We start from the raw sequence: 47,904 nt of genomic DNA on the forward strand, positions 1-47,904 counted from the left end.
GCGAACGCTGCAACTGCTGGCGGGATTGCTGTTGCTGACGCACGCTGCTGCCGATGCCCGCGACGCTGCCGTCGGGCATGCGCCCCGTGCGTTGCGCGGTGGACTGCACGGCATTCTTGTCGGAAAACCAGCCGGGGCTGAACGCGCGCGTTTGCGCCTGCGCCGCGCCGCTGGCGCTACCCGCGATCAATAGCGCCGTCACCGCCTGCGACAACGGCGTCGGACGCCAGTTCGCGCGCCCGCGCCCAGGCGTGCGCGCCGTGTTCCTCTTACTGCCCAATTCCGACATCCGTGCCTGCATGATCGCCATCCCTTGTTCCAATCGCGCGTGTTCGTCACCTAGAACAAGACAGACGGATGGAAAAATGCCGACCAGAACCCTGTCACAAATAATTCATCAAGACGCCGGGGCCCAATCCGCCTAGGACAGCAGGACGACGCCTGCGGGAAGGCGGGTCACATGCGCGCCGTAGGCATCCCGGATCAGACGTTCCGCATCGGCCACCTGCGCCAGCGAAAAACGCGCCTGCACCAGGCGCTTGCCCAATTGCGCGTTCATCAACACCAGGCGCCCGCGCCGGTAGCGGTTCAACTCATCCACCACTTGCGCCAGCGGCTGCTGGTCAAACACCAGCCAGCCCTGCCGCCACGCGGTCACGATGGCGGGGTCGACGTGGACCGGCGGCATCACCCACTGGTCGTCGTAGCGCAGCTCGCGGTTGGCCACAACGTCGAACACGCCTTGCGCGTGCGCCAGCCGCACAACACCCGACAGGCAGCACAGCCGCGCCTCGCCGCCGATATACCGAAGGTTGAACACCGCATCCTTCGCCGTGATGCGCCCTTTCCCCGCAACCACGACGGCCGCCGCCGGCCCGCTGCGGATCTCGGCCTCGCCGTCGGCCAGTTCGATGACAGCGCCGTCGCCGTTACTGCTGACATTGATGCGCGTCAACGTGTTCATCTGGACGTCCAGCGCCTCGCCCAGCGACACCCGCCGCTGCTCACCCGCCGCCGTGCGGTAATCCGCCCCCAGCGCATCCAACCCGGGCCACAGCCCCAAGGGCGGCTTGAAAGCCAGATAGGCCGCCGACGCCGCCAATGCGCCGCCCAGGAACGCCCGCCGTCCCGTCATCAGGGATTTGCGCGCCCGGTTGCGGGCGCCCTCCGCCACCACCGCCTGCACGGCCGGCCCCACATCGCGCCAAAGGCGCTTCTGGGCAGCAAATGCCGTTTGGCGCTGCGGGTCGGCGCGCAGCCATTCCCGGAACGCCCGCGCATCGGCCTCGGTGGCGCGACCGGACGTCAGCGTCAGCAACCAGGCCCGCGCCTCGCGCGCCGCCACGTCATGGTTCTTGTTGTTTCCGGGCATGCTCATCGTCAGTGCCATGGTTCTTCATCCCCGCCTGCGGTGCGGCCGGGCAACTCCCCCGATCCCGCGCCCGCCACGTGCAGTTCCCGCGCGCAATGTTCCAACGCGCGTTTGAGTTCTTTGGAGACGATGCGTTCCGACACACCGTAGCGCCGCGCGATCTCGGCATGGGGCAGTTCGTGCACGCGCGCGGCAAGCAGCATCTGCTGCGTGCGTTCGGGCAATTTGCGCAGCGCACGCTGAAAGGCGTCGACCTGGCTGCGGCCCTGCGCGATGCGCGCGGGGTCCGCGGCCTCGTCCGTGATGTGGATCAATTCGCTGATCTCCACCCCCGTCAATAGACGGGAGTCCCTGCGCCGCTGGTCTTCCGCAATGTTCAACGCCACGCGGAACAGATAGGCCGCCGGCTGCTGAATCGACGAGCTGGCGGGCAGGTCATTGACCTTCAAAAAGGCTTCCTGCATCGCGTCGTGCGCCAGGTCTTCCGATCCGAGCCGCCGCTTCAGCTGATTACGAAAGTCGTTGTAGCGTTCCAGGAACAAGGAACGCAGCGAGGTTTCCGGTTTGCTATCCCGCACGGCCGGCTCCGGTGGGTTCCGCGCACTCGACAGCGCTGCGCGGTTCCAGCAGGACGGTCAGCGGTTGCGGCATGCCTGCCGGCAACGGGCCGATCACCACGCCGCGCAATGCCGCCTCCAGCCTGCCGTCCAGCCCCGGCGAGCCGGTCGTCGCCACCCAGCCGACGCGGCTGACCCGCCAGGCCTTGTCAAACCACAGTTGCACCAAGGCGCGATAATTTCCTGGCTGCGCGCCCGTCGCCTTGCACAGGGCGCGCTTCAACGCGCCCTGCACCACGGCAGCATAGGGGGTATCCCGCAGCCGCTTGCTCGACCTCGGCGCAGCGGCAGCTTCTTGCTCCCTGGAGACCAGGGTGAACGACTGCGCGCTGGCATAGCGGATCGCCAGGGGCGACCCCGCCAGCAGTTTGCGCAGCGCATCGCCCGGCGTGTAGTTGCCGATCACCGCCGGGGCCTGCCGGCCATCGGTCAACGTGCTGTCCACCAACACGGTCAGCCCGCTGGCCAGGCTGTACTCGACCAGCGCCTGCGCCAGGGGCTGGGCGGCGATCGCAAACGCGATGGGCTTGGGCGGCGGCGCGGAGCGGGGCGCATCGGCGCCATGCGCCGAATGGGCCGCCGCCAGCATGAACAGGCTCAAGGCCAGACCGGCGCGCAGCGCCACGCCACAGCCCGTGAAAGCGCCGCTCATGAACGTGACCGCAAGAGGGAATTGCCAGACATGGCCGCGACACCAGGCGCCTGGGCGCCCGCCCTAACAAAAGCCGCCATGCTAGAGGCGCCGAATGACGCATTCGTGACACCTTTGCCGATACGACCCCACGCGCGACACGCAACGGTCACCTGCCCGGCATCCGTTCTCCCTATACTTTATGGATCACGCCGGCCGCGATTCGCCGGCACTGCATAAGGAGCGCGCATGCGCATAGTGCCCCTGGCCGCTGGCCGCGTTGTGCTGCTGTCGCTGTCCGCCGCGTTAGCCGGGCCGCCGCTGTCGGCCGCCGAGCCCCAAGCGCCTGCCGCCCCCGCGCCAAACGTGCAGAAACCCACCGCGCCAGGCGGTGCATGCATCGAGACGGAAGTGAACGGGTATCGGGCGCTGTCCTACGACTGCCTGAACCAGAAGATGGCGCCCGACGCCCCTCACCGTCCGGCGCCGGGCCTGGAGTCAGAGGCAATCACACAGCGCCCGCCGAATCAGATGGGACTGCCCACGCCGGCCACCATCGGCAACCGCATGGGCAACACCTTTGGCACGTCGGCCTATCCGCAACGGCCGAAGCCATAGGGTCGCAGACGGTTCCCGCGTCGGGGCGTCAACCCAAGCGCGTGATGAAGTAGATCTTCTTGACGAACTGGTCCACTTCCCAACGGCCGGTATAGCCTTCGGGCATGACGAAGGCCTCGCCGACCGTCAGTTCGTGCACGGTGCCGTCGGGGTCGACCAGCCGGGCCGAGCCTTCGACGATGTAGCCGAATTCGATGTAGCCGGTGGTGTTCGACTGGAATACGCCCGCGGTACTTTCCCAAACGCCGGCCTCGGCCTTGCCCGCATTGCCTTCGAAGGCGGTCACGGTCAGGAACGCCGCATCGCCCGAAATCGGGCGGCGGGGCTTGCCGGGCACCGGATCCTTCAGCGGGCCGGCATCAATGCGGACGAGCCGCGACTGGTCATGTTTCATGGGACACCTATCAATATCGTTGTGCGGTCGACAGCCGATTGCGCTTAATGCGCCGCCACCACCAGCACCTCGGCCATGGCCCGGCTGACGGTGCGCATGCGGTGCGGCAGTTCGGAGTCAAAATAGAGTGAATCCCCGGTCTCAAGGCGGAATTGGCGTTCGCCCACATAGACTTCGATGGCGCCCTTGAGCACCAGCAGGAACTCTTCGCCCGGATGCGGGAACACGGCGGCGGCGTCCGGAAATTCGCGCGGCGGATGCACCACGAAGGGCTCCATCGCCTTGACCTTGCGGCGCCCGGCCAGCGATTCATAATGATATTCGCTGCCCAGCCCGCCGCGTTGCAGGGCCTCGCGGTCCGCCACGCGGACCACGCTGACCACTTCGTCCTGGGCCGCGTCATCCGTCCCCACCAATTGGGACACGCCAACACCATAGGCTTCGGCCAGCCGAAGCACGGTCGAGATCGACGGTTCGCTCAAGCCGCGCTCAAGCTTGGACAGATAGCTTTTGGTCAGGCCCGTGCGCTGCGCCAGCTGTTCCAGGGACAAGGATTGCTGACGGCGCAGGGTACGTAGGCGGTGGGGCAGATCGATCATGGGCAAAGGGTCAAAAATCCGACCGGTAAGCATGCCCGAAACCGGCCCCGCCGTCGAGCCGCCCTGCCCCGCCGGCTTGCGTTCCGTCAGGCCAGCACGTCGGCATGCGTGCGCAACGCACGCCGGGCGTAGTACGAAAAGCCCACCTGGGAACGTTTGGGCGTCAGGATCCAGTCATGCGCCTCGTGGCCCAGCGCCGGCGGAATCGGCTGGATCTTGCCGGCGGCCATTGCCAGCAGCTGCATGCGCGCGGCCCGCTCAAACTGCAAGGCCAGGACGCAGGCCTCCTCCACCGAGCCGGCGGCAATCAGCATGCCGTGATGCGACAACAGGATGGCGCGCTTGTCGCCCAGCGCCGCCGAAATGATCTCGCCTTCCTCGTTGCCCACGGGCACGCCCGGCCAATCCTTCAGAAAGGCCACGTCGCCATACAACGGGCAATTGTCCATGTGCGAGATTTCCAACGGCACCTCCAGCATGGATAGCGACGCCGAATGCAACGGGTGCGTGTGGATGATGCAGTTCACGTCCGGCCGCGCGCGGTAGATCCAGGAGTGAAAGCGATTGGCCGGATTGGGCATGCCACCGCCTTCCTGCACACGCAAGTCCTCATTCACCACCAGCAGATTGCTGGCCGTGATTTCATCAAACCCCAAACCCAGCCGCTGCGTGTAGTACCGCCCCGGCTCCGCCGCACGCGCCGTGATCTGGCCGGCCAGCCCGGAATCATGGCCACCGTCGAACAGGATGCGGCAAGTCAGTGCCAAACGCTCGCGCAAGCTCCATTGCGGCGTATCGAACTGGCGCTGCATTTCGGCTTTCGCCCGCGCGATCAGTTCGTCTTTTCCCAGGTGCATCGTATCGCTCATCATGTCTCCGTCATGCCGCGTCGATCAGCGGCGTAAATCCCGGCAAGGCGCGCACGCGCGCCAGCCAGGCAGTAATGTGGGTAAAGGCGGACAGGTCGTAGCCGCCCTGTTCCGCCATGCTGGTATAGGGATAGAGCGCCACGTCGGCAATCGTCGGCGCGTCGCCCACCAGATAGCGCCGGCCCGCCAGATGCGCATCCATCAGCGCCGCGGCTTTCATGCCGATCGTTCGCCACGCCACCATCGCCGGATCGTCCACGGCCGCGGTCTGCCGCAGATGAATCAACAGCCGCGGCTGCGCGAAGGCATGCATATGCTGCGTCTGCTCGAAACTGAGCCAACTGCTGACCTGCGCCTGCGCCAACCGGTCCGCCGGCAGCCAGGGCGTGCCCTGCGCCAGATACCACAGGATCGCCTGCGATTCGGCCAGCCACTCGCCTTCGGGCGTCAACAACGCCGGCACTTGGCGCCACGGATTGATGCGCGCGAACGCGTCGGTCTCAAGGTCGCCCTGCACGATGTCGAACGTGCGCCGCGCAAGCGGCAGGCCCATGAAACCGCAGGCCAGCCGGATCTTCCACGCGTTGCCCGAGCGCAGCGTGTCGGCCAGTTCCAGCGGCTGGCCCGCCAGCGGATGCGTCATCTGTGTCATGCCGTCAATCCATCTTGATGTTGGCGCGCTTCACGATCTGGGCCCACTTGGCCTTCTCTGTGGCGATGAAGCGCTGATACTCGTCCGGCGTCCCCGTGTAAAGCTGGGTGCCCTGCGCCGCCAGCCGTTCCTTCAATTCTGTCGACGCCAGCGTCTTTTGCAACGCGGCGTTCAAGGCCGCCACCACGTCGGGCGGCGTGCCAGCCGGTACGAAAAACGCGTTCCACGAACTGATCTGCAACTGCGCATCGCCCACCTCGGGGCTGGCCGGCACCGCGGGCGCCGACGGCAGGCGTTTGTCCGCCGCCACCGCCAAGGCGCGCAGCTTGCCCGACGCCACGTGCGGCATGATGACCGGACTGGCGTCCATCACCACGTCCACTTGTTCACCGATGGCCGCATTGACCGCTTCGCTGCCGCTCTTGAACGGCACGTGCACAATGTCCAGGCCCGCCGTCAGCTTCAGCAGCTCCAGTCCCAGGTGCGGCGAGCTGGCATTGCCCGCCGACCCGAAATTCAAGCGTGCCGGATTGGCTTTGGCATAGGCGACGAATTCACTGAACGACGCGGCCGGCAACCCCGCCCGCACCGCCAGCACGTACGGCGACCCCGACACCATGCCCACCGGCGCGAACTTGTCGGCGTCATAGCTCAACTTGCTGTAGATCAGCGGGTTCACGACCTGCGTGCCCACCGTCCCCATAAAGATCGTGTACCCATCGGCCGGCGCCGTGGCCGCCATCTGCGCGGCGATCACGCCCCCCGCGCCCGGCCGGTTTTCAACGACGATACTTTGCCCCAGCACGTCGCCCATGCCCTTGCCCACCTGCCGCGCCACGATATCCGTGATGCCGCCCGCGCCAAACGGCACCACCAACCGGACCGGCCGCTCCGGAAACGCCGCGTGCGCGCCTGCCGCCATTCCCGCCGCCAGCACCAGCGCGGCCAATCTGCCCAGAACCTTCATGCCATTCCCCTTGATTTCGCCGTATCGGCCCTAATGACACAAAGTGTCCTATAGAGCATTGATTTTCCGCAAGGACAATGTGATTGGGGAAATCCCTGAGCAGCAGGAATAAAGTTCGCCTTTTTTGTTGAAGTTCGACTTTTGGATTTGGTGGGGAACACCTGGCATTGTGCGGAGATCTTCTTCTATTCTGCGCAGATGGACCGGCATCCCGCAACAGCCGACCGAGGTTCAGCCCATCGAACAAGGCCTGCATCTGCTGGTCTGGCTGGCAAATGCGTTGGACGATATCGCGATCGCGCGCCAAGCCGCTGTGCAGGGCGTTGCCGTCCGGGCCTTGTCTCCCACCTATTCAGAACACTGCCCTGACAAGCGGCAGGGACTGATTCTGGGCTTTGGCGGATGACCGGCGCACGCTCACCCCAACGCCTGAATCGCGCGTACAAGCCTTCGAACGCCTTCATCGATGTCAGCCGGTGTCAGGCTGGCATAGCCAAGAATGATGCCGGCGCACTGCCGCGCACGATGCTGGTCCCCCGAGGCATACAACGGAGAAATGGGGCGCACGCCCACGCCCTGCTTGCGCGCCACACGGACCAGCTCCGCCTCATCGTCCTTCGCCACTTGCAGCAGCCAAACCACCACGTGCAGTCCTGACGCCGAGCCCATCACCTCGACGGCATCCGGGAGATGGTTGTCCAATGCCCGCAACAGCGCCTCCCTGCGCGATTCATTCATACGTCGGCAACGGCGGACATGACGCTCATAGGTGCCGTCAACGATGAGAGACGCCAGCGCCGCCTGCTCCAGGCTGGGTGCATGCCGATCCATCAAGCGCTTGGCCTCGCGAAACACGGAGACCAACGCATCAGGCAGCACCAGGTAGCCCAAGCGCAGCTGCGGGGACAAGGCTTTGGAGAACGTCCCGATGTAGATCACACTACCCTTGTCATCCACGGATTGCAGCGCGTCAACAGGGCGCATCCCATAGCGAAACTCCCCATCGTAGTCATCCTCGACGATCCAGGCTTGCTGCCGCTCTGCCCAGGCCAAGAGCTCTTTGCGCCGGGTGATTGGCATGACCCCTCCCAGCGGAAACTGGTGCGAGGGGGTGACATAGATCAGTTTGGATCGCCGCTCCGGCAGACGCTCCGACACGAGACCCTGCTCGTCAACCGGAGCCTCTTGCACATTGGCCCCAACGGCTTCGAAAATGCGGCGGGCCATGACATAGCAAGGCTCCTCCACCAACACCCTGTCCTTGGCGTCCACCAACACCCGTGCGCACAAGTCGATGGCTTGCTGCGAACCGTGCACGATGACGACCTGGTCCGGGTGGCATATGAGGCTTCGGGCACGGCGAAGATAGCCCGCGAGCGCCTCGCGCAACATCCGTTCGCCCTCGGGCGCCTCGTAGTACAGACGATGCTGACGCTGCACCAGGGCGCGGCTATACGCTTTACGCCAAGCCAAGATTGGGAAATCGTCGAACGCCAAGGCGCCATAAAGGAAGTCGATCACTTGAGGGTCCGCGCCGTGACCTGAAACTGGCCCCTCGACCAAAAATTCGCAGATTTTCTTCCCATACGCCGACAATGCCCGAGGCCCACCCATTTCCAGACGAACCGCGCGTTTCGGGACAGGCGATACGCTGGCCCCCTGAGCGACACGCGCACGTCGGCCCTGGTGGGTTTCCACATATCCTTCGGCCGCCAATTGATCGTAGACAGCGGAAATTGTGGTCCGGGACACGGCAAGGTCGACGGCCATTGCTCGCGTGGACGGCAAGAAGCTTCCGGCTCGAAGCGTGCCATCGAGAATCTGCGCCTTGAGCCCCTCGTAAATGCCACGGCTGGTGTCGGCACTGAATGCCGGAGTCTGATGAGAAGTCTTCAACTGGCTTTAGCAAAAACGATGAAACTGGACGTTTTCATTGTGCCAGAATCGAGCGATAGTTCCGCCTTTTCCCCGGCCGCCTTGGCATTGATTTTTCAAGCCCATGTACACCTCGACCTTTACGTTCTTGCCCGGCACTTACGACGATGAATTCCATGCGCTGGACAACACCATCGCAGCGATCGCAAGGTCTATCCCCGGCTACTTGGGTGAGGAAGCCTGGGAGAATCCCACCACCGGCGCGGTCTCCAACGTGTACTACTGGAGCACGATGGAAGCGCTTCAAGAGCTGGTGGAACATAAAGATCACGTCAAGGCCAAACAACAGCAAGCCAATTGGCTACGCGGCTATCAGGTTGTCATTGCAGAGGTAGTCACCTTCTATGGCGACGGGCGTCTCGCGCATCCATTGAATCGAACGGGAATTGCCCGTCAAGGGTAAGCCATGGGCTAGCCTCTTTCCCTTGAAATCGTAGGCAATGCTCGTGGAAATCTCCTTTAAATGGTCAATGAGTGGGCTGGCAGCCTAGTATTTGGAGAAGGCGACCCGGACGTCACGACGGCCGAGTGCCTGGGCCAAGCTGCTCGGGTCGTCCACGCGACCGAGGCGCGTGTAAGAGTAGGACGAGTCAAAGGTCAGGTAGAAGACGACAAGGGTCTTCGAGCCATAGAGCATGAGGTCGCCGTTACGGACCGTGCCGGGGCGGCTGGCGTTCGTTGGCAGTGCTCTCGGCAGCTCCGCATGTTTCTCATTGCTGTTGAGGTCGGCCATGTCGATCGTGAGCGGCATCATGGCGGCGAATGCCTGGGCGGCTTCGGTGGTTGCCAGGGTGATGGCGAAGCGGCGTTCGCCGACGGTCATCCACATGCGAGATTCCTCCGGTTGGACGGTTGCCGCGGCAGCGGCGGTTGAGATAGTGGGCCTGGCCGAAACCCCTGACTGGGCAGCGTCACACCCGCCGAGGGCGAACAGGCCGCAGAGCAGGCCCAGCGCTTGCATGGCCGCCAGGCCGCGCGCTGAGCGGTGTTCAAAGGCCCACTGGCGATGGCTGCTGCGTGAGATGCTGAGGCGCATGGTCATGGGCTTCTCCAGGTGTGGCGGGCCGCTCAGACCGCTTGCCGTACTTGCGAGCGCGCGGTGAGGAAAGCGAGGAAGGCCGCGAACAGCAGAACAGCGGCACTCGCCATGAAGGTGCTGCGGTAACCTGCCGAATCGAACAGCAGGCCGCCCACGGTCGAGCCCAGGGCGATGGCCAACTGGATCACCGCCACCATCAGGCCACCGCCAGCCTCCGCGTTGTGGGGCATGGCTTCGGCGATCCAACTCCACCAGCCCACTGGGGCCGAGGTCGCCGTCAGGCCCCACAAGCCTAGCAGCACGACTACGGCAGGGACCCAGGCACCCACGGGAATCAGCACCAGCGCGATCGCCGCCATGAGGGCGGGGATGACAATCAGCGTCCCGTACAGGCTGCGCTTGAGGATGGAACCGATCAGCGCCGTACCGATGAAGCCAGCCACCCCGATCACCAGCAGGATTAGCGACAGCGTGGATACCTCCACGTGTGTCACCGCCTCCAGGAACGGGCGCACATAGGTGAACAGGACGAACTGCCCCATGAAGAAAGCGCCGCAGGCGGCCATACCCAGGGCTACGGGCCGGCTCGCCAACACCTTGAAGACGTTGCCCGAACCCGGCGCGCGCTCCGGGGCCTGCATGCCTGGCAGGCTAATCCACTGCCAGAGCAGCGCGATCGCGGCCACGGGCACCAGGCAGAAGAAGGCACCGCGCCAGCCCATCACGGAGCCGAGCCATGCCCCCAGTGGCGCAGCAACCACCGTCGCCAGCGCATTGCCGCCGTTGAAGATTGCCAGGGCGCGCGGCACCTGGCTGGCTGGCACCAGCCGCATGGCCGTCGCCGCCGACATCGACCAGAAACCACCGATCACTACGCCAATCAGCGCGCGGCCGACCATGTACATGAAATAGCTGGACGCCAGCGCGACCACGGCGCCGGAGACAGCCATTAGTGCCGTGAGCGCCAGCAACAGCGTTTTGCGGTTCATGCCGCCGGCCAGCCACGAAATCGATAGGCTGGTCAGCACCGCGAACGCGCCGGAGATCGCGATGCCTTGTCCGGCCATGCCCTCGGTGACGTGGAGGTCAGCCGCCATCGGCGTCAGCAGACTGACCGGCATGAATTCGGAGGCGATCAGCGCGAAGACACACAGCGACATCGCGAACACGCCGCTCCAGTTCGCGGGCCGCGCCTCGGTGTCGCGTTGAGTGGAAAAGGTGCCCGCTTGGGCTCTACCTGCCTGGGTTGTCATGGAATGCTCTGTTCTCTGCCCTGGTGTCTATGGAAAACGCCGCTCTCGCTCAGCGAACACGGCGACGGGGTGGACGCAGGGCAGCGCCGGCCCTGCGGGTTTCAGTCCTTGCCGATCTGGTCCATTTGCTTGGCGTCCATACGACCACCATGGACGGTGATCTTTGCCATGCCGGCCTCGATCTCGCGCAGGCCTTCCGGCGTGAGGTTGACGTTGATCGAGCTGAGGTTCTCGCGCGAGTGGTCCAGGTTGGTCGTGCCGGGGATGGAGACGATCCACGGCTTTTGTGCCGCCAGCCAAGCCAGGGCGATCTGCGCGCACGTGGCGCCCTTCTTCTCGCCGAAGGCCTTGAGGAAGTCCAGAATTGGCTGGTTGGCCTTCATGACCTTGGCGCTGAAACGCGGGAAGGTTTTGCGCAGGTCGGTCTTGCCGTCGAACTTGGCCTGCGTATCCAGCGGTAGCTTGCCGGACAGGAAGCCCTGGCCCAGCGGTCCCCACGGCACGAAGCCGATACCCAGTTCCTCACAGGCCTGCAACACGCCGTTGTGCTCCACGCTGCGTTCCATGATCGAGTATTCGGTCTGGACGGCGGACACAGGCTGCACCGCATGGGCGCGGCGGATGGTGCGCGCGCTGGCCTCCGACAGGCCAAAGTGCAGTACCTTGCCTTGCTGGATCAGGTCCTTGATGGTGCCAGCCACGTCCTCGATCGGCACGGTCAGGTCCACACGGTGCTGGTAGTACAGGTCGATGCGGTCGGTCTTCAGGCGCTTAAGCGATTCTTCGACCACGCGGCGGATGCGCTCGGGGCGGCTGTCCAGGCCGTTGGTGCCGTCGATCTTGAAGCCGAACTTGGTGGCGATGGCCACGTGGTTGCGCACCGGGCCCAGCGCCTCGGCGACCAGTTCCTCGTTCACATAGGGGCCATAGACCTCGGCGGTGTCGAAGAACGTGATGCCGCGCTCGTAGGCGTCACGGATCACGCGGATGCTGGTGGCGCGGTCCACGCCAGGGCCGTAGTGACCTGGGCTGTTGCTCATGCAGCCGAAGCCCAACTCCGACACCGTGAGGCCACCCAGCTTGCGCGTGCCCATGGTGTAAGTCTGGCCGCTGGCAGTGCTGCGTTGTGCCGTTTGCGCCACAGCGGGCGTCGCCAGCGATGCAGCCCCGATCGGCAGTGCAGCGCCAGCCGCGGCGATGCCCGCTGCTTTCAGAAAGCCGCGTCGATCGGCAGCCACAACGGACTCGTCTGCGATTCGACGATCATTGATGTCCTGCATGCTCATGTTCGATACCTTTCAAATTAAAGTTCCAGCAAGATCAGGGTCTGGCGTCTCAGCGAACCCGGGCATATCGGCATTGACTTCTTCATGCCTCTAATGTGGCGCGCGGTAGTCAACTTGACTAGCTAATGAAAGCTTCTAGGGCTTATTAGCTAAGCTAACCAATCAGCCAAAGCTCAGGTGTAGGCGAGAAGCCGGCCGGCAAAGACCGTGCCTGTCCATGCAGTCAGCGACACGCCCGCCCCGATGCGGGCGGCGACCGGGGTCACCGCGGCATCCGTCCACTCATGGACGCGGCGGTAGATACCACCATGGAACACCAGCACGTTGAGGCAGGCGAGGATCAGCAGGCCGAGCTTCCACGGCGCGGCTCCGGTACCAACGACCACAGTCGCCTGCGCGCTTAGCAGTGCGATCCCCGTGATGACGGCAATGACAAAACCGACGTGGGAAACGGGCAGCAGATTGCGCGCAGCCGAGGTGACGGACACAACGCGGCGTCCGAAGCCCAGCAATCGGAGGTCAAAGGTGCAAGCCGGGCCGACAAGGAGAGCGATGCCGAGGATGTGGCTGGCTTCAAGCACGGGATAGAGGTATTCGGCGTTGCGCACCGCCTCGCCGAGCGCAGAGCCCTGCAACAGTTTCAGCAATGAGTTGAGCCAATCAGGCATGTTCGTTCAATCCCGATCGGTGCGATGTCGTGTGCAGCACGCCTTATCTCGGCAGCGGGGCCCGTACCGGGAGCGTGTTGCCGAGCACCTGATTCACAGGCACTGCGTCAGGCCCGTACCAGAACACGACCGGCCGAAACATGCCGTCGTCGGTTCGATTGATGTAGCCGACTGCCTGGAAACGCTCCCCGACCTTCAGCGCGCGGCCCAGGCCCCACCTGCCAGACCAGGCTGGTGGCGCGATGATGATCTGCAGCGCCTTGTGAGGGCCTTTGTACGAGGGGGCCGCATGGACCCGGGTACTGTCCTCGGGGTCTTGCAACGCCTTGGGGATCGCCAGCTTGGGCGTGCGGGCAGGCAGGTTGCTGTCCAGCGTGACGTCGAAAAGCGAGTGCGGATTGCCCCAGACACCATCCGACGAGACGGCTCCTGCGAGGTAGACGAGGCGGTCCGTGTCGAAGCCCGCCCACCCGTGATGGGCGAACGCCGGCAGGGCCGGCACCAGCGTGGCCAGCGGTAGCGCCGCCAGCGCGGCAGCGCGGAGGATCCCGCGCCGGCGGCTTCGCGATGCAGCTTCATCCCCGTGGATGCGTTTCCGGCCGGTACTTGCCATGCTTCTGCTCTCCGTTTTCATCGGTTGCACAACGAGACCGAAAAGAACCTGGCGTCTCGGCCTGATGGGGGCTCCGGTATAGACCTCATCAGGTCCTGAATAGTGGCGTGTAAAAGTCGCCTTGACTAGCTAATGAGAACTTACAAGGTCTATTAGTTGAGCTAATCAGTGTTCCGTGGAAAACTGCTGCCATGGTCAAACGGAATCTCAACGATCTTCTGTACTTCGTGACGGTGGCGCGGGAAGGCAGCTTCACGCGCGCCGCCTCGCTACTGGGCATCACGCAATCGGCGCTCAGCCAAGCCATCAGCGGTTTGGAGACACGGCTGCAAATCCGGCTACTCACGCGCACGACGCGAAGTGTGTCACCTACGGCTGCGGGCGAGCGCCTGCTCAACGCCATCGGGCACCGATTCGACGAGATTGATGCCGAACTCGATGAACTGACGGAGATGCGGGACAAGCCGGCAGGCACGGTGCGGATCACCTGTGGTGAGCACATCCTTCGGACCACGCTGCTGCCCAAACTCACCCCATTGCTGCTCGAATACCCGGACATTAAGGTCGAGTTCGACATCAACTACGCGTTCCGGGACATTGTGGCCGACCGTTTCGATGCGGGCGTGCGTATGGGCGACACCATCGACAAGGACATGATCGCAGTGCCGATCGGGCCGCAGTTGCGCATGGCAATCGCGGCATCGCCGGCCTATTTCGAGAGGCACCCCATCCCCAAAACGCCACGCGACCTGCTCAAGCACAACTGCATCAACATGCGTATGCAAACTGCAGGCGGCATTTACGTCTGGGATTTCGAGCGCCGAGGCGAGGCATTGAACGTGCGGGTAGACGGTCAACTAATCTTCAACACCTCGCCCAGCATGGTGGACTCGGCGGTAGCTGGGTTGGGGATCGCTTCTCTGCCCGAAGAAGAGTTCGCGCCGTACCTTGACGACGGGCGACTGGTGCGCGTGCTGGAGGATTGGTGCCCGCCGTTCCCTGGCTATTACCTGTACTACCCAAGCCGCAAGCAACCGTCCCATGCGTTCTCGCTGGTCCTTGAAGCGCTGAAGTGGACCGCGCCTGTCAGTTCCAAGAAGCGGTAACCCGATTTCGCCTCAGGGGACCGTTCCATCCAATCCATGGGAGCGGGCTAGAGCCATAGCCGCCTGCGACACTCTTCACCCAGGTACAGATCGGTAGTGCCTAAGGGAACGCCGTGGCTGCTCTATTACGCACTCTCGCGCGCAAGCCGGCGCGAACGCAAGAATAAGGCTGCTGACGATAGCGTGCCTTGGCTAGGGCTCACTCGTCTGGGATGTGCGAGAAAACTGCATTGGATCCATACTGAATAGGCCGAATCGGCTGCCTGGTGCCAAGGGCGGAGCAGACGTTCACGTTTCCGTATCCAAGGACTGGCCGGCGGCCGAAAATGGCCGAGTGTTCGCCGTTCGACATGCGTCACACTTAAGACGGCTCCCGTCAAAAAAGGCGAACTCTAAAATAAAAATCAGTGACCCGAAAATGCTGCTTCCCGAAAAGGCGAACTTTTGGTTCGCAATATAGCAAGCTGCTCGAGGCACTTGGTTGGCGACTGGGAATTACCAGAGCAGGAAACGTCGTGCTTTGTATTGATGGCTCGGAGGCGCTTGCGGCCAGCGGCCGCTTTTAGCTGTGCATTCAATCGGTGCGACGCCCATGCTGTTACCACTAGCTTCCGATATCTGCAGGGGGCGTGGCAATCTCAGTCAGGCGTTGCCCGTCGTTGCCATCCTCGACTCTCCAGCCTTGGGTGTTTAACATCCTCCGTATCTCATCGGCTTTTGCCCAGTTCTTTGCCTCTCGGGCTTGAGCGCGCTCACCGAGCAGCACCTGGATACTTTCCGGAATGTCAGACGCAACGGGGTTCCAATCGCGTAACCCGAGGCCCAGTACAAAATCAAAGCTGTCCACTGTCGCTTTCAAGGCCGCAGGTGGGAGCTCGCTCTTGACGAGTTCCCATAGCACGGCCAATGCCCTCGGCAGATTCAGGTCATCATTCAATTCGGTGTTGAAGCGCGCGGCGAAATCCGGATCGATGCGGCCACCGTCCGGCCAGCCGGAATAGAGATGCCGCAACCGGTTCAAGGCTGTCTGCGCGGCACCAAGAGACGTCCAACTGAAATGCAGCTTGCTCCGGTAATGCGCCGTCATGCACAGATAACGGTAGGCAAGCGGATCGATGTTCCGACCGCGCAAGGTCTGCAAGCGCACAAAATCCCCACTCGACTTCGACATCTTGCTGTCGGCATTGAGTGTTAGAAAATGTCCGTGTATCCAGAAGTTCGCAAGACGAGTGCCGTGGGCCGCTTGCGTTTGCGCAATTTCGTTGCTGTGATGCACGGCAATATGGTCTTCTCCGCCACAGTGGATGTCGAACCAGATGCCGAGGTATTTCGCCGACATGGCCGAGCACTCAATATGCCAGCCTGGAAATCCACGCCCCCATGGGCTATCCCATTCCATCTGTCGCGCTACACCCTCCGGACTGAACTTCCATAGCGCAAAATCCGTGATGTTCTGCTTCTCGCCAAGTGCTACGCGCTTGCCGGCCTGCAGGCCGGCACGGTCGAGCCGGGCCAGAAAGCCATAGTCATCCTGTTTGCTTGTGTCGAAATAAAGACCATCGTTGGTCCTATACACGTAGCCGGACCGGTCCAACTCGTCGATAAACGCGATCTGTTCGGCGATGTGCTCGGTCGCGCGGCACCATACCGTCGGCTCCAACAAGTTCAGGGCATGCCAATCTGCGACGAAGGCCTCGGTGTAGCGCTGAGCAATAGCATAGGCGGACTCCCCGGTGCGCCTGCTACCTTTTTCCATCTTGTCTTCGCCTTCGTCGGCATCCGAAGTCAGATGACCGACGTCGGTGATATTAACGACGTGACGGACCTCGTAGCCGTTGCGAATGAGCACCCGGCGCAGAATGTCTTCAAACACATACGTTCTTAGATTGCCAATATGCGCATGGTCATAGACGGTGGGGCCGCAGCAATACATGCCGACGTGGCCAGCGTGGATTGGCGTGAACGAGCGCACGGTACGCGACCAGGTGTCATACAACGCAAGTGGCATCAACTCTCTCCGTCTCAAAGGGCGCAGGCAAAAACAAAAAAGCCGCCGGTTTTGCAACGGGCGGCCAGAGGCGATTGATTCAACGTGTAGCTAATTACTAGACGCAGCTTCCCCCCGGCACGGTCTGACAACATGCACGGAACAGCGCAAAGAGGGATTTGGAGCGAGTAATCATGCCTGCAATCCTAGCGGCTTTTGGCTGTGCTGGTCAATATTGGCGAATGACCGGTTTCCGCGATGTCTACCGAATGACGGTTCCTGGCCGGAAGCGGTTATTCATATACACCCGCCTCCACCCCAAGGCGGGCTTACCAAGGCGTGGAGACGTGATGCCCGCGCAGGCAAACTCGAACCTATTTCTGTAGCACGCGGCTCGTATGCGCCTTGAAGTGGCAGAGTTGTCCGTCCACGTCGGTTCATCCGGCCAGCTCGGGCCGCGCGATCGCGATGACCCAGTCCACGAACGTCTTGACCGCCGCCGTGGCGCGGGCTTGAGGATAGACAATGGAAATCGGCACCGGGGTGCATCGGGCATCCGCCAGAACTTCCCGCAGGCGCCCGCTGCGCAGGTAGACGGACGCCGCCAATTCGGATAGCTGGATAAGGCCTAGCCCCTCCAGGCCGCAGTGCAGATAGGCCTCGGTTTCGTTGACGGCATAGCGGCTGGACAGAGACACCGCCACGGCTTCGCCATTGACGCTGAAGCGCCAGTCCAGCGGACGGCCGGTGGCGTTGGACAGGTAGTTGACCACTCGGTGCGCTTCCAGTGCGGCCACGGAATCCGGCTCTCCGAACCGAGCCAGGTATTTGGGTGACGCGCATGTTAGCCAAGCCAACTGGCCAAGCTTGCGCGCCACCAGCGTCGAGTCTGCCAGCGTGCCGCTGCGGATCGCGCAGTCGATGCCTTCGTAAATCAAGTCCGCCGGCCGATCACTCAATCCCAGCACGACTTCGATGTCCGGATAACGCGCCTCGAATTCGAGCAGCCGCGGCACCACGATCGCCCTTCCGATGGCACCCGGCATGTCCACGCGAACTCGTCCGCGCGGCGCCTGGTTCGTGGCGGACATGTCGTTTTCCGCGTCGGCGATATTGGCCAGGATGGCCTGGCACGCCGCCACGTAGCGCCCGCCCGCGTCGGTCAGGCTCAGGCTGCGGGTGCTGCGTCGAAGCAGCGGCGTGCCCAGGTGGGCCTCCAGGTTCTTGACCGTCGTCGTCACCGACGAACGTGGCATCCCCAGGGACTGCGCCGCCTTGCTGAAGCTGCGCGCCTGAACGACCCGTACGAAAGTTGCCATCGCTTGAAGTTTGTCCATAAGCCTGCCTGCCGATAGTGCGTGCGCCAATTTCGGCGGGAGTTCCCAATGTTAACAATGCGGCCGGCGCAACCCGTGTGCTTCCTGCGCGTTGTGTATTCAAACGCGGCGAACAATGGACGGATTGCGCGCTCCTACACTGCAAATCACATCAGGGCGGCATTTTTCCGCATCGCGATCGCGGCGGGTGGCGGCCCATTTCTCAAACACCCATTTCCTAGCGGGGTTTCCCATGTTGAACGACAACGCCATTCTGGTCCTGGGCGCAGGCCAACTCGGCATGGCCGTGCTGCGCCATCTGGCTCCCCACGCCAAACGCGCCGCCCGCGTTTCCCTCTCGGTCCTGTTGCGCCCGTCGACTGTCGCTTCCACCGACACGGCGAAGCAGCAAGACCTGGCTGACCTGAACGCCCTGGGCGTCCATATCGTCGCAGGCGACCTGGCGACGCAATCCAGCGACGAGCTCGCCGACACATTCAGCCGTTTCCACACCGTGATCTCGTGCACGGGATTCGTGGGCGGCCGGGGCGTGCAGCGCAAGATTGCGCGCGCCGCGCTGGATGCCGACGTCAAGCGCTTCGTACCGTGGCAATTCGGCGTGGACTACGACGTCATCGGCCGGAACAGTCCGCAGGACCTGTTCGACGAACAACTGGACGTGCGCGATATGCTGCGCGCTCAGCCGAACACCGAATGGGTCATTGTCTCGACTGGCATGTTCACCAGCTTCTTGTTCGAACCGGCCTTCGGCGTGGTCGACCTGGGGGCCAATACCGTGAACGCGCTAGGCAGTTGGGACACGGCCGTCACACTTACGACCGCCGATGACATCGGCAACCTGACGGCGGAGATTCTATTCACCGAACCGCGCATCGCCAACCGTGCGGTGTATGTCGCCGGCGATACCGTCACCTATCGAGAGGTGGCCGACGCCCTGGATCGCGCCCGTGGCGTCAAGGTCCAGCGCCACGAATGGACAGTGCCCGAACTGAAACGCCAACTAGCCGCTGATCCGGAAAGCGCGTTGCGCAAGTACCGCGCCGTATTCGCAGAGGGGCGCGGCGTGGCCTGGGACAAGGCGCAAACGTTCAACGCCCAGCGCGGCATCGCGGTCTGCGGGTTGGACCAATGGTTACGCGACCATCTGCCGGCGCCGGATCAAGATCGGCGGATCTAGACAGTTGATGGGGCTTGCGGGTTGGTTTTGTTGGTGAGACTTGCCTTGATGATGTTGGATGTGGTGCGACGGGCCTGCGTGGGTACGGACGGACAGGGTTCGAGGAGGAGGATTTACAGCCGTCAGCTGACGACCCAAAGCGATCCTGGTGCCCTGCCCATAGCTGCCGTTCACCCATGTCCGCAGGACGTCTTAGAGCGTTTGACCTGCGTAAGAGCGCCGTTGTCGTGGGCCGTGTTGAAGCCGTGCACGAAGACCCGGTAATTGCCGCGTTCCTGCCCCTTCCTGGGCCGAGATATCCAGACAGATCGGAATGTTCGTGGTGCGCCGCAGGCACTAACCCGCGCGATATGGAAGCAGGTTCAACATAAGCCCTGATCGCGGTACTCACCCGGTGCGCCCAGCACGGCGCAGAACTTGCGGTTTTCGCTGGAATAGGTGTGCTTGGCGTGGATGGTCAGCGTGGCACCGGCCAACCCGACCGTCTTTGGATTGCAAGACCAGAAGCCGCTGGAGATTTCGTTGTATGACACCCTGGCGACGAGGCGCGGCGGTTGCCCGGGTTGCTTCTTTCCGGATGCCTTAGTGGCCAGCCACTCGATCCAAACATGGCAGCTCACGTGCTCGAAGCCCACGTTCTCCAAGATCACCCGGTAGGAGCCCTGCCCGTCTCGGGAATGCCAACTTCCGCCAGTTAGTGTCCCCAGGAGCTCCGCTTGATCCACGTCAGTCTCCGCGACGGAGGGAGCCATCACCAGGAACGAAAGGCTTAGCAACGCTGCTGCACGGATTTTCATGGTTCGGATTGCCTGTCGAGAATCGGCGTGAAAGACGTGATGGACGGCGCGGCGGCGGTGTACCTGGCCCTGGCACTAATCCAGCCGCGATTCTCGATAAGGCGGCGTTTTATGAACTGGATGACAAGCATAACCGGCAGGTATTGCAGCAAGTCGCATCCGAGGCCGAAGAGCGGCGTGCAGATCAACTGAGCCAGGCGTTGCCTGGCAGCCGACGGCAAGACGCCTCGATGGCGTCCGCCGCGCCGGCCTGGCCTCAATCGATGACGATGTTCTCCCGCTTGACGACATGAGAAAGCTGAGCGACCTCATGCCCGATGCGCGTGGACAATTCCTTCGGATTGCTCATGACGACGATACCCTGCGCACTGAGTGAGGTATTGGCAGCGGGCTGCTCCATCGCGCGCTTGGACTGATCGTACAAGGTGTCGACGATCTGGGCAGGCGTGCCTGCCGGGACGAACAGGCCCAGCCAGAAAGTTACATCAATGTTCGGATAGCCTGCCTCGGCCGTCGTGGGAATATCCGGCATTTGGGAAATCCGTTGCTTCTGCGTGACTGCCAGGGCTTTCAACTTGCCGGCCGCCACTTGCGGTGCGCTGGCCAGCGTATCGAAAGAAGCGTTCACCTCGCCCGCCATGACCGCCATGCTAGCTTGCGAAGCCGACTTGTAAGGGATATGGGTTGCCCTGAACTGGGCGTCATTGCTCAGTTGCGCAAACGCCAGATGGGCCAGGTTGCCTTGGCCTCCCGACCCATAGGTGAGATCGCCCGGATTCTTCCTGGCGTACTCAACCAGATCCTTGACCGACTCGATGGAGTGCTTCTCGGCCCATTCGGGGTTGACGTTCAGAATGAACGGCGCGTCCAGTACCAGTGCGATGGGAGCGAAATCCTTGGCCTTGTACTGGGAGTTCTTGTAGATCAAGGGATTGACGGTGATGCTGCTGCTGTTGGTGGCCAGCAGGGTGTAGCCATCCGGCGCCGAACGGGCCACCTCGGCCGCCCCGATTGATCCATTGGCGCCGCCCTTGTTCTCCACGATGACGGGCTGCTTGAGCGTCTTGGACAAAGAATCCGACAGCAGGCGAGCCATCGTGTCCGTGATCGAACCGGCCGGGAACGGCACGATGATCTTGATGGCTTTAGTGGGCCATGCTTTGTCCTGCGCGAACGCGGCACTAGACCCCAACCCCAATGCCGAAACCACGGCGAGGTGCGCGGAAGTGATGAGGAAGTTACGGCGGGAATCGGATGTAGTCATTGTTTGTCTCCACGAAAATTTAGATCTTGTGCATTGCATCGTGCTTGCGGGGGCTTGTCAGGCCACCTTCCTGGTTGCGGTGTTTCCTATGATTCCGTCTCGCTCCAGCGTCTGTTGCTGATCCAGGCTCATGCCCAGCACACGCGAAAACACATCACCATTGTGCTGCCCGAGCGTAGGCGCTGGACGCACCGCCGCGACCGTAGCGGCCGGCTCCCTGAACCAGGACGTGGTCGTCAGAAACTCGCCGATATAAGGGCGGGATGTCACCTTGAAAAATTCACGGGCCCTGAGATGCGGGTCATCGAGCACCGTCCAGACCGGCTTGACCTCTCCTGCGCTGATGCCGGCCTGCTGCAGTTCGGCCATTGCGCTTTGCGCGGAGCGCGCGCGGGCCCATGCGTTGATCCTGCGGTCTATCTCTTCCTGCCGGGTCCGTCTGCCTGCCGCCTTCTCCAGAGCAGGGTCCAGGGCAAGATCAGCCGCCTGCATGACCGCCACCAATGCCTGCCATTGCGCATCGCTCGTGATGCTCACCACCACCCAGGCGTCATCGCCCGCGCACTGGTAAATCCCCTGCGGGGCATGTAGAGGATGCGCATTGCCGCTGCGGGGCGTGGTGGTGCCGTGCACGGACTGCTCAATGAGGAACGGCGCTGTCATGGGCAGCATGCATTCCACCTGGGACAGGTTGACGTGGCGCCCCTTGCCCGAGCGTTGCTGCACGAACAGCGCCAACAATGCGGCCGCGCCCCCGTTGAAGCCACCCACCGGATCACCATAAGCGTAGGAGGTCAGCGCCGGAGGGTTCTGCGCAAAACCGGTGTGATGCGGCAGGCCGCTAGCCTGCTCCAGCGTGCCGCCATAGGCCCTGATCGTGCTCCATTCATTGCCCGACCCGAATGCCGGCATGGATACCATGACCAACCGCGGGTTGACCTGGGACAGCACGGCATAGTCCAGCCCGAGTTTGGGCAACACCTCGGTCGAGTAGTTCTCGATGACGATATCGGCCTTGGCCACCAGATCGAACAGGACCGCACGTCCTTGAGCTCGGGTCAGATCGAGCGTGATGCCCAACTTGTTGCGGTTCATCAGCGCAAAGTTCGAGTTCTTTTCGTACAGCTTTTCCTGATAGAACTCATCGGTGTAATGCGTGCCCCGCCACCAGTCCGGATAGCGCGTGCTTTCAACCTTGATGACTTCCGCGCCAAAGTCCGCCAGCGTCCTTGCCGCCAAGGGCCCGGCCCACCCCATCGTCAAATCTACCACTCGGATTTTTCGTAAGGGCAGCGCGTCCGGCGCAGCCCTGGCCAAGCCGGCGGCCGGCGTCAGACTCTCCGCTTCACGGTAGCTGGGGCCGTCAGCGTCCAGGAGCGCTGCCTTCCCCCCCGGCAAGGGCCCCGCATCGCCCATGGGCAACGGAACGACCGGCCCCTCGAATTCGGCCGCCCCCGCCTTGACGGGAACAAAGGCGCCGCGTTCGCGATGCACGCCTTGTTGAAGCAGTTCTGCCATGGTCGGCACGATGACAGCGGGGAATTTCTCCTTGCGCAGCACATCGAGCCATTCCTCGGCTGTCCTGGCGCGCAGACTGGGAATCAGGAACGCATCGATTTCGTCCGCATGGACGATACGGGTCGGCCCGCTCGCAAAACGCGGATCCAAAGCCTGGTCCGGGAGGCCGATGGCAGCGCACAGCGCGGCCCACTGCGGGCCGGTATGGGCGAACAGCCCAACCCAGCCCTCCTTGGTCTCGTAGATGCCGGCAGGATGCGTCGTGCAGAACCGGTTGACACCCAGCCGAGCCAAGGGATGCCGGCCATCCTGCACCATGCCGGCTTCCATCTCCACCAGCGAAAACGCAATCTCATGGATGCTCAGCACATAACGCCGGCTGCCGTCGGATCGTCCCAGCAACGCGGCGGTCGCGCTCGAGAATGCTGCGACACCGGCGGCGATGGCGGTCTGAATGTCGTGCGGCAGATGGGGGGGGCCCTGCTCCGCGCCACTGCAATACACCGCGCCGGCCAGGGCGCGGCACACGGCCTCGGTTCCCGCGAAACCACTGTAGGGTCCGGACTCGCCGAACCAGGTCAGACATACTTCGATCGGCGCATTGCCCTGGCCGTCGTTCCCCTCGCCAGCGTACACGGGGCGCTTCAGAGCCTCCAAGCCTTCGTCCAGGGCCCGGGCATCGAGAATCACATCGCATGTCCGCGCGATCCCTGACAGCCACGCGGTATCCGCGCCTGTCTTTCCACGCCGGGCCACGCTGCGCTTGTTGGTATTGAGCCAGGCATGCAAGGCGCTTGCCGGCTCGCCATCGGCCTCGTTCAACAGGGGCGGCAGGCGGCGCAGCGTGTCGCCGTCGGCGTCCTCCAGCTTGATGACCTCAGCGCCAAAATCCGCAAAGAGCTTCCCGGCATACGCCACTGCCGCTCCGCAGCCTATTTCCAGCACGCGCAACCCGGAGAAGGCGAGCCGGCTTTCAGATGTTTGCATAGTCGCAACCTGTTCCAACAGACTTAGCCTCGATTACCAGGTATCGACAAAGGCGCGGCGGGCCCGGCCGGCACGCAAAGATGCCGACGCGATACCTTGGCGTATCCACGTGCGGGTCTGTGCGGGATCGATGACTGCGTCGATCTCCGTCGTGGACGCAACATTGATGGCGTGCCCGCGTTCGTACGCGCGAGCCACCAACTGGTCGTAAAGCGCCTGGCGCTGCGGCCCCTCGGGGACGTTCTCGAGCTCCTTCTTGAAGCCCAGCCGGATGGACCCTTCCAGGCCCATGGGGCCGAATTCGCCCGTTGGCCAAGAAACCGCGCAACTGGCCGAGCGAAAGCCCCCGCCGGCCATGGCCATGGCTCCCAGACCGTAGCCCTTGCGCAAGGCAATTGCCAAGATGGCGACCCGCAGCTTGGCCGCGGCCACGAACATGCGCGACACATGCCGGACTTGCGCCCTGGCCTCTTGCTCCGGCCCGACCATGAATCCCGGAGTATCGATCAACGAAATAATGGGCAGACCGTGGATATCGCAAAGATTCATGAAGCGTGCCGCCTTGTCGGCCGCATCGGCATCGATGGCGCCTCCCAGGTGATGCGGATTGTTGGCGATGATCCCCACCGGCTGCCCTTCCACACGAGCCAGGGCGGTGTGCATTCCCAGGCCGAACCCCGAGCGCAGCATCAATACGCTGCCTACGTCGGCAATGCCTTCGATGGCCTTACGGCTGTCGTAGACACGCAAGCGATTCTCCGGCACCACATGACGGAGGTGGCGCGGGTCGGGCGCCACCCAGTCCTTGGTGCGGCCCTGGAACATGGACAGATAGTGCTTCGCCGCCGCGACGGCCTGCGCCTCGTTGTCGACCAGGATGTCGATGACGCCATTGGCGAACTGCACCGGCGCGGGGCCGACGTCCTCTGGCCGGAAGATGCCCAGTCCTCCGCCTTCGATCATCGCCGGGCCGGCCATGCCGATGTTGGCGCTCTTGTCCGCGATGATGACATCGCAGACCCCCAGAAAGGCGGCGTTGCCCGCGAAACAGCGTCCGGAAACAATGCCGAGCAAAGGCACTTCGCCACTGAGTTCGGCCAGCGCAGCGAACGACGGCTGATACAGCCCGGATACGAACGGAAAATCGACATCGCCCGGCCGACCGCCTCCGCCTTCGGCGAACAACACCATCGGCATTTCGTCGCGGCGGGCACGTTCCACCAGCCTGTCGGTCTTGATGTGGTTGCGTTTTCCCTGCGTGCCCGCCAGCACCGTCGCGTCATAGGCCATCACGGCGGTCAGCGACCCGTCGTAGCCGAATGCGTCGCCGTTGACGTTGCCAATGCCGGTGACAATGCCGTCCGCTGGCGTGTTGGCGATCAGGTCTTCCTTGCTGCGGCGGCTGGCCTGCGCGGCAATGACCAGTGCGCCAAACTCCACGAACGAGCCTTCATCGCACAGATCGTCCACGTTCTCGCGTGCGGTGCGCTGCCCTCGCGAACGGCGCTTTGCCACGGCCTGCGGGCGCGCGTCATCATAAAGCGACGCATGGCGGTCCAGAACGGCTTGCAGGTCAGGGCGCACGGCATTCAGATCGATCGCGTCTGTCACGACCTCGGTGTCGACACCACCCGATTCCTGTTCCAGCAAGACCAGGATCTCGCCTTCGAGCACATTGCCGCCACTGGCGACCGGCACCTCGACAACCCTGCCATTGAAATCGGCGACGACGGTGTGCTCCATTTTCATCGCTTCGATCACGGCAATGGGTTGGCCCTTGAGCACGAGAGCGCCAGCGCTCACGGACACCTCGACCAGGCGGCCGCTCAACGGCGCGCGCGATGCCGAGAGCCCTTCGGGCACCGCGGCCTGCGAAGCCCGCGGCAGGATGTCCGCCGAAGCGCTGCGCCCCCCCGAATCGCCGATCAGGCTGTCCTTGGCCTGCTGCTCTTGCGCGTACCGTTCGGCCGCTGCAAGCAGTTCCCCCAGAATGGCCTCGATATAGCGTGTATGGTTGCGCTGCGACAGGAAGTCCTCCCGGGCCACGAGCGCCTGCAAAAGATGGATATTCGTCGAGACGCCGGCAATCCGGAACTCGGCCAGGCAGCGGCGCAAACGCCGCACCACTCCCGAGAAATCGTCACTGCGGCTGAACACGATCAGCTTGGCCAGCAGCGTGTCGAACGCCGGGGCGGGCGAATACCCGCTATAGGCATGGGTGTCGACGCGCACTTCGGGGCCGGCGGGCGGCTCGAAACGCTCCAGCCTGCCATGTGCCGGGCGTGCCATGCCCGTGGCATCGGTCGATTCTGCATTGATGCGGACCTGAATGGCATAACCGTTCAGCCCCGGCGGGTTGGTCGGGTCCACTCCCAGTTCGGCCAGGCGCTTTCCCTGCGCGATCCCGATCTGCAAGGTCACCAGATCCACGCCCGTGACCTGCTCGGTAATCGTATGTTCGACCTGCAGCCGGGGATTGGCTTCAATGAATACAAAGTCCGTCTGCACCCCCTGCTCGTTTTCTTCGACCAGGAATTCAAAGGTTCCCAGGCTGCGGTACTCCACCTTAGCCGCCATTTTCTTTGCTGCGGCAAGAATGGCGGCGCGCAGAGTGGCGCTCAGCACCGGGCTGGGCGCGATCTCGACCACTTTCTGAAAGCGGCGCTGCAGCGTGCAATCCCGATCGCCAAGCGCGACCACCGACGCACCATCGCCGACAATCTGCACTTCGATATGGCGCGCGCGATTGACCAGACGCTCCGCGTACAACGCGTCCACACCAAAGGCCGACATTGCTTCCGACCGGCAGCGGGCATAGAGCTCGGCGATATCGGCTTTGGACTTGACGACGCGCATCCCGCGTCCGCCGCCTCCGCCGACCGCCTTGATGACGATCCCGACCCCGCCCTGCTCGTCGAAGAACTGTTCGACGTCCGCAAGTGTTGCACCGCCCGACGTGGCGGGCATGACGGGCACGCCGCATTCGCGGGCCAGTTGCAAAGCGCGGCCTTTGTCTCCGAACAGAGCAAGGTGATCGGCGTTCGGGCCGATGAACGTGATTCCCGCCGTCTCGCAAGCCAGGGCGAAATCCGCCCTTTCACTCAAGAAGCCATACCCCGGATGGATGGCATCGCAATGCTCGGCCGTGGCGGCAGCAATGATGGCGGCGATATCGATATAAGCCGCCGGACCGGAGCCGGTCAGTGCAACCGAGGTATCCGCGAGAATTCGATGCCTCGAGTTTGAATCGTCCTGGGAATACACCGCGACGCTTTCCAACCCGAGGTCGCGCACGGCGCGAATGGCTCGCACGGCGATTTCGCCACGATTGGCAATCAACACTCTCTTCATGGGGATCCTATGTCTCTGCTCTAACTCTTATGCTCAAGTCCTTAAGCTGCTGCCCGTAGCCATTGCATGTTCCTGCCAGAGGAGGCGCGCCTGCGGGCAGGCGCCGAAAAGCATTAACATGAAAACGGATACGCACAATCGCAGCCCAGCTTGATCCGGCGGTTGTCGTTAACTTGGCGAGGATGTTAGGTGTCGTGCAACAGCCGCACAATTCACATTTTTCTCTGACCCCTATAGCCGTTCGGCATGTGTCTCGATAAAGGCAGTCGGAAATGGAACTCAGGCAGTTAAGAACGGTTTTGGCGATCGCGGAAACCGGCAGCCTCACCAAGGCGGCGGAACTGCTGCACGTCGTGCAGCCTGCCCTGTCCCGACAGCTGAAACAGCTGGAAGACGAACTGGGCACTCCGCTTTTCGAGCGCAACCGGCTCGGGATGGTGCTGACCGTGCCAGGCCGCCGGTTTGTCGATCAGGTGCGGGTTTCCCTTAAGGGGCTCAATGAAGCCCGGGCCGACATCGGCGCCGCAAAATCGGATCTTCTTGGCACGGTGTCCATCGGCATGCTGCCCAGCCTGGCGGCCGCGCTTGCCGGCCCGCTCGTCATAGCGCTGCAGCAGCAATATCCAAATCTGCGCGTGCGCATCGCCACCGGCTTCTCGGATTTCCTGCAAGAGGGCCTGGAGGGCGGCAAGCTTGATATCTGCCTCATGGGCGACTATCTGCAATCCGAACTCCTGCAGACCTCGCCCGCTTATTCCGAGCCCATATACGTCTTCGGCCTGCCGGGATCCGGATTGTCCGAGGATGCCCCGATGACGCTCGAGGCCGTCTCCAGAATGCCCATGGTGGTTCCGGAAGCGCGCAGCTTACGCAACGTGATAGACCGGGCCTGCACCATCCTCGGCGTCAACCTGAATCTGGTTGCCGAGTCGGACAGCACTGCGGTCATACTCGATCTGGTGTTACGCGGTGTCGGCTACACCATCCTGCCAGTCATCCCCATCATGACGATGCTGGCCGAAAAGCGCATCGAAGGCGCTCCCATCATCAGCCCCACGCTGCAACGCACCGTGATCATCGGCACCGCCGTCCTGAACCGCAACCCCCGCATCGTCAATGCCCTGCATGCCGAGCTGATCCGCCTGCTCGAGCCCTACATCAAACAGTTCGACCACGTCGGCGTACGCTGGCTTGCCGACTGAATACACCCTCTGCGCGCGAACCCGGCACGCACCGGGCCACGGCCGAGCTATGCTCAATCGCTATGACCCTCGTCAAAATTAGTTAATTGTCCCGAGACGGCTCGCCCCCCTAACATCATTCGAGCGTCGTGGCGTCGCCAGCAGACAAGCCATGCACCCAACGGGTGTATGTCCCGTCCGCCTGCCGGCCGGCCGCGGCCAAGGAATCTTGGGAGGCGAATGTGCAGAATTCCTTTAACAGCACACACACAGCGGGCGACGAGGCAGTCGGCCCGGAGCAGTACTTCCAGCGCATGCTCGAACAAGGGCAGTTCATGATTCAGCGCTGCGAAACAACCGGCCGCGCCGTTTTCTATCCCCGAGCCATCTCCCCTTATGGCGGCGGACGCTTGCGCTGGGAAGCCGCCAGTGGCGAGGGCACCATCTATTCGGCCACGGTCGTGCGCCAACGCCCCGAACGGGGTGGGAACTATTGCGTCGTTCTGGTGGACCTTGAAGAAGGACCGCGCCTGATGAGCACCGTTGTCGATATGGAGCCCCTGGCGGTGACGATCGGCATGCGAGTACGTGCAGAAGTGCGCCGCCAGTCCTCTGGCGTGCCGCGCGTGGTGTTTGTGCGCGCGGACTGACCGCGCGACGCATGATAATTGGAATGACTTGATGGCTACTAATACAAGAGGGGCCTCGGCGATTGTCGGGATCGGCACCACGCCTGGCTGGAACAGCCCCGGGTTCTCGGCTTTGGATCAACTCGGCATCGCGGTTCAGGCGGCGGCGGCCGATGCGGGTATCGGCGTGGACCAGATCGACGGCTTGTTCACGTCCACACTGACGCATTTCATGCCCGCCCTGTCCGTGGCGGAGTATCTCGGCATCCATCCGACCTATATGGATGGCACCAACATCGGCGGATCCTCATTTCTGGCCCACCTGCTGTCGGCCACGCTTGCCCTGCAAGCCGGGCTGTGCAAAGTGGCCTGCATTTGCTATGGGTCGAACCAACTGTCGGCGGGCGGCAAGCTGACCACCCTGACCGAACCCGCACCCTGGGAGGCGATGTATTCGCCGCGCAACCCCATCAGTGGCTATGCCTTGGCTACCGCGCGCCACATGCACCAGTATGGAACCACGCGCGAGCAGTTGGCCAGCGTCGCGGTCGCCGCGCGCCAGTGGGCGCAGCTCAATCCTGCCGCGCACGAGCGCGCCCCCCTGAGCATCGCCGAGGTTCTGGATTCCCGGCTCATATCCGATCCTCTCACGCTGCGGGACTGCTGCCTGGTGACCGACGGCGGCGGAGCGATGATTCTCGTCGCCGCGGAACGCGTACCGGAATTTGCCAACACGCCGGCCTATGTCCTGGGTGTCGGTGAGGCAACCACGCATCGCCAGATTTCAACCATGGAAGACCTCACGGTCACCGGTGCCGTGCAATCCGGCCAACGCGCCTTCGAGATGGCGCGCGTCGCGCCACAACAAATCGACGTCCTTCAGCTCTATGACGCATTCACGATCAACCCGATTCTGTTTCTTGAGGACCTGGGTTACTGCGCCAAGGGCGAAGGCGGCGCGTTCGTGGCGTCGGGCGTGACCGCGCCCGGTGGCGCACTGCCGGTCAACACCAACGGCGGCGGCCTGTCCTGCAATCACCCGGGCATGTATGGCATTTTCGCGGCCATCGAGGCGGTGCACCAAATCCGCCGCTCCGCAGGCGCCAGACAGGTTGACGGCGTCGATCTGGCCTTGGCCCACGGCAATGGCGGCCAGTTGGCCAGCCAGGTCACGGCGATTCTCGGATCGCGCGCCACCCTGTAAACGCTGAAACCGCGGACACCATCATGAGCAGCACAACCAGCACGCAAGTCGTCACCTACCATCTTCAGGCCGACGTGGCCTGCATTTCAATCGACAACCCACCTGTCAATGCGCTCTCTCAGGCAGTGCGGGCGGGCCTGAAATCTGCCATCGCCGCCGCGCAGACCGACGCGAGTGTCAAAGCGCTGGTGTTGCTGTGCAAGGGAAGGACTTTCTTTGCCGGTGCCGACATCAAAGCGTTCGCCCTGCCATCCCGGGAGCCTGAGCTGGCCGATGTCATACAGTGCCTGGAACAAGCGCAAAAGCCCGTGATCGCGGCCATACACGGAACCGCGCTGGGCGGTGGGCTCGAAGTCGCGCTCGGCTGCCACTACCGCATCGCCACACCGGACGCCCGCTTCGGCCTGCCCGAAGTCAAGCTCGGCCTGTTGCCCGGCGCGGGAGGAACCCAACGCCTGCCCCGCCTGATCGGTGCGGCCGAGGCATTGGAGATGATCGTCGACGGCAAGCCGATCTCGGCCCAACACGCGCTGCGTATCGGCTTGGTGGATGAACTCGCCGAAGCGGATCTGGCGAGCGCGGCATTGGCCCTGGCAAGGCGGGTTCAGCACGAAGACCTGGCACAGCGAAGAGTGAGCGCCTTGGCTGCTCCCGAGGCAGATTCAGAGCTCTTTACTGCTGCCGAACAAAGCCTGCGGCAACAACTGAGCGGCTCTGAAGCGCCGCTCAGTTGCGTGAAAGCCGTGCGCGCGTCGGTGGAGCAACCCTTTGACAAAGGGTTGCAGATCGAGCGGGCCTTGTTCGATGAACTGAAAGTTTCGCCAGAGTCATGCGCACTGCGCCATGCCTTCTTTGCCGAGCGGCAATTGCACAAGCTGCCGTTTGCGGCCAAGGCCAGGTCCGTCAGCCGGGCCGCGGTGATAGGCGCCGGCACGATGGGCGGCGGCATTGCGATGTGCTTCGCCAACGCCGGCATACCCGTGGTGCTGCTGGAGAAAGACGCCGAGCGCCTGAGTCAGGGCTTGACGCGCATCGAAGAAAACTACGCCAACTCCGCTCGGCGCGGCCGGCTCAGCGCAGGCGACGTCGCGCAGCGGCTCGCATGCATACAGGGCAGCACACGCTTCGAGGATCTGGCCGACGTGGATCTGGTCATTGAAGCGGTGTTCGAGGAAATCGGGCTCAAACACGAGATATTCAAGACGCTCGATCTGGTCTGCAAACCCGGCGCCATCCTGGCCTCCAACACCTCTTACCTGGACATCGACAATATAGCGAGCGCCACCCGGCGGCCCCAACACGTGGTCGGGATGCACTTTTTCAGTCCCGCCAACGTCATGCAGTTGCTGGAGAACGTGCGCGGTTCCGCCACCTCTGACGAAGTGTGCGCCACCGTCATGGAAGTGGGCCGCCGCCTGGGCAAGGTCGCCGTGCTGGTGCGGTCCTGCGACGGATTCGTCGGCAACCGCATGTTGGCGAAGCGTACGCGCGAAAGCTACTTCCTGCTCCAGGAAGGCGCCTCGCCCTTTCAGATCGACCGTGTCCTGCGCGACTTCGGCCTCCCGATGGGGCCGTTCGCCATGGCGGATCTGGCAGGTTTGGACGTGGGCTGGCGCAATCGCCAGAGCCGCCTGCAGAACCTGACGCCGCGCGAGCGCGAGTGCGACATGCTGGACCGCATGGTCGCCGCGGGCCGGCTGGGCCAGAAGACTCAGGGTGGCTTCTACGACTATGACGGTGACCGCAAGGCCACCCCGTCACCTGCTGCCGAAACACTGGTCGCCGCACACCGCGCCGCCTCCGGACGACAAGCGCGGCAGATCTCCAACCAGGAAATTCTGGAGCGCTGCCTGTACTCCATGATCAACGAAGCCGCCTATATCCTGGAGGAGAATATCGTCGAACGCGCCTCCGACATTGACGTCGTCTGGATCAAAGGTTACGGCTTTCCCGCCTATCGGGGCGGCCCGCTGTGCTACGCGGACCAGATCGGCCTGCCTGCCATCCTGGCGGGGCTGCGCAAGTACGAAGCCGAGCACGGTTCCCAATACTGGAAGCCGGCCAATCTCATCGTCAAGCTCGCTCAGGAGGGGCGAGGTTTTCACGATGGTCCTGCCTGAAGCCGCGCACACGCAATAAGAGAGAGCACGTCAACGGTGTCCCCAAGGGATGCAGGCACTGTCGATCCTGACCTGCGTGGGCAGCGGACCTGGCATATACAGCGGTTTTGATAAATACAACAAACCGGAGACAAGCGTGTCTGACAAGCAACTGCATCGCATCCCTTTTGGCCGCAGTCTGGCCGCCATCATCACCTGCGGCAGCAGCGCCCTGCTCGCGCCTGGAGTCGCGGCTGCCGCCGATTGGCCCGACGGCAAACCCATCACCATCGTCGTCCCGTTTTCGCCCGGCGGTTTCACGGATCTGGTTGCGCGCCGCTTCGCTCAGGACCTGGGCAATGAGTTGAAGACAACTATCGTGGTTCAGAACAAGCCCGGCGCCAGCGGCCAGATCGGCACTGCGCTCGTCGCGCGCGAAAAACCGGACGGCTACAACCTGCTCGTCACGGCCACGCAGCACGTGATCTATCCCGGCCTGCAGCCCAACCTGCCCTACGACCCGAAGAAAAGCTTCTCCAACGTGGCCATTCTGGCTTACGCGCCTAACGTCCTGCTGGTTCCCGCCAAATCTCCCATCTCCAACGCCAAGGAATTCACGGCCTACGCCAACAAACGACCTGGCGGTCTGGCTTTCGGCTCCAGCAGCGTGGGCGGCTCGGCGCACATGTCCGGCGAACTCTACAAGATGGTCGCCGGCGCCAATCTGCGCCATATCCCCTACAAGGGCGCCGCGCCTGCCGTCACCGACCTGATAGGCGCGCAGATCCCGGCGGCATTCCTGGACGCGACATCGGCCGCCGCCTTCATCCGCTCGGGCGACGTCAAAGCCCTGGCCGTCACCTCGAAAGACCGCCTGCCCAGCTTGCCCGATGTCCCCACCGTCGCCGAATCCGGCTATCCGAGCTATGAATCGCAGGCCTGGATAGGCGTCTTCGGCCCCGCCGGCATGCCGACACCCATCGTGCAGAGGCTGAACCAGATCGCCATCGACAGCGCCAACACCGAAGCCAACATCAAATGGCTCAACGACAACAACGCCACGCCGGCCAAGCTCTCGCCGGCACAGGTCACGGGATTCGTCGACGCCGAGCTTGGCAAATGGAAAACCGTCATCGACCAGGCGCACGTCACGGTCCAATAGCACGGTGAGGCGCTCGCAAACGGGCGCCGTAACCCCAAAGCGGCCCGGGGCCGGCCGCAAAGGCCGGCCCTGGGCGCTCTCGCGAAGCCATCACGGCTCAGGAATGTTTTCCCGGAAGATGACCTGAAGCCGCGGCAGATAGCTGGGTTCGGGCGCGCCCTTCACGGCCGCCACCAGCAGCTTGACGATCTCGCGCGCCTCGACGCGCGGGTTCTGGTCGATCACGGCGTCCATCGTGCGATCGAGCAACAGGCGGCGCGTAGCTTCGGTGAGGTCGTGGCCCACGAAGACAATGCGATGGGCGGACGCTGCCTTACTTGAGCGAGCCTCGTTTGAGCGAGCCTCGTTTGGCCACGCCTCGGCAAGCCGCGCCTCTTTCAGCGCTCGCGCGATGCCTTGATTGCCCGCGCCGATGTTGTAGATCGCGTGCGGCGGTTCTTTGCGCAGCAGATCCCGCGTGACGGCAAAGGCGCGGTCGCGGTCGTCGCCGATCTCAAGAATGTGTGCGATGCGCAGGTGCGGAAACTCTTCGCTCAGCAGCGAGCGAAAGCCCATCTCGCGCTCTTCGTGGCCGCGATACGCCAGTGACCCCACGAACACCGCGACCTTCCGCTCCGTGTGCTGTGGCAGAAACCGTCCCAGCAACAGCGCGGCCAGGCGGCCCGCGGCGCGGTTGTCGATGCCCACGTAACCCAGGCGCGCCGAGATTGGAATGTCCGACACCAGCGTGCTCACATGCACGCCGCTGTCGCGCAGCGCCATGATGGCGTCGCGCACTTGCGGATGGTCCAGCCCGACCAGGCCAACGGCCTGCGTTTGCTCGCGCAGCTCGTAGAGCTTTTGCGCAAGCTTATTGGCCTCAAATCCCTCGATCAGATGCAGGCGGGCCCGCACATCGGGGCGGGTGGCGGCTTCTTCGAGCAGGTGCTGGCCCAACGCGGTCATGAAGCTGTTGGTGCCGGCGGGCAAGACGAAATCGACCCGCACATCCTGGCTGGCGGCATCGGCGCCCTGGACGAAGTAGCCGAGGCGATTGGCGATTGCCAGCACACGGTCGCGTGTCTTGCCGCGCACGCCGTTGCGGTCGTTCAGCACCCGGTCCACGGTGGCGGTGGACATGCCGGCTTCACGGGCAATGAGGGAAATGGTGGGGCGCATGCGGGACCGGGCTCTCAAGAGACCATCAGGACGATGGCAGCGAGGCCATCATAACCCATCATTTGCAATCATTCGGGATCAAAAAGGTAACGTTCCGGCCCTGGAAGCGCCATCCATCTTTACCCCTGATTGTTTTGATGTGAATATCGCGGCTCAATAACATCAAACACCGCACGGCAGGATGCCAGGCAGTCGACTGTGCATACCAAGCCGGCAGGAGGAGCACATGTCGCACCCTACCCTGGTGCCCGACCCGCCCATTCGGGAACGGCGCTTTCGCATCGGCTGCATCGGCGCCGGCATGATCATGGCCGAGTGCCATCTGGCGGCCTACGAGCAGGCCGGCTTCACGGTGGCAGCGATCGCGTCGCGCACCCGCAGCAAAGCGGCCAAGGTCGCCGAACGCTACGGCATCCCGCTAGTGCATGAGAATCCCCTGGCCCTGATCGCCGATCCGCAGATCGAGATCGTGGACATCGCGTATCCGCCCGACCTGCAGCCCGCCCTGATTCGCGCCGCATTGCGCGCCCCGCACGTGCGCGGCGTGCTGGCACAGAAGCCCCTTGCCCTCTCGCTGGACGAAGCCCGCGCCTTGCGCGACGAGGCGCGGGCCGCCGGCAAGATCCTGTCGGTAAACCAGAACATGCGCTACGACCAATCGATGCGCACGCTCAAACAGCTGCTTGACCAGGGCGTGCTGGGCACGCCGGTGTTCGCGCAGATCGACATGCACGCGATCCCGCACTGGCAGGATTTTTTGCGCGGCTATGACCGGCTGACGCTCTCGAACATGAGCGTGCATCACCTCGATGCCCTGCGTTATCTGTTTGGCGAGCCCACCGAGATCACCAGCATCACCCGCCCCGATCCGCGCACCGAGTTCGCGCATCAGGATGGGCTGGTGAGCACCACGCTGCGCTTTGGCAACGGCCTGCTTGCGCTATCGCTCGAAGATGTGTGGTCGGGCCCGCGGGCCGAGGGATACCCCGAGGACCCGCACATCCGCTGGCGCGTGGAAGGCACCGATGGCGTCGCGCGCGGCACCATCGGCTGGCCCACCGGCGAGCCGTCGACCCTGAGCTACGCCTCGCGCGCGGCCCAGGGCCACACCGACGGGCGTTGGGTAACTCCCACGTGGGACACGATGTGGTTTCCGCATGCCTTCATCGGCGTGATGGAGCAGTTGCAGTACGCGCTGGCCAGCGGCACCGAGCCTGCGTTGAGCGTGACCGACAACGTACGCACAATGGCGCTGGTCGAGGCCGCGTATACGTCCATCGCCGAAGGCCGCACAGTACGGCTGCCGGCTGTTGAATAACCAGACAGAAAAACAGACGGAGACAACCATCATGATCCAGACCGGAATCTTCTCGGGCTACTTTCCCTATGAGCTGGAGCGTACCGCCAAGGTGATCCGCTCGCACGGCTTCAACACCGTGCAGCTGGACCTGCATTTCAAGGACATGGAGCTCGGCCCGGGGCAGTTGACCGCGCAGAAATGCACACAGATCCGCGACACCTTCCGCAACTACAACCTGCCGGTGTCCTGCATCTCGGCCTATACCAATATCGTTCATCCCGATCCCGCCGAGCGCCAACGCCGCAACGGCTATCTCAAAGAGATCATCACGCACGCGCGCCAGTTGGGTTCGCCTTACGTAATCTCGGAAACCGGCACGTTCGCCACCGACAGCGACTGGGTGCATCACCCCAAGAACAAGACCGAGGAAGGCTGGGACCAGTGCCGCGCGATGATCGCGGACCTGTCGCAGCATGCCTATGACCATGGCGCGGTGTTCCTGCTCGAGACCTACGTGAACAACGTGGTGGGATCAGTCGAGGAAACGCTGCGCATGTTCGCCGAGGTGGATCACCCTGGCCTTGGCCTCTTGATGGATCCGACGAACTACTTCGAAGCGCACAACATCGACCAGATGGACCGCACGCTCAATCAGGTGTTCGACGCGCTCTCCGACAAGATCTGCATCGCGCATGCCAAGGACGTGAAGCGTTCGGGCGATGACAAGTCGGAAAAACACAGCGACATTGGTGACGAGGGCGCGGCCGAGAGCCATACCTTCCGTGGCGTGGGCGAGATCGAGCTGCCGGCACCGGGCCTGGGCGCGCTCAATTACGACCTTTACCTGCAGCGCCTGGCGAAGAAGCACCCCAACATTCCCATCATCATCGAGCACCTGACCGAAGACGACGTGCCGCGCGCCAAGACCTTCCTGGACGAGCGGCTGCGCGCGAACGGCCTGTAGGCCGCCTCCCGCAACAGCGGCGCACCGCGAGGCACCATCCCATCAGGCCCGCGGCGCGCCTGCGAACACGATTCTGAACACCGACACCGGCAAACGCGCACCCGCGCCTTTGCCAGGGAGAACTCATGCCTGACATTTACGGAACCTGGATGACGCGCCGCGACGTGGAGGCGCGCACCGGACAGCTTGCGCAGTTTGCCGGCGTACGCCTGATGACGCTGGACGACGGGCTGGAGCGCGGTATCCGCATGCTGGAGTTCCGCAGCGGCACGGGCCTGCGTTTTACGGTGCTGGTGGATCGCGCGATGGACATCGCCGATTGCGAATACCGCGGCTTCGCCATGGGATGGCAGTCGCCGTCTGGCTTTCGCCATCCCGGCCTGCATGACTATGAAGGCGAAGGCGGACTGGGCTGGATGCGCTCGTTCTCCGGCCTCATGATCACCTGCGGATTGGACCATATTCTGTTCATGTACGACGCTCCGGCCGCCAACTACGTGTACGGCCCGCGCAAGACCGCCAAGCAGTCCATCCATGGCCGCGTTGGCACCATTCCGGCGCGCCTGACCGGCTACGGCGAACGCTGGGACGGCGATCGCTGCGTGCTGTGGGCCGAGGGCGTCGTGAGCCAGGGCACCGTGTTCGGCGAGCACCTGGAGCTGCACCGCCGCATCGAGATCGAGGTGGGTACCAACGACATCAAACTGTCGGATCGCGTGGTCAATCGCGGCTTCTACCGCACGCCGCACATGCTCTGCTATCACATCAACCTGGGCTATCCGGTGCTGGACGCCGACTCGCGCTATCTGGCGCCGATCCGCGATGTGGTGTGGGCGGCCCACGAGCAAACCTATCGCAAGCAGGGCGTGGGCTACCGCCGCATGCCGGCGCCGCAGTTGGGCTTTCATGAGCAGGTGTGGCAGCACGAGATGGCCGCCGCCGCCGACGGCAGCGTCCCGGTGGCCCTGGTAAACGATAAGCTGGCCCTGGGCATGCAGGTCAGCACCTTCAAGCATCAATTCCCTTGCCAGTATCAATGGCAGAACCTGCAATCGGGCCAGTATGCGATGGGCATCGAGCCCTCGACCAACCATGTGCTGGGCCAAGGCGCGGCGCGTGAGCGCAACGAGCTCATCTGGCTAGAGCATGGGGAAGAGCGCCGCTACGACACCACGTTCAGCGTGCTGGGCTCGCCCGCCGATATCGCGGCATGCGAAGCACGCATCCGCGCGATCGCGGTACAGCCCGAGGCCGATTATCCGCCGTTGTCGGGGCGTTTCGCGCCCATTGCGGGGCGCACATGAGCGCGCGCTTCTCATTGCAAGGCCGTCGCGTGCTGGTCACGGGCGCGGCGGGCGGCTTTGGTGTGGACACCACGCTTGCGCTGCTGGAAGCGGGCGCCCGAGTGATCGCGCTCGACAACCACGCCGGGCATATCGATCGCTTGCGCAGCACCGTGCCGGCGCGGCTTTCCGACCAGCTTCAGATCCTGCAGGCCGATCTCGCCGAAGCCAGCGCGCTGCAGTCGCACCTTGACCAGCTGACCGCCGAGGCGCCGATCGATGTGGTCATCAACAACGCGGCGATCTACCCCTCGCGCCCGTTCGAGGACTACAGCGATGCAGAGCTGGCCCGCGTGCACCGCGTGAACGTGGAGGCGGCTATTCAGATCGTCCGCGCGGCGCTGCCCGGCATGCGCAAGCAGCAATGGGGCCGCGTGATCAACATCTCGTCGATCACGCTGTCCGGCGGCTGGGAAAACCTGCTGCCCTACGTGCAATCCAAGGGCGCGATGGTGGGCGCCACGCGCGCATTCGCTCGCGAGTTCGGCAAGTGGGGCATCACGGTCAACGCCATCTCGCCGGGCGCGTTTCCAACCGACGCCGAGAAGATCCATCCCGATCCCGAGGGCTACAACCGCATGGTGCTCGAACGCCAATCGGTGAAGCGCCGCGGGCACGCAGGCGACATCGCCGCGGCCATCATTTTCCTTGCCTCGGACGAGGCGGGTTTCATTTCCGGACAGACGCTGGCAGTTGACGGCGGCTGGGTCATGCATTGAGGCGCATCGGCGCACGCAGAGGGTAGAAGCATGAGTATTCTTTCTGGCTACAAAGTTCTGGACTGCTCCATCGCCATGGCGGGGCCTTTCGCGGCGCAGCGCCTGGGCGACCTGGGCGCCGACGTGATCAAGATCGAGCCGCCCACCGGCGAATGGCAGCGGCACGCGCCAGCCGGCGGCATCACGGGCAACAAGATCAACGTGTCCTTTCTCTCGCTGAACCGCAACAAGCGCTCGCTCGCGATCGATCTGAAGAGTGCCGGCGGCAAGGAGATCATCCAGAAGCTCGCGGCGCAGGCCGATGTGTTTATCCAAAACTACCGTCCGGGTGTCGCCGGCCGCCTGGGGGTTGACTACGAGACCCTGTCGGCGCTGAACCCGCGCCTCATCTATGTATCGATGTCGGGCTTCGGCGAAGACGGCCCCTATGCCACGCGCCCAGGTCAGGACCTGCTGTTGCAGGCGATGTCGGGCGCAATGCTGTCGTCGGGCCGTGCGGGCGAAGCGCCACGCGCGGCAGGCCAGTATGTGGTCGACGCCGTCACCGCGTATTGCGCCTTCGAAGGCGTGCTGGCCGCGCTGCTGCACCGCGAGCGTACCGGCGAAGGCCAGAAGGTCGAGGTCAACATGCTGGATGCGATCACCACGATCCAGATGCAGGAGCTCTCGGTCTACACCGTGGGGCACCAGCCGCAGGTGCGCAGTGCCGAGCCACATGCGCACGTGTACATCCGCGCCCCCTATGGCACCTTCGCGACGAGCGACGGCTATCTGGCGCTTGCCATGCCCGACATGAAAGTGCTGGCGCGCGTGACCGAAGAGCCGCGCCTGGCGGAGTACGCCGGCGAGCGCGACGGTTGGGAAAAACGCGACGAGATCTATGCGCTCGTGCGCGACACACTCGCAAAGGCCTCGACGGCCGATTGGTTTACCAAGCTCGATGCCGCCGGCATCTGGTGCAGCCCCGTCTATGGATACGCCGATCTGGTCGACGATCCGCAGATCGCGCACAACGGCACCTTCGTCGAGTATGAGCATCCGACCGAGGGTCGGATCAAGACACCGGGTTTTCCGATCCGCTTTTCCAAAACGCCCAGCCAGGTGGCGCGCGGCGCACCGCTCACCGGCCAACACACCGACGAAGTACTGCGCGATTTTGGCTTCAGCGCCGACGAGATCGCCGCGCATGCGGCCTCGGGCGCGGTGCTGCGAGGCGTCTCGGAATGAGCGAGCGCGCCCTGCCCTACCGCGGCCTTACCTGGGACCATCCGCGCGGCTTCAACGCCCTGCGCGCCGCCACCGCACACACGCCGCTTGTGCACTGGGACAAGCAGTCGCTCGAAGGCTTCGAATCGGCGCCCATCGCCGAACTCTGCGCCCGTTATGACCTGGTGGTGCTGGATCACCCCCATCTGGGCGAGGCCCTGGCGCACGATTGCCTGCAAGCGCTCGACACCGTGTTCGCGCCCGACGAGCTGGCGCGGATCGCGCGGGATAGCATCGGGCTGTCGTACGACAGCTATCGCATGGCCGATCGCCCATGGGCGCTTCCGCTGGACGCCGCCACGCAGGTCATGGCCACGCGCGCGGATCGGCTCAACGGCCCCGTGCCGCGCACCTGGCGCGAGGTGCTGACGCTGTCGCAACGCAGCGGCGCGGTCGCGCTCAGTTGGGGCGGTCCGCACCCGTTCCTGTCGCTGCTGTCGATCGCGGCCGCCATCGCGCCCGATGCCGACCTGCGCCCGCACGGCGCTTGGCACGATGAGGCGACGCTCGTCGACGCGTGCGATGTGCTCAGCGAATTGGCGCGGCTCACGCCCGCGCACGCCCAGGCTTGCAACCCGATCGCGCTGCTCGGCCACATGAGCTCGCGCGATGACATCGCGCTCTGCCCGCTCGTCTATGGCTATGTGAACTACGCCACCTCCGCGGTGGCGAAACCGCTCACGTTCCGCGACGCGCCCGAGGCCGAAGCGGGCAGGCCCGGCTCGATCCTCGGCGGCACCGGCATTGCGATATCACGACGCTGCGTCGTGGGGCCGGACCTGCGCGCGCATCTATTGTGGTTGCTCTCGGCCGATAGCCAAAGCCGCTTCATCCCGCAGCACGAGGGACAGCCAAGCCATCGCGCCAGCTGGGCCGATGCGAACGTGAATGCGGCAAGCGGCAACTTCTATGCCAACACGGTCCGCACGCTCGAAGCCGCCTCGATTCGGCCGCGACACGATGGCTACATCGCCTTCCAGACCGAGGCCTCGCAGTTCCTGCGTGACGGCGTCGCCGCCCGCGCATCCTCCCACGCATTGGCGCGCGGCCTGACGCAGCGTTTCCAGGCCAGCCTGGCCGACGCCCCCAAACACACCGCAACCTAAGGATTTCGACGTGAGCGCACTCGTCAATCTCAGTATCGATGGCCATGTCGCCATCATCGAACTCAATCGTCCCGAGAAGCTGAACGCGATGACGCCCGAGATGGCTGACCTGCTGATCGCGGCGGTGGAGCAATGCAACACCGACTCGCAGGTGCGCGTGGTGATCCTGACCGGCGCGGGCCCCAAGGCCTTCTGCGCCGGCTCGGACATTACCGATCTTGACCGCTACGCCACGCCCTGGGATTTTCGCAATCGGCTCGACTACTGCGACTGCGTACGCATGTTGAAAAAGCCCACGGTGGCGGCGATCAACGGCTATGCCTTCGGCGGCGGCCTGGAGATGGCGTTGGCCTGCGACATCCGCATCGCCTCCGACAACGCGCGCCTGGGCGCGCCCGAGATCAAGCTGGGCTGGATCGGCGGCGGCGGCATGACGGCGCAACTCGTCCATGCGGTCGGCCCGAGCAACGCCGCACTGATGGTGCTGACGGGCGATCCCATCCGCGCCGAGCAGGCACTTTCCTGGGGCCTGGTGAGCGAGGTGGTGCCGCAGGAGCAGTTGCGCGAGCGCGCGCAAACGCTTGCCGCCACCATCGCCTCGCGCGCGCCTATCGCGGCCGAGACGGCACGCGTCAATCTGCGCGCCGCGCTGTCGATGCCGCTCGAGAAGGCCGTGGAATACGAGCGCGATCTGCAGGCGATCTGCTTCGCCACCGCCGACGCCAAGGAAGGCCGGAAGGCATTTGAGGAAAAGCGCGCGCCGAAGTTCGAGCGGCGCTGACGGGTGGGGTGTCGCCCCGCGTATTCATTGGAAAGGTCACCTCGGGCTGGTTTGGCTCTTCGTGCAAAACATGAAGGACAAACCCGACCTCGCCACAGCCGGTGCCGGGACGCGCGAACACCGGTGCTACTGTCGAACGAAGAGGACAGCGCATGGGTGGACCAGGAGATTGCCGCGCGCACCTTCCGGTTTTCCGTCGAAGACAAAAAAGGCCGAGACGCCGGCGGCATCGAGGCGCTCGTCACATGGAAGAATGGCCAGCTTTCCGTGCTCACACTGTGGTCGGCATGGACATCATCTGCCGATAGAAACGCCTTCTGCTCGCAATCCGCCCCACCTGAACGAATCTTGCCGAGAGTTGGCCTGACGGCCCTTATTTGGTACAAGCAACGTTGATCAGAATCCGAGAATCGATCGCTGCCATGTCCGAACCCTATTCTGCCTTTCTCAAGCTCCCGATATCCCGCGAGAATCTTGCCAGATGGCTCACTGCCCCGGTACCGGCGGCATCAAGATGGTCAGACTGGCGTTCCATCGGCGGGCAGTGGTATCTCTCTGAAGGCAAGGATCTGGCCGCCTCCAGCGATCAGGATTTGGGCAAGCTCATTTCGGAATGCGACGCCATGCTGGCTCGCCATCCGGACAATCGCGCGGCGCTGGGGGCCATCCTGAAATCTGCGGAGGCCGAAAACATCAAGGTTGCGGCCTACGATCGTACGGGAACGCACGTCGTTGCAGGGTCGCTGACCTATTCCGAAAACCTCTACGACCTCATCGTCTTTTTTGCGGTAGCGCGCGGAGCGGCCGATTTTATAGAGGCGGATGCTCGCGGCCTTGCAGTGGTTCACGACTATCTCTGGAGCGCGGAAGACGAACGAGAAACTGTGGCCGCGCTTGAACTGGCCGGAAATGGCGGTTCCGTATTCCTGGCGCCCGAAGCGCTCGGCCACGCCGCGGGCGCATTCGAGGCCATGGTGGACGCGATGCTGGACGGCAAGGACGATCCGGAGTTCCACCCACGCGATCAACTCGACCACCTTTGAGACCTGGCCTGCGCCCGGCCGGGCCAGTAGAACGCACACAACAGGGCCGCCCGGCGAGCCAAAGAGGTAAAGCTTCCAATGAGACTACGAGCACTCGTCATCATGCTTTCTGCCTGCGCGGTCTGCCAGGCGCAAGAAGCCAGGACCTGGCACTTTACCGGTGCGGAGCTGGCCGCGGCCCTTGAAGGCCGGATGCCCTCGGAGATTCGCGATGCATCGCTTCGCCGCCAATTCGCTTCCTCCTATGCGCAGGCCTACGTCGTCGGGATCGCCGACCAGACACAAGGCACGGTCTGGTGCACCTCCACCGGCATCCTTCCCCACGAATTGAAGGACAGGGTGTACAGCTACTTGTCCACGCAGCCAGCCAGCCGTCTCGAGGAAAATGCCGGCCCGCTGGTCAGCGAGGCACTCCATCAGTCTTTTGCTTGCCGGTAGGATCATCCTGTCCACAGCCGTCCGAGCCCGGAATCTGCTGCCGCCAATCAGCGTGTAGGCCATGTCGCGACCCGATTCGTTCAACCTGAAGCAGATCGCCCTGCCGGCGTTCGGCCCTTCGCTGCTCTATGGCATCAGCAACGGCGCCATCCTTCCCGTGATCGCGCTCACTGCGCGCGACCAGGGGGCGTCAGTCGCCGCCGCCGGCCTGATCGCCGCCCTCATCGGAGTCGGCTCGCTGCTTTCCAACATCCCGTCCGCGCTGATCACTGAACGTTTCGGTGAGAAGCGCGCCATGGCGGGTGCCGCCCTGCTAAGCGTGGCCGGCCTGCTGCTCGTGATCGGCGTGCCCAACCTATGGGTGCTAGCGCTCGCCATGCTGATGCAGGGATGCGCGCAGTCGGTGTTCCAACTGGCGCGCCAGAGCTACATGATTGAGGTCGTGCCGCTGGCGTTCCGGGCGCGCGCCCTGTCCACGCTCGGCGGTACAACGCGCATCGGCACCTTCATCGGCCCGTTCGCGGGCGCGGCGCTGATCCATTTCCTGGGGCTCGACGGCGCTTATTGGATTGCGATCAGCGCCATGCTCGGCGCGGGATTCATCGCCATCAAGGCGCCTGACATCGCGCCCTCGGGGGGCGCGGGCGCGGGTGCGCCGCGTGCGCGCATAGCCGAGGTCGCGCGCGACCATCGCGGCGTGTACGCCACGATAGGCGTGGGCGTAATGCTGATCAGCGCGCTGCGCGCGTCGCGCCAGGTGGTGATCCCGCTATGGGCGGACCATCTCGGCCTTGACGCCACCACCACCTCGCTCATCTATGGACTGGTCGCCGCGGTCGACATGTCGGTGTTCTATCCGGCGGGCAAGGTAATGGACCAGCGCGGCCGCCTGTGGGTGGCGCTGCCCTGCACGCTGCTGATGGGGTTGAGCCTGATGGCGATCCCCTTCACCAGCGGAGTGGCAAGCTTCATCTTGGTGTCAGTGCTGCTGGGCTTCGGCAACGGTATAGGATCAGGCATCGTGATGACGTTGGGCGCCGACGCTGCGCCCGCGGGCGCGCGCACACAGTTCCTTGGCATCTGGCGTTTCATGGCCGACCTCGGCTCGAGCGGTGGGCCGGTGGCACTGTCGGTGTTAACCGCCTCGGCGTCGCTCGGCGGTGCATCGTTCGGCGTCGGCACGCTGGGCCTGGTGGCGGCCGGCGTATTCTGGCGCTGGCTGCCGCGCCGACGGCACCGATGACCTTGCCAGCATTGTCACGAAGCACCATGCCGCCGCGCCCGGCTTTCGCATCAACCAGGGGTGCAAGGATGACAACCTACTAAAAGTAGCCTACGATAGGTACATAGAAACCTTCGTATGGACGTCACAAGACATGCATGCCCTTATCGTCGTTGCCCATCCTGACCCGGCCTCGCTGACGCACGCCATCGCCGCCCAGGTGGCGCAAGGGGTCGCCGCCTCCAGCCCGCAGCACTCCTTCGAAATCGCCGATCTGGCCGCGGAGGCCTTCGATCCCCGATTCACCCAAGCCGACGTGGCGCTGCACCTACAGACCGCGGCCCCGTCCCCGGACGTCGCTGCCGAGCACGCCCGAATCGACCGCGCGGACGCACTGGCGCTGGTCTATCCCGTTCACTGGTGGTCATTCCCCGGCCTGTTGAAAGGCTGGATCGACCGGGTGTTCACCAATGGCTGGGCCTACGACGCCGGCCCGGACGGCAAGCTGGTCAAAAAGCTGGAGCGCCTGCAGGTGCATCTGATTGCCAGCGGCGGCGCCGATATGCGAACCTACGCCCGGCATGGCTACTTCGGCGCGATGAAAACCCAGATTGACCACGGGATCTTTGGCTACTGCGGCGCGCGCGTCGCGACCTCGGAATTGTTGGTTGCCTCGGACGCCGGATTTCCGGCGTCTCATCTCGATACGGCGCATGCCATCGGCAAGCGGGTTTTCGCCTTGCCGCAGTGATCCGACCGCACAGGAAAAAACGATGTCTGCCCCACCCGCCCCCGCGCCGCGCCGCCGCCTGCCGAAAGCCGCGCGGTTGCGCCAGCTTCTGGACGTCTCCTGGAAACTGATCAGCGACGAGGGCACCGATGCGTTGACGCTGGGGCGGCTGGCTGAAGCAGCCGGTATCTCCAAACCCGTCGTCTATGACCACTTCGGTACCCGCAACGGACTGCTGGCCGCGCTCTACCAGGACTTCGATGTGCGGCAGACGGCGATCATCGACGCCGCCGTCGCCGCCAGCAAGCCGACATTGAAGGACAAGGCGGGCGTCGTTGCCAATAGCTACATCGACTGCGTCCTGACGCAAGGCCGGGAAATACCGGGCGTGCTGGCGGCGTTGGACGGGTCGCCTGAAATCGCCGCCGTGAAAAGGCAGTATCAGCTGGTCTTCATCGAGAAATGCCAGAAGATCTTCGCGCCTTTCGCCCACCCGCGGACCGTATCGCTGGCCAGCCTGTGGGCGATGCTCGGCGCCGCCGACTCGCTTTCGCATGCGGCCGTGGCAGGCGAAATTACCGAAGCACAGGCGCGGGAAGAACTCTTCCAGACCCTCTTGCACATGGTCAAACGAAGCCATTGAATTCCCGCTTCACCTGGCCTGCAATTTCGATTGAATAACCCTATCGACTGCGCACGCGTGAATGCTGCAAGAAATGGTCCACGATGCCCTGCAGGGCAAACTCGGCGCTGGCCCTGCGGATGCTGTTGCGATCGCCCGTGAATCGCCGGGTGGCGGTGTACACAACAGGGCTGGCGTCCGCCTGACCGATCTTGAAGACCCAGGCGTAACACTGCGTCCCGCTTGGGATACGGTCGTCGGTGTCATCCGTCACCCCCGTATTGGCCACCGCCACATTCGCCGGACTCTTGCGCGCGACCCCAAGCGCCATATCGCGGGCCACGGCTTCGCTCGTCAGGTTATGCGCGGACAACGTCGATTGCGGAACGTCCAGGCAGCGCCGCTTCGCTTGCACCGAATAGGCGACGAATGCGCAGTCCAGAAGGCCACCCGCCCCCGGGACGTCGGCGAGAGTCGCCGAGATCAGCCCCGCCGTGCACGATTCCGCCGTGACCAATGTCAGGTTATTCTCCAGCATGAATCTCGCCACTCGTTCTATAGCGTTCATTATGTTGCTCCTGCATTGAATGAGGTATGCAGCAATTTGCATACCCGAGGCGCCGCCCGCTCTTCGAGGAAACGTGATGCACACAACGACACCCGATAACCCCGCCCTCAAGCTTGCTGGCGAAAGCCGCTACAGGCTGCTGGTCGAAGCGGTCATGGACTATGCGATATACCTGCTTGATACGGACGGCCGCGTTTCAAGCTGGAACAAAGGCGCGCAGAGATTCAAGGGCTACGCCGCGGACGAGGTCATTGGCCAGCACTTCTCGCTTTTCTATACGGAAGAAGACCGCGCCGTAGGCGTGCCCCGAATGGCGCTGGAGACAGCCCGGCGCGAGGGCAGGTTCGAGGCCGAGGGGTGGCGCGTTCACAAAAGTGGCCGGAAGTTCTGGTGCAGCGTCGTCATTGACGCCATTCGCGACGACGAGGGAAATCTGCTGGGCTTCGCCAAGATTACCCGCGACATCACGGACAAGAAAAAAGCCCAGGAAGACATCCAGGCTGCGCACGACGCACTGCACCATGCGCAAAAACTCGAAGCGCTTGGACGCCTTACGGGCGGCGTCGCGCACGACTTCAACAATTTCCTGACCACTATCCGCTTTGCAACGGAGATACTGTGCAAGCCCGTATTGGACAACGATAGGCGCCGGCAACTGGCCGCCCTGCTCACCGCCACGACAGAGCGGGCAAGCCATCTGACGGCGCAATTGCTTGCCTATTCGAGAAAGCAGCCGCTGAAGCCGGCCCGCTTCGAGGTCCGGAGTTGTATCGATGGCATGCGTGACATCTTCGCAACGACGGTGGGCGCGGCGATCAAGATCGATTACCAGTTTCCTGAGCATCCCCTGTACATCTGCGCCGACCCCAGTCAGCTAGAGAACGCCCTTCTGAACATCGTCATCAACGCGCGAGACGCCATGCCGGCGGGCGGGCGCCTCATCATCGCGGTACGGCGGGATAGCGCTAACCTCTCCCCCGGCGAGACGCCCCCCACAAGGCTGCCGTGCGTGGAAATCGAATTGCGCGACTCGGGCTGCGGTATGGATCCCGAGGTACTGTCACACGTGTTCGACCCGTTTTTCACCACCAAACCGGCAGATAAGGGGACGGGCTTGGGCCTCAGCCAGGTCTACGGCTTCGCCAAACAGTCTGGTGGCGACGTGCGGGTTGCCAGCGAAGTCGGAAAAGGGGCCGCCGTCACCCTCTGTATTCCCGAGGACAGCCTCAGCGGCGGACTTCCGCAGGCTACTCCGTCTTCGTCCGGGTAGCGCTGACCGATTTTTCCGGGAAATCCTGGGGGTGCAAAGGGGTCGCCTTGCCCCATAAACCC

General features: G+C 63.6%; 47 protein-coding genes and 1 pseudogene. 25 read left to right on the forward strand and 23 right to left on the reverse strand.

Annotated elements, in window-relative coordinates; translation table 11 throughout:
• From HG262_RS23270 to HG262_RS23285, 4 genes are all read right to left on the reverse strand, one after another.
• On the reverse strand, positions 1 to 310 hold a 310-nt coding region (locus HG262_RS23270; RefSeq protein ID WP_169273278.1), incomplete at its 3' end, for a hypothetical protein.
• A gap of 111 nt (positions 311 to 421) precedes the next feature.
• A complete protein-coding gene (locus HG262_RS23275) occupies positions 422 to 1,390 on the reverse strand; it encodes a DUF4880 domain-containing protein (RefSeq protein ID WP_169273279.1) in 969 nt (322 codons plus the stop codon).
• Positions 1,381 to 1,950 (reverse strand): RNA polymerase sigma factor, encoded by a 570-nt coding sequence (locus HG262_RS23280; RefSeq protein ID WP_169273280.1) that lies wholly within the window; start codon positions 1,948 to 1,950, stop codon positions 1,381 to 1,383. Before HG262_RS23280 ends, HG262_RS23275 begins: the two co-directional genes overlap by 10 nt.
• The gene (locus tag HG262_RS23285) at positions 1,940 to 2,641 is read right to left on the reverse strand and encodes an STN domain-containing protein (RefSeq protein WP_169273281.1); all 702 of its coding nucleotides are present in this window, start codon (positions 2,639 to 2,641) and stop codon (positions 1,940 to 1,942) included. Before HG262_RS23285 ends, HG262_RS23280 begins: the two co-directional genes overlap by 11 nt.
• Positions 2,642 to 2,869: 228 nt before the next feature.
• Here HG262_RS23285 and HG262_RS23290 point away from each other — a divergent pair, with 228 nt between their 5' ends.
• Positions 2,870 to 3,238, forward strand: a complete 369-nt coding sequence (locus tag HG262_RS23290; protein ID WP_211187733.1) for a hypothetical protein — start codon at positions 2,870 to 2,872, stop codon at positions 3,236 to 3,238.
• Positions 3,239 to 3,266: 28 nt separating this feature from the next.
• Here HG262_RS23290 and HG262_RS23295 read toward each other — a convergent pair whose 3' ends face one another.
• The 5 genes from HG262_RS23295 to HG262_RS23315 form a co-directional block, all read right to left on the reverse strand.
• Entirely contained in the window at positions 3,267 to 3,632 is a 366-nt protein-coding gene (locus HG262_RS23295) for a cupin domain-containing protein (RefSeq protein WP_006222026.1), read from the reverse strand.
• Between the two features lie 44 nt (positions 3,633 to 3,676).
• The gene (locus HG262_RS23300) at positions 3,677 to 4,231 is read right to left on the reverse strand and encodes an XRE family transcriptional regulator (protein WP_169273282.1); all 555 of its coding nucleotides are present in this window, start codon (positions 4,229 to 4,231) and stop codon (positions 3,677 to 3,679) included.
• Positions 4,232 to 4,317: 86 nt separating this feature from the next.
• Positions 4,318 to 5,100, reverse strand: coding sequence for an aldolase (locus HG262_RS23305; RefSeq protein ID WP_169273283.1), 783 nt, complete (start codon positions 5,098 to 5,100; stop codon positions 4,318 to 4,320).
• A gap of 10 nt (positions 5,101 to 5,110) precedes the next feature.
• Positions 5,111 to 5,752, reverse strand: coding sequence for a glutathione S-transferase family protein (locus tag HG262_RS23310; RefSeq protein WP_169273284.1), 642 nt, complete (start codon positions 5,750 to 5,752; stop codon positions 5,111 to 5,113).
• A 4-nt stretch (positions 5,753 to 5,756) separates the two neighbouring features.
• Entirely contained in the window at positions 5,757 to 6,719 is a 963-nt protein-coding gene (locus HG262_RS23315; RefSeq protein ID WP_169273285.1) for a tripartite tricarboxylate transporter substrate binding protein, read from the reverse strand.
• 124 nt (positions 6,720 to 6,843) lie between these two features.
• On the opposite strand from HG262_RS23315, the gene HG262_RS23320 reads away from it, so the two are divergent.
• A complete protein-coding gene (locus HG262_RS23320) occupies positions 6,844 to 7,125 on the forward strand; it encodes a hypothetical protein (RefSeq protein ID WP_169273286.1) in 282 nt (93 codons plus the stop codon).
• A gap of 11 nt (positions 7,126 to 7,136) precedes the next feature.
• Here the strand turns inward: HG262_RS23320 and HG262_RS23325 are convergent, their stop codons facing one another.
• Entirely contained in the window at positions 7,137 to 8,615 is a 1,479-nt protein-coding gene (locus HG262_RS23325) for a PLP-dependent aminotransferase family protein (RefSeq protein WP_169273287.1), read from the reverse strand.
• Between the two features lie 103 nt (positions 8,616 to 8,718).
• On the opposite strand from HG262_RS23325, the gene HG262_RS23330 reads away from it, so the two are divergent.
• Positions 8,719 to 9,057, forward strand: coding sequence for an antibiotic biosynthesis monooxygenase (locus HG262_RS23330; RefSeq protein ID WP_169273288.1), 339 nt, complete (start codon positions 8,719 to 8,721; stop codon positions 9,055 to 9,057).
• 84 nt (positions 9,058 to 9,141) lie between these two features.
• Here the strand turns inward: HG262_RS23330 and HG262_RS31065 are convergent, their stop codons facing one another.
• The 5 genes from HG262_RS31065 to HG262_RS23355 form a co-directional block, all read right to left on the reverse strand.
• Positions 9,142 to 9,696, reverse strand: a complete 555-nt coding sequence (locus tag HG262_RS31065) for a cyclophilin-like fold protein (RefSeq protein ID WP_248293467.1) — start codon at positions 9,694 to 9,696, stop codon at positions 9,142 to 9,144.
• A gap of 26 nt (positions 9,697 to 9,722) precedes the next feature.
• Positions 9,723 to 10,853, reverse strand: a complete 1,131-nt coding sequence (locus HG262_RS23340) for an MFS transporter (protein WP_211187735.1) — start codon at positions 10,851 to 10,853, stop codon at positions 9,723 to 9,725.
• 194 nt (positions 10,854 to 11,047) lie between these two features.
• The gene (locus HG262_RS23345) at positions 11,048 to 12,040 is read right to left on the reverse strand and encodes an aldo/keto reductase (protein WP_169273321.1); all 993 of its coding nucleotides are present in this window, start codon (positions 12,038 to 12,040) and stop codon (positions 11,048 to 11,050) included.
• Between the two features lie 365 nt (positions 12,041 to 12,405).
• Complete coding sequence (locus HG262_RS23350) at positions 12,406 to 12,900, reverse strand: hypothetical protein (RefSeq protein ID WP_169273290.1); 495 nt, start codon at positions 12,898 to 12,900, stop codon at positions 12,406 to 12,408.
• Between the two features lie 43 nt (positions 12,901 to 12,943).
• Positions 12,944 to 13,513, reverse strand: a complete 570-nt coding sequence (locus tag HG262_RS23355; protein WP_169273291.1) for a DUF6152 family protein — start codon at positions 13,511 to 13,513, stop codon at positions 12,944 to 12,946.
• 191 nt (positions 13,514 to 13,704) lie between these two features.
• Here HG262_RS23355 and HG262_RS23360 point away from each other — a divergent pair, with 191 nt between their 5' ends.
• Positions 13,705 to 14,619, forward strand: a complete 915-nt coding sequence (locus HG262_RS23360) for a LysR family transcriptional regulator (protein ID WP_169273292.1) — start codon at positions 13,705 to 13,707, stop codon at positions 14,617 to 14,619.
• Positions 14,620 to 15,223: 604 nt separating this feature from the next.
• On the opposite strand, the gene cysS is transcribed toward HG262_RS23360, so the two are convergent.
• Together cysS and HG262_RS23370 are read right to left on the reverse strand one after the other, a co-directional pair.
• Positions 15,224 to 16,627 (reverse strand): cysteine--tRNA ligase, encoded by a 1,404-nt coding sequence (gene cysS / locus HG262_RS23365; protein ID WP_169273293.1) that lies wholly within the window; start codon positions 16,625 to 16,627, stop codon positions 15,224 to 15,226.
• Between the two features lie 416 nt (positions 16,628 to 17,043).
• Entirely contained in the window at positions 17,044 to 17,943 is a 900-nt protein-coding gene (locus HG262_RS23370) for a LysR family transcriptional regulator (RefSeq protein WP_169273294.1), read from the reverse strand.
• Between the two features lie 232 nt (positions 17,944 to 18,175).
• On the opposite strand from HG262_RS23370, the gene HG262_RS23375 reads away from it, so the two are divergent.
• A complete protein-coding gene (locus HG262_RS23375; protein WP_169273295.1) occupies positions 18,176 to 19,120 on the forward strand; it encodes an aromatic alcohol reductase in 945 nt (314 codons plus the stop codon).
• 197 nt (positions 19,121 to 19,317) lie between these two features.
• A pseudogene (locus HG262_RS31210) lies at positions 19,318 to 19,498 on the forward strand (AbrB family transcriptional regulator); the annotation flags it as partial.
• Here the strand turns inward: HG262_RS31210 and HG262_RS23380 are convergent.
• The 4 genes from HG262_RS23380 to HG262_RS23395 form a co-directional block, all read right to left on the reverse strand.
• The gene (locus HG262_RS23380; protein WP_169273296.1) at positions 19,483 to 19,917 is read right to left on the reverse strand and encodes a hypothetical protein; all 435 of its coding nucleotides are present in this window, start codon (positions 19,915 to 19,917) and stop codon (positions 19,483 to 19,485) included. The pseudogene HG262_RS31210 and the gene HG262_RS23380 sit on opposite strands and share 16 nt — an antisense overlap.
• A gap of 256 nt (positions 19,918 to 20,173) precedes the next feature.
• Positions 20,174 to 21,181 carry a tripartite tricarboxylate transporter substrate binding protein gene (locus tag HG262_RS23385; protein ID WP_169273297.1) on the reverse strand — a complete coding sequence of 336 codons (1,008 nt, stop codon included), beginning with the start codon at positions 21,179 to 21,181 and terminating at the stop codon, positions 20,174 to 20,176.
• A gap of 57 nt (positions 21,182 to 21,238) precedes the next feature.
• Positions 21,239 to 23,686, reverse strand: coding sequence for a CoA transferase (locus HG262_RS23390; RefSeq protein ID WP_169273298.1), 2,448 nt, complete (start codon positions 23,684 to 23,686; stop codon positions 21,239 to 21,241).
• 33 nt (positions 23,687 to 23,719) lie between these two features.
• Positions 23,720 to 27,037: a carboxyl transferase domain-containing protein gene (locus HG262_RS23395; RefSeq protein ID WP_169273299.1), complete on the reverse strand. Its 3,318-nt coding sequence runs from the start codon at positions 27,035 to 27,037 to the stop codon at positions 23,720 to 23,722.
• Between the two features lie 272 nt (positions 27,038 to 27,309).
• Between HG262_RS23395 and HG262_RS23400 the strand changes: the two genes are divergently transcribed.
• The 5 genes from HG262_RS23400 to HG262_RS23420 all read left to right on the forward strand — a co-directional run bounded on the left by HG262_RS23400 (position 27,310) and on the right by HG262_RS23420 (position 33,312).
• Positions 27,310 to 28,239 carry a LysR family transcriptional regulator gene (locus HG262_RS23400; RefSeq protein ID WP_169273300.1) on the forward strand — a complete coding sequence of 310 codons (930 nt, stop codon included), beginning with the start codon at positions 27,310 to 27,312 and terminating at the stop codon, positions 28,237 to 28,239.
• Positions 28,240 to 28,460: 221 nt separating this feature from the next.
• Positions 28,461 to 28,868, forward strand: coding sequence for an OB-fold domain-containing protein (locus tag HG262_RS23405; protein ID WP_348984419.1), 408 nt, complete (start codon positions 28,461 to 28,463; stop codon positions 28,866 to 28,868).
• A gap of 31 nt (positions 28,869 to 28,899) precedes the next feature.
• Complete coding sequence (locus tag HG262_RS23410) at positions 28,900 to 30,051, forward strand: acetyl-CoA acetyltransferase (RefSeq protein WP_169273301.1); 1,152 nt, start codon at positions 28,900 to 28,902, stop codon at positions 30,049 to 30,051.
• A gap of 23 nt (positions 30,052 to 30,074) precedes the next feature.
• Positions 30,075 to 32,171 carry a 3-hydroxyacyl-CoA dehydrogenase NAD-binding domain-containing protein gene (locus HG262_RS23415; RefSeq protein ID WP_169273302.1) on the forward strand — a complete coding sequence of 699 codons (2,097 nt, stop codon included), beginning with the start codon at positions 30,075 to 30,077 and terminating at the stop codon, positions 32,169 to 32,171.
• 136 nt (positions 32,172 to 32,307) lie between these two features.
• Positions 32,308 to 33,312, forward strand: a complete 1,005-nt coding sequence (locus HG262_RS23420) for a tripartite tricarboxylate transporter substrate binding protein (RefSeq protein ID WP_348984420.1) — start codon at positions 32,308 to 32,310, stop codon at positions 33,310 to 33,312.
• Positions 33,313 to 33,402: 90 nt separating this feature from the next.
• On the opposite strand, the gene HG262_RS23425 is transcribed toward HG262_RS23420, so the two are convergent.
• Positions 33,403 to 34,470 carry a LacI family DNA-binding transcriptional regulator gene (locus HG262_RS23425; RefSeq protein ID WP_169273304.1) on the reverse strand — a complete coding sequence of 356 codons (1,068 nt, stop codon included), beginning with the start codon at positions 34,468 to 34,470 and terminating at the stop codon, positions 33,403 to 33,405.
• Positions 34,471 to 34,696: 226 nt separating this feature from the next.
• Here HG262_RS23425 and HG262_RS23430 point away from each other — a divergent pair, with 226 nt between their 5' ends.
• From HG262_RS23430 to HG262_RS23490, 13 genes are all read left to right on the forward strand, one after another.
• Positions 34,697 to 35,788: a Gfo/Idh/MocA family oxidoreductase gene (locus tag HG262_RS23430; RefSeq protein ID WP_169273305.1), complete on the forward strand. Its 1,092-nt coding sequence runs from the start codon at positions 34,697 to 34,699 to the stop codon at positions 35,786 to 35,788.
• 31 nt (positions 35,789 to 35,819) lie between these two features.
• Positions 35,820 to 36,734, forward strand: coding sequence for a sugar phosphate isomerase/epimerase (locus tag HG262_RS23435; protein ID WP_169273306.1), 915 nt, complete (start codon positions 35,820 to 35,822; stop codon positions 36,732 to 36,734).
• 125 nt (positions 36,735 to 36,859) lie between these two features.
• Complete coding sequence (locus HG262_RS23440) at positions 36,860 to 38,038, forward strand: aldose 1-epimerase family protein (protein ID WP_169273307.1); 1,179 nt, start codon at positions 36,860 to 36,862, stop codon at positions 38,036 to 38,038.
• Positions 38,035 to 38,796, forward strand: a complete 762-nt coding sequence (locus HG262_RS23445) for an SDR family oxidoreductase (RefSeq protein WP_169273308.1) — start codon at positions 38,035 to 38,037, stop codon at positions 38,794 to 38,796. The genes HG262_RS23440 and HG262_RS23445 overlap by 4 nt, the downstream gene beginning before the upstream one ends.
• Positions 38,797 to 38,826: 30 nt before the next feature.
• Positions 38,827 to 40,023: a CoA transferase gene (locus HG262_RS23450; RefSeq protein ID WP_169273309.1), complete on the forward strand. Its 1,197-nt coding sequence runs from the start codon at positions 38,827 to 38,829 to the stop codon at positions 40,021 to 40,023.
• Complete coding sequence (locus tag HG262_RS23455; protein ID WP_169273310.1) at positions 40,020 to 41,168, forward strand: carbohydrate ABC transporter substrate-binding protein; 1,149 nt, start codon at positions 40,020 to 40,022, stop codon at positions 41,166 to 41,168. The genes HG262_RS23450 and HG262_RS23455 overlap by 4 nt, the downstream gene beginning before the upstream one ends.
• Positions 41,169 to 41,178: 10 nt before the next feature.
• Positions 41,179 to 41,949, forward strand: a complete 771-nt coding sequence (locus HG262_RS23460; protein ID WP_169273311.1) for an enoyl-CoA hydratase/isomerase family protein — start codon at positions 41,179 to 41,181, stop codon at positions 41,947 to 41,949.
• A 156-nt stretch (positions 41,950 to 42,105) separates the two neighbouring features.
• Positions 42,106 to 42,345, forward strand: a complete 240-nt coding sequence (locus HG262_RS23465; protein WP_169273312.1) for a hypothetical protein — start codon at positions 42,106 to 42,108, stop codon at positions 42,343 to 42,345.
• A 26-nt stretch (positions 42,346 to 42,371) separates the two neighbouring features.
• Complete coding sequence (locus HG262_RS23470) at positions 42,372 to 42,992, forward strand: hypothetical protein (RefSeq protein WP_169273313.1); 621 nt, start codon at positions 42,372 to 42,374, stop codon at positions 42,990 to 42,992.
• A 102-nt stretch (positions 42,993 to 43,094) separates the two neighbouring features.
• Positions 43,095 to 43,430 (forward strand): Rap1a/Tai family immunity protein, encoded by a 336-nt coding sequence (locus HG262_RS23475; RefSeq protein WP_248293468.1) that lies wholly within the window; start codon positions 43,095 to 43,097, stop codon positions 43,428 to 43,430.
• 61 nt (positions 43,431 to 43,491) lie between these two features.
• Positions 43,492 to 44,673 (forward strand): MFS transporter, encoded by a 1,182-nt coding sequence (locus tag HG262_RS23480; protein WP_169273315.1) that lies wholly within the window; start codon positions 43,492 to 43,494, stop codon positions 44,671 to 44,673.
• 133 nt (positions 44,674 to 44,806) lie between these two features.
• Positions 44,807 to 45,403, forward strand: coding sequence for an NAD(P)H-dependent oxidoreductase (locus HG262_RS23485; protein WP_169273316.1), 597 nt, complete (start codon positions 44,807 to 44,809; stop codon positions 45,401 to 45,403).
• Between the two features lie 22 nt (positions 45,404 to 45,425).
• Entirely contained in the window at positions 45,426 to 46,025 is a 600-nt protein-coding gene (locus HG262_RS23490) for a TetR/AcrR family transcriptional regulator (RefSeq protein ID WP_169273317.1), read from the forward strand.
• A gap of 40 nt (positions 46,026 to 46,065) precedes the next feature.
• Here the strand turns inward: HG262_RS23490 and HG262_RS23495 are convergent, their stop codons facing one another.
• Positions 46,066 to 46,572, reverse strand: a complete 507-nt coding sequence (locus tag HG262_RS23495; protein WP_169273318.1) for a nicotinamide-nucleotide amidohydrolase family protein — start codon at positions 46,570 to 46,572, stop codon at positions 46,066 to 46,068.
• A 76-nt stretch (positions 46,573 to 46,648) separates the two neighbouring features.
• Between HG262_RS23495 and HG262_RS23500 the strand changes: the two genes are divergently transcribed.
• Positions 46,649 to 47,842, forward strand: a complete 1,194-nt coding sequence (locus tag HG262_RS23500) for a PAS domain-containing sensor histidine kinase (RefSeq protein ID WP_248293469.1) — start codon at positions 46,649 to 46,651, stop codon at positions 47,840 to 47,842.
• Positions 47,843 to 47,904 lie beyond the last annotated feature (62 nt).

Source organism: Achromobacter sp. Bel, from assembly GCF_012928505.1.
Taxonomy (GTDB): Bacteria; Pseudomonadota; Gammaproteobacteria; order Burkholderiales; family Burkholderiaceae_B; genus Achromobacter.

Bases quoted from the DNA above. Each gene is read 5' to 3' on its own strand.
- HG262_RS23495 (WP_169273318.1), bottom strand. From the start codon at position 46,572: ATGAACGCTATAGAACGAGTGGCGAGATTCATGCTGGAGAATAACCTG.
- HG262_RS23310 (WP_169273284.1), bottom strand. From the start codon at position 5,752: ATGACACAGATGACGCATCCGCTGGCGGGCCAGCCGCTGGAACTGGCC.
- HG262_RS23490 (WP_169273317.1), top strand. From the start codon at position 45,426: ATGTCTGCCCCACCCGCCCCCGCGCCGCGCCGCCGCCTGCCGAAAGCC.
- HG262_RS23360 (WP_169273292.1), top strand. From the start codon at position 13,705: ATGGTCAAACGGAATCTCAACGATCTTCTGTACTTCGTGACGGTGGCG.
- HG262_RS23295 (WP_006222026.1), bottom strand. From the start codon at position 3,632: ATGAAACATGACCAGTCGCGGCTCGTCCGCATTGATGCCGGCCCGCTG.
- HG262_RS23450 (WP_169273309.1), top strand. From the start codon at position 38,827: ATGAGTATTCTTTCTGGCTACAAAGTTCTGGACTGCTCCATCGCCATG.
- HG262_RS23380 (WP_169273296.1), bottom strand. From the start codon at position 19,917: ATGAAAATCCGTGCAGCAGCGTTGCTAAGCCTTTCGTTCCTGGTGATG.
- HG262_RS23355 (WP_169273291.1), bottom strand. From the start codon at position 13,513: ATGGCAAGTACCGGCCGGAAACGCATCCACGGGGATGAAGCTGCATCG.
- HG262_RS23410 (WP_169273301.1), top strand. From the start codon at position 28,900: ATGGCTACTAATACAAGAGGGGCCTCGGCGATTGTCGGGATCGGCACC.
- HG262_RS23480 (WP_169273315.1), top strand. From the start codon at position 43,492: ATGTCGCGACCCGATTCGTTCAACCTGAAGCAGATCGCCCTGCCGGCG.
- HG262_RS23390 (WP_169273298.1), bottom strand. From the start codon at position 23,686: ATGCAAACATCTGAAAGCCGGCTCGCCTTCTCCGGGTTGCGCGTGCTG.
- HG262_RS23475 (WP_248293468.1), top strand. From the start codon at position 43,095: ATGCTTTCTGCCTGCGCGGTCTGCCAGGCGCAAGAAGCCAGGACCTGG.
- HG262_RS23485 (WP_169273316.1), top strand. From the start codon at position 44,807: ATGCATGCCCTTATCGTCGTTGCCCATCCTGACCCGGCCTCGCTGACG.
- cysS (WP_169273293.1), bottom strand. From the start codon at position 16,627: ATGCCACTTGCGTTGTATGACACCTGGTCGCGTACCGTGCGCTCGTTC.
- HG262_RS23500 (WP_248293469.1), top strand. From the start codon at position 46,649: ATGCACACAACGACACCCGATAACCCCGCCCTCAAGCTTGCTGGCGAA.
- HG262_RS31065 (WP_248293467.1), bottom strand. From the start codon at position 9,696: ATGACCATGCGCCTCAGCATCTCACGCAGCAGCCATCGCCAGTGGGCC.
- HG262_RS23300 (WP_169273282.1), bottom strand. From the start codon at position 4,231: ATGATCGATCTGCCCCACCGCCTACGTACCCTGCGCCGTCAGCAATCC.
- HG262_RS23305 (WP_169273283.1), bottom strand. From the start codon at position 5,100: ATGAGCGATACGATGCACCTGGGAAAAGACGAACTGATCGCGCGGGCG.
- HG262_RS23400 (WP_169273300.1), top strand. From the start codon at position 27,310: ATGGAACTCAGGCAGTTAAGAACGGTTTTGGCGATCGCGGAAACCGGC.
- HG262_RS23345 (WP_169273321.1), bottom strand. From the start codon at position 12,040: ATGGGCACGCGCAAGCTGGGTGGCCTCACGGTGTCGGAGTTGGGCTTC.
- HG262_RS23425 (WP_169273304.1), bottom strand. From the start codon at position 34,470: ATGCGCCCCACCATTTCCCTCATTGCCCGTGAAGCCGGCATGTCCACC.
- HG262_RS23375 (WP_169273295.1), top strand. From the start codon at position 18,176: ATGTTGAACGACAACGCCATTCTGGTCCTGGGCGCAGGCCAACTCGGC.
- HG262_RS23445 (WP_169273308.1), top strand. From the start codon at position 38,035: ATGAGCGCGCGCTTCTCATTGCAAGGCCGTCGCGTGCTGGTCACGGGC.
- HG262_RS23455 (WP_169273310.1), top strand. From the start codon at position 40,020: ATGAGCGAGCGCGCCCTGCCCTACCGCGGCCTTACCTGGGACCATCCG.
- HG262_RS23470 (WP_169273313.1), top strand. From the start codon at position 42,372: ATGTCCGAACCCTATTCTGCCTTTCTCAAGCTCCCGATATCCCGCGAG.
- HG262_RS23440 (WP_169273307.1), top strand. From the start codon at position 36,860: ATGCCTGACATTTACGGAACCTGGATGACGCGCCGCGACGTGGAGGCG.
- HG262_RS23315 (WP_169273285.1), bottom strand. From the start codon at position 6,719: ATGAAGGTTCTGGGCAGATTGGCCGCGCTGGTGCTGGCGGCGGGAATG.
- HG262_RS23430 (WP_169273305.1), top strand. From the start codon at position 34,697: ATGTCGCACCCTACCCTGGTGCCCGACCCGCCCATTCGGGAACGGCGC.
- HG262_RS23340 (WP_211187735.1), bottom strand. From the start codon at position 10,853: ATGTCGCTGTGTGTCTTCGCGCTGATCGCCTCCGAATTCATGCCGGTC.
- HG262_RS23435 (WP_169273306.1), top strand. From the start codon at position 35,820: ATGATCCAGACCGGAATCTTCTCGGGCTACTTTCCCTATGAGCTGGAG.
- HG262_RS23395 (WP_169273299.1), bottom strand. From the start codon at position 27,037: ATGAAGAGAGTGTTGATTGCCAATCGTGGCGAAATCGCCGTGCGAGCC.
- HG262_RS23385 (WP_169273297.1), bottom strand. From the start codon at position 21,181: ATGACTACATCCGATTCCCGCCGTAACTTCCTCATCACTTCCGCGCAC.
- HG262_RS23415 (WP_169273302.1), top strand. From the start codon at position 30,075: ATGAGCAGCACAACCAGCACGCAAGTCGTCACCTACCATCTTCAGGCC.
- HG262_RS23275 (WP_169273279.1), bottom strand. From the start codon at position 1,390: ATGGCACTGACGATGAGCATGCCCGGAAACAACAAGAACCATGACGTG.
- HG262_RS23285 (WP_169273281.1), bottom strand. From the start codon at position 2,641: ATGAGCGGCGCTTTCACGGGCTGTGGCGTGGCGCTGCGCGCCGGTCTG.
- HG262_RS23370 (WP_169273294.1), bottom strand. From the start codon at position 17,943: ATGGACAAACTTCAAGCGATGGCAACTTTCGTACGGGTCGTTCAGGCG.
- HG262_RS23290 (WP_211187733.1), top strand. From the start codon at position 2,870: ATGCGCATAGTGCCCCTGGCCGCTGGCCGCGTTGTGCTGCTGTCGCTG.
- HG262_RS23330 (WP_169273288.1), top strand. From the start codon at position 8,719: ATGTACACCTCGACCTTTACGTTCTTGCCCGGCACTTACGACGATGAA.
- HG262_RS23350 (WP_169273290.1), bottom strand. From the start codon at position 12,900: ATGCCTGATTGGCTCAACTCATTGCTGAAACTGTTGCAGGGCTCTGCG.